This is a genomic window from Paenibacillus sp. RC84 (assembly GCF_041260495.1).
Taxonomy (GTDB): Bacteria; Bacillota; Bacilli; order Paenibacillales; family NBRC-103111; genus Paenibacillus_F.
Genome location: NZ_JBGBYL010000009.1, coordinates 1 through 57,671, shown reverse-complemented (window position 1 = coordinate 57,671; position 57,671 = coordinate 1). Strand labels below are relative to the sequence as shown.

Annotated in this window: 46 protein-coding genes, 14 tRNA genes and 1 rRNA gene (1 of these 61 running past the window's edge); 3 read left to right on the top strand and 58 right to left on the bottom strand. The window is 54.5% G+C overall.

The window, feature by feature from the left end:
- From ABH899_RS20155 to ABH899_RS20140, 4 genes are all read right to left on the bottom strand, one after another.
- A protein-coding gene (locus ABH899_RS20155; protein WP_218228890.1) for a YveK family protein crosses the window boundary here: on the bottom strand, positions 1-419 show its 5' portion. Its footprint begins 340 nt before the window's first position; only the first 419 of its 759 coding nucleotides appear in the window; its start codon is at positions 417-419; its stop codon lies beyond the left edge, outside the window.
- A 21-nt stretch (positions 420-440) separates the two neighbouring features.
- The gene (locus tag ABH899_RS20150) at positions 441-770 is read right to left on the bottom strand and encodes a PqqD family protein (protein WP_218228889.1); all 330 of its coding nucleotides are present in this window, start codon (positions 768-770) and stop codon (positions 441-443) included.
- A gap of 51 nt (positions 771-821) precedes the next feature.
- Positions 822-1,910, bottom strand: coding sequence for a nucleotidyltransferase family protein (locus tag ABH899_RS20145; protein WP_369999865.1), 1,089 nt, complete (start codon positions 1,908-1,910; stop codon positions 822-824).
- Positions 1,911-2,198: 288 nt separating this feature from the next.
- On the bottom strand, positions 2,199-2,990 hold the full coding sequence (locus tag ABH899_RS20140; RefSeq protein WP_369999862.1) for a tyrosine-protein phosphatase: 792 nt from the start codon (positions 2,988-2,990) through the stop codon (positions 2,199-2,201).
- 475 nt (positions 2,991-3,465) lie between these two features.
- Between ABH899_RS20140 and ABH899_RS20135 the strand changes: the two genes are divergently transcribed.
- A complete protein-coding gene (locus tag ABH899_RS20135; RefSeq protein WP_009672225.1) occupies positions 3,466-3,840 on the top strand; it encodes a helix-turn-helix domain-containing protein in 375 nt (124 codons plus the stop codon).
- A 368-nt stretch (positions 3,841-4,208) separates the two neighbouring features.
- Here ABH899_RS20135 and ABH899_RS20130 read toward each other — a convergent pair whose 3' ends face one another.
- The 9 genes from ABH899_RS20130 to ABH899_RS20090 form a co-directional block, all read right to left on the bottom strand.
- Positions 4,209-4,727 (bottom strand): tyrosine-type recombinase/integrase, encoded by a 519-nt coding sequence (locus ABH899_RS20130; RefSeq protein WP_009672121.1) that lies wholly within the window; start codon positions 4,725-4,727, stop codon positions 4,209-4,211.
- Positions 4,728-4,926: 199 nt separating this feature from the next.
- On the bottom strand, positions 4,927-5,886 hold the full coding sequence (locus ABH899_RS20125) for an LCP family protein (protein WP_009672241.1): 960 nt from the start codon (positions 5,884-5,886) through the stop codon (positions 4,927-4,929).
- A gap of 261 nt (positions 5,887-6,147) precedes the next feature.
- Positions 6,148-6,969, bottom strand: coding sequence for a carbohydrate ABC transporter permease (locus ABH899_RS20120; protein WP_009672039.1), 822 nt, complete (start codon positions 6,967-6,969; stop codon positions 6,148-6,150).
- On the bottom strand, positions 6,969-7,946 hold the full coding sequence (locus ABH899_RS20115) for a carbohydrate ABC transporter permease (RefSeq protein ID WP_009672219.1): 978 nt from the start codon (positions 7,944-7,946) through the stop codon (positions 6,969-6,971). Before ABH899_RS20115 ends, ABH899_RS20120 begins: the two co-directional genes overlap by 1 nt.
- A gap of 59 nt (positions 7,947-8,005) precedes the next feature.
- Complete coding sequence (locus ABH899_RS20110; protein ID WP_369999856.1) at positions 8,006-9,337, bottom strand: ABC transporter substrate-binding protein; 1,332 nt, start codon at positions 9,335-9,337, stop codon at positions 8,006-8,008.
- Between the two features lie 461 nt (positions 9,338-9,798).
- A complete protein-coding gene (locus ABH899_RS20105; RefSeq protein WP_369999853.1) occupies positions 9,799-10,407 on the bottom strand; it encodes a pentapeptide repeat-containing protein in 609 nt (202 codons plus the stop codon).
- A 184-nt stretch (positions 10,408-10,591) separates the two neighbouring features.
- On the bottom strand, positions 10,592-12,058 hold the full coding sequence (locus tag ABH899_RS20100) for a response regulator transcription factor (RefSeq protein ID WP_369999851.1): 1,467 nt from the start codon (positions 12,056-12,058) through the stop codon (positions 10,592-10,594).
- Positions 12,033-13,604, bottom strand: a complete 1,572-nt coding sequence (locus ABH899_RS20095) for a sensor histidine kinase (protein WP_369999848.1) — start codon at positions 13,602-13,604, stop codon at positions 12,033-12,035. Before ABH899_RS20095 ends, ABH899_RS20100 begins: the two co-directional genes overlap by 26 nt.
- Complete coding sequence (locus ABH899_RS20090; RefSeq protein ID WP_369999845.1) at positions 13,601-14,611, bottom strand: substrate-binding domain-containing protein; 1,011 nt, start codon at positions 14,609-14,611, stop codon at positions 13,601-13,603. Before ABH899_RS20090 ends, ABH899_RS20095 begins: the two co-directional genes overlap by 4 nt.
- A gap of 270 nt (positions 14,612-14,881) precedes the next feature.
- On the opposite strand from ABH899_RS20090, the gene ABH899_RS20085 reads away from it, so the two are divergent.
- On the top strand, positions 14,882-15,811 hold the full coding sequence (locus ABH899_RS20085; protein ID WP_009672176.1) for an ABC transporter ATP-binding protein: 930 nt from the start codon (positions 14,882-14,884) through the stop codon (positions 15,809-15,811).
- Positions 15,804-16,733: an ABC transporter permease subunit gene (locus ABH899_RS20080; RefSeq protein ID WP_369999842.1), complete on the top strand. Its 930-nt coding sequence runs from the start codon at positions 15,804-15,806 to the stop codon at positions 16,731-16,733. The genes ABH899_RS20085 and ABH899_RS20080 overlap by 8 nt, the downstream gene beginning before the upstream one ends.
- Before the next feature lie 215 nt (positions 16,734-16,948).
- Here the strand turns inward: ABH899_RS20080 and ABH899_RS20075 are convergent, their stop codons facing one another.
- The 45 genes from ABH899_RS20075 to rrf all read right to left on the bottom strand — a co-directional run.
- The gene (locus tag ABH899_RS20075; protein ID WP_009672165.1) at positions 16,949-17,584 is read right to left on the bottom strand and encodes a serine/threonine-protein kinase; all 636 of its coding nucleotides are present in this window, start codon (positions 17,582-17,584) and stop codon (positions 16,949-16,951) included.
- A 135-nt stretch (positions 17,585-17,719) separates the two neighbouring features.
- On the bottom strand, positions 17,720-19,018 hold the full coding sequence (locus ABH899_RS20070; RefSeq protein WP_369999838.1) for an MFS transporter: 1,299 nt from the start codon (positions 19,016-19,018) through the stop codon (positions 17,720-17,722).
- Positions 19,019-19,204: 186 nt separating this feature from the next.
- Positions 19,205-19,657, bottom strand: a complete 453-nt coding sequence (locus ABH899_RS20065; protein WP_369999836.1) for a GtrA family protein — start codon at positions 19,655-19,657, stop codon at positions 19,205-19,207.
- 3 nt (positions 19,658-19,660) lie between these two features.
- Positions 19,661-20,422, bottom strand: a complete 762-nt coding sequence (locus ABH899_RS20060) for an alpha/beta fold hydrolase (protein WP_369999833.1) — start codon at positions 20,420-20,422, stop codon at positions 19,661-19,663.
- 156 nt (positions 20,423-20,578) lie between these two features.
- The gene (locus tag ABH899_RS20055; RefSeq protein WP_369999830.1) at positions 20,579-21,070 is read right to left on the bottom strand and encodes a hypothetical protein; all 492 of its coding nucleotides are present in this window, start codon (positions 21,068-21,070) and stop codon (positions 20,579-20,581) included.
- A 199-nt stretch (positions 21,071-21,269) separates the two neighbouring features.
- Positions 21,270-21,340: transfer RNA gene (locus tag ABH899_RS20050), tRNA-Gly, on the bottom strand.
- Between the two features lie 9 nt (positions 21,341-21,349).
- Positions 21,350-21,424: transfer RNA gene (locus ABH899_RS20045), tRNA-Gly, on the bottom strand.
- Between the two features lie 314 nt (positions 21,425-21,738).
- Positions 21,739-22,410: a bifunctional 2-keto-4-hydroxyglutarate aldolase/2-keto-3-deoxy-6-phosphogluconate aldolase gene (locus ABH899_RS20040; protein WP_042229882.1), complete on the bottom strand. Its 672-nt coding sequence runs from the start codon at positions 22,408-22,410 to the stop codon at positions 21,739-21,741.
- A 123-nt stretch (positions 22,411-22,533) separates the two neighbouring features.
- Positions 22,534-23,508: a sugar kinase gene (locus ABH899_RS20035; RefSeq protein ID WP_369999827.1), complete on the bottom strand. Its 975-nt coding sequence runs from the start codon at positions 23,506-23,508 to the stop codon at positions 22,534-22,536.
- A 494-nt stretch (positions 23,509-24,002) separates the two neighbouring features.
- Complete coding sequence (locus ABH899_RS20030) at positions 24,003-24,800, bottom strand: glutamine amidotransferase (RefSeq protein WP_369999824.1); 798 nt, start codon at positions 24,798-24,800, stop codon at positions 24,003-24,005.
- Between the two features lie 2 nt (positions 24,801-24,802).
- Positions 24,803-26,113, bottom strand: a complete 1,311-nt coding sequence (locus ABH899_RS20025; protein WP_369999821.1) for an ArgE/DapE family deacylase — start codon at positions 26,111-26,113, stop codon at positions 24,803-24,805.
- An 89-nt stretch (positions 26,114-26,202) separates the two neighbouring features.
- Positions 26,203-26,712 carry an ureidoglycolate lyase gene (locus ABH899_RS20020; RefSeq protein WP_218228873.1) on the bottom strand — a complete coding sequence of 170 codons (510 nt, stop codon included), beginning with the start codon at positions 26,710-26,712 and terminating at the stop codon, positions 26,203-26,205.
- Positions 26,713-26,739: 27 nt separating this feature from the next.
- Positions 26,740-27,771 carry an autoinducer 2 ABC transporter substrate-binding protein gene (locus ABH899_RS20015; RefSeq protein ID WP_009672105.1) on the bottom strand — a complete coding sequence of 344 codons (1,032 nt, stop codon included), beginning with the start codon at positions 27,769-27,771 and terminating at the stop codon, positions 26,740-26,742.
- A gap of 5 nt (positions 27,772-27,776) precedes the next feature.
- Positions 27,777-28,721, bottom strand: a complete 945-nt coding sequence (locus ABH899_RS20010; RefSeq protein ID WP_369999818.1) for an ABC transporter permease — start codon at positions 28,719-28,721, stop codon at positions 27,777-27,779.
- Positions 28,718-29,680 carry an ABC transporter permease gene (locus tag ABH899_RS20005; RefSeq protein ID WP_369999816.1) on the bottom strand — a complete coding sequence of 321 codons (963 nt, stop codon included), beginning with the start codon at positions 29,678-29,680 and terminating at the stop codon, positions 28,718-28,720. Before ABH899_RS20005 ends, ABH899_RS20010 begins: the two co-directional genes overlap by 4 nt.
- Complete coding sequence (locus ABH899_RS20000; protein ID WP_369999813.1) at positions 29,677-31,188, bottom strand: sugar ABC transporter ATP-binding protein; 1,512 nt, start codon at positions 31,186-31,188, stop codon at positions 29,677-29,679. Before ABH899_RS20000 ends, ABH899_RS20005 begins: the two co-directional genes overlap by 4 nt.
- Before the next feature lie 154 nt (positions 31,189-31,342).
- Positions 31,343-32,251 (bottom strand): ribokinase, encoded by a 909-nt coding sequence (rbsK, locus tag ABH899_RS19995; RefSeq protein WP_369999810.1) that lies wholly within the window; start codon positions 32,249-32,251, stop codon positions 31,343-31,345.
- A 16-nt stretch (positions 32,252-32,267) separates the two neighbouring features.
- A complete protein-coding gene (locus ABH899_RS19990; protein WP_369999808.1) occupies positions 32,268-33,290 on the bottom strand; it encodes a LacI family DNA-binding transcriptional regulator in 1,023 nt (340 codons plus the stop codon).
- Between the two features lie 659 nt (positions 33,291-33,949).
- Positions 33,950-34,033: transfer RNA gene (locus ABH899_RS19985), tRNA-Leu, on the bottom strand.
- Positions 34,034-34,045: 12 nt separating this feature from the next.
- Positions 34,046-34,130 (bottom strand) — tRNA-Leu (locus tag ABH899_RS19980).
- 17 nt (positions 34,131-34,147) lie between these two features.
- Positions 34,148-34,220, bottom strand: a tRNA-Lys gene (locus tag ABH899_RS19975).
- An 8-nt stretch (positions 34,221-34,228) separates the two neighbouring features.
- Positions 34,229-34,314: transfer RNA gene (locus ABH899_RS19970), tRNA-Tyr, on the bottom strand.
- Positions 34,315-34,321: 7 nt separating this feature from the next.
- Positions 34,322-34,397: transfer RNA gene (locus ABH899_RS19965), tRNA-Thr, on the bottom strand.
- A gap of 17 nt (positions 34,398-34,414) precedes the next feature.
- Positions 34,415-34,490 (bottom strand) — tRNA-Phe (locus tag ABH899_RS19960).
- Positions 34,491-34,553: 63 nt separating this feature from the next.
- A tRNA-Asp gene (locus ABH899_RS19955) sits at positions 34,554-34,630 on the bottom strand.
- A gap of 56 nt (positions 34,631-34,686) precedes the next feature.
- Positions 34,687-34,762, bottom strand: a tRNA-Val gene (locus ABH899_RS19950).
- Between the two features lie 22 nt (positions 34,763-34,784).
- Positions 34,785-34,856, bottom strand: a tRNA-Glu gene (locus tag ABH899_RS19945).
- A gap of 438 nt (positions 34,857-35,294) precedes the next feature.
- On the bottom strand, positions 35,295-38,717 hold the full coding sequence (locus ABH899_RS19940; protein ID WP_369999805.1) for a glycoside hydrolase family 2 TIM barrel-domain containing protein: 3,423 nt from the start codon (positions 38,715-38,717) through the stop codon (positions 35,295-35,297).
- 2 nt (positions 38,718-38,719) lie between these two features.
- The gene (locus ABH899_RS19935; protein WP_369999802.1) at positions 38,720-40,249 is read right to left on the bottom strand and encodes an MFS transporter; all 1,530 of its coding nucleotides are present in this window, start codon (positions 40,247-40,249) and stop codon (positions 38,720-38,722) included.
- A 92-nt stretch (positions 40,250-40,341) separates the two neighbouring features.
- Complete coding sequence (locus ABH899_RS19930; protein WP_009672023.1) at positions 40,342-41,151, bottom strand: carbohydrate ABC transporter permease; 810 nt, start codon at positions 41,149-41,151, stop codon at positions 40,342-40,344.
- Between the two features lie 21 nt (positions 41,152-41,172).
- The gene (locus ABH899_RS19925; RefSeq protein ID WP_009672205.1) at positions 41,173-42,135 is read right to left on the bottom strand and encodes a carbohydrate ABC transporter permease; all 963 of its coding nucleotides are present in this window, start codon (positions 42,133-42,135) and stop codon (positions 41,173-41,175) included.
- 26 nt (positions 42,136-42,161) lie between these two features.
- On the bottom strand, positions 42,162-43,430 hold the full coding sequence (locus ABH899_RS19920) for an ABC transporter substrate-binding protein (protein WP_369999798.1): 1,269 nt from the start codon (positions 43,428-43,430) through the stop codon (positions 42,162-42,164).
- A gap of 247 nt (positions 43,431-43,677) precedes the next feature.
- Positions 43,678-44,922, bottom strand: coding sequence for a response regulator transcription factor (locus ABH899_RS19915; RefSeq protein ID WP_369999796.1), 1,245 nt, complete (start codon positions 44,920-44,922; stop codon positions 43,678-43,680).
- Positions 44,919-46,622 (bottom strand): cache domain-containing sensor histidine kinase, encoded by a 1,704-nt coding sequence (locus ABH899_RS19910; RefSeq protein ID WP_369999794.1) that lies wholly within the window; start codon positions 46,620-46,622, stop codon positions 44,919-44,921. Before ABH899_RS19910 ends, ABH899_RS19915 begins: the two co-directional genes overlap by 4 nt.
- Before the next feature lie 170 nt (positions 46,623-46,792).
- The gene (gene gcvPB / locus ABH899_RS19905) at positions 46,793-48,367 is read right to left on the bottom strand and encodes an aminomethyl-transferring glycine dehydrogenase subunit GcvPB (RefSeq protein ID WP_369999791.1); all 1,575 of its coding nucleotides are present in this window, start codon (positions 48,365-48,367) and stop codon (positions 46,793-46,795) included.
- 247 nt (positions 48,368-48,614) lie between these two features.
- Complete coding sequence (gcvPA, locus tag ABH899_RS19900) at positions 48,615-50,012, bottom strand: aminomethyl-transferring glycine dehydrogenase subunit GcvPA (protein ID WP_369999788.1); 1,398 nt, start codon at positions 50,010-50,012, stop codon at positions 48,615-48,617.
- A 432-nt stretch (positions 50,013-50,444) separates the two neighbouring features.
- Entirely contained in the window at positions 50,445-51,224 is a 780-nt protein-coding gene (locus tag ABH899_RS19895; RefSeq protein ID WP_369999785.1) for an SDR family NAD(P)-dependent oxidoreductase, read from the bottom strand.
- Between the two features lie 127 nt (positions 51,225-51,351).
- Positions 51,352-53,103 (bottom strand): amylo-alpha-1,6-glucosidase, encoded by a 1,752-nt coding sequence (locus tag ABH899_RS19890; RefSeq protein WP_369999783.1) that lies wholly within the window; start codon positions 53,101-53,103, stop codon positions 51,352-51,354.
- 331 nt (positions 53,104-53,434) lie between these two features.
- Positions 53,435-54,268 (bottom strand): carbohydrate ABC transporter permease, encoded by an 834-nt coding sequence (locus ABH899_RS19885; protein WP_369999781.1) that lies wholly within the window; start codon positions 54,266-54,268, stop codon positions 53,435-53,437.
- 21 nt (positions 54,269-54,289) lie between these two features.
- Complete coding sequence (locus ABH899_RS19880; RefSeq protein ID WP_369999778.1) at positions 54,290-55,180, bottom strand: carbohydrate ABC transporter permease; 891 nt, start codon at positions 55,178-55,180, stop codon at positions 54,290-54,292.
- Between the two features lie 177 nt (positions 55,181-55,357).
- Positions 55,358-56,764 (bottom strand): ABC transporter substrate-binding protein, encoded by a 1,407-nt coding sequence (locus tag ABH899_RS19875; RefSeq protein ID WP_369999775.1) that lies wholly within the window; start codon positions 56,762-56,764, stop codon positions 55,358-55,360.
- 430 nt (positions 56,765-57,194) lie between these two features.
- Positions 57,195-57,270, bottom strand: a tRNA-Asn gene (locus ABH899_RS19870).
- Positions 57,271-57,276: 6 nt separating this feature from the next.
- Positions 57,277-57,352: transfer RNA gene (locus ABH899_RS19865), tRNA-Ala, on the bottom strand.
- Positions 57,353-57,429: 77 nt separating this feature from the next.
- Positions 57,430-57,506 (bottom strand) — tRNA-Ile (locus ABH899_RS19860).
- 72 nt (positions 57,507-57,578) lie between these two features.
- Positions 57,579-57,671, bottom strand: a 5S ribosomal RNA gene (rrf, locus tag ABH899_RS19855); the annotation flags it as partial.

Sequence of the window (57,671 nt, the reverse complement as noted above, 5' to 3'; positions counted from 1 at the left end):
TCGGAAACGGAATTCGTTATTTTGACGGCTTTTTTGTAATCTTCATGAACCGCCGTGATTGTCATGACCTGTGTATCAGCCAGAGAAGTAACTTTAACCAGACCGATCAATTCCTCCGCAGACAGCCCTAAATCGGGATTCGCGCCTGATACCTTCTCCATAATGGCGGGAGTACGGATAATCTCTTTGTAAGTGTTGATGAGCATGAGATTCGTATTGATCGCGTTGTAGTCAAGAATCTCGAAGCCTTCGTACTGGCTTGATTTGTTTACAATGAGTTTGGTACTGGCGGAGTAAATAGGCTGGATGAAAAAGAAGCTGATGATGCCGGTTATTAAAGTCACGGTTAAAACCAAGCCCGTTATAAGCCACCAACGTTTTTTGAACATTTTTACATATTCTTTAATCTCAAACTCCATAAAGGTTCCTCCCGAGCGCGTTTAGTAAATATCGGCTTTTAAGATACATTTCGTATCATTCAAGTCATACGTAAGCTCTGCTTCTTCCCGGACCATCACCAGGTCATATTCGATAAGTTCCTGCAGGAACAGACTTACATCCTTGCCTGCCTGTTCAATAGTGGTATCGTAGACAGTTTGTAAGAGGCCTGCCAAACTTTCGATCGATTGGGGACTGGCGAGCAGAGACCATATATAACTTCCCTGTTCATTCAGTCTTGTTATACTCTGCTTCGAAACATGCATAATAATGCAATCGCCGTCCATATTTACAGCTTCCGTATGCGGCTGTCGGACATACACGATAGACATACTCTTCTCTCCTTATCCTACCTGCGTCCAACCAGACTGGAGCATGTATCCTTATTTCAGCTGTTTTTTTACGAAACCCCTTATAATGTCCAGCTTTTGCCGGTAGAGTCTTCCATAGACAACGAGGATAGAGTGCCTGCGGCCTTCCTCTGCCCGGAATACGGATCGTTCTACAGGCGGTATTATTTTTCTCGTTAACCAATACACGGTAGAGAGAAGATTCATATGCGTAAGCAAAGGAAACACAAGTAATTCTCTATAATAGGCTGCAGTTTTTATTCCTTTCAAATAAGCCCGCGCGCCTTCATAGTCCCACGTATAGGCTCTTTTCCAATGAGGATCGGGCAGCTCAAATGCGGGAAAAACTTGACGAACTAGATAAATGGCCATCCGGATCCGGTTCAATGTGCGTTCGGAATAGGCACGTTCCAGCAGCCGACTCCAGTCGATGCTGTTCGGCCAACTCTGCACAAGTTGAATAATGTCGAGGAAATAACGAAGCGACTTCATCTGATGATTAATACCATGCAAACAAATAGCATATAAAGTGTCTTCGTATGCCATTACTTTAATATGGTTAAAGTTAGAAAGACTTTCGGAGCGACTCCAGATGGACTCATAATCGATCCGTTCATTATCTTCCGCGCTTAGACACCAGTGCAATTCGATATAAATAGCTACGCCGTTCTGGTTCTTTCTTTTATATAAGGCATGATGTGCGGTGTTATTACGTTCGAAAATCTCAAATCCGGCACTCCGGATAACGGGTATGGCCCGTGCGAGTTGATCGGGTTTTACCAGCAAGTCTATGTCGGTCGTTCCCCTTGCTCCCACGTTACCGAAATATTTTTCCGAGAAATAAACGCCTTTCATAATAAAAACATCGACTTGATTCGCTTCGAACATACGGAGGACAGAGTCTGTTTCATGCTTGAGAAGCAAGTTCTGGAACAGGGTCGCTTCCGCCTTGCGCTTCAGACGGTCCTGGAGAAAGAGGGGGAGCTCACCGAGTCTCCCTTTCTCTTTCAGCATGTGGTACACCTGAGCCGTGATGGAGAATAAGTCCAAGTCTTCGGCGATCTGCCCGTATTCTTCCTCAGTGAAGGAGAATGCACCGTGAACCACATACAGGTCGTTCATAAATCGGATGAGCGGCTGTGTCATTTACATGTCGGACTGCCTGTGTGACCGCCGTTATCGCACGGATGCGGCTTGGACGGCTTGGTCTCGAAAACGATCTGCTGATGTTTTAAAACAGTCGGTGCGATATACGCCTTCTTCACTAGCTTCACTCCTTGCGGATAATTATTTATGAAAGGGACTCTGCTACAACGAGTATCCGTTTCACACCAAACCGATACAATTCGTATCTACAACATTAACTTTATGATACGATATGTATCTTGTCAAGCGAAAAATGACCAATTCCTACCCTTTAACTCGAATATTGAAAGGCCAGGGCCACAGGGCCCGCGATAGCGACATGTTATGGGCCGGAACAGCCGGCACAATGACTTCGTCACGCGCGACATATTCCGCGTTAGCCCGGTAGGCCGCGACCTGTTCCGGCCCCACCTTCCGGGCTGCGAGCGCGTACGCGTCCGCGAGGTGCCATTTCCTGACGACGACGTCGTGTGCGTCGGAGGCCAGGAAATGGACCGCATTAGCGCGGCACAGGCTCAGCGCGAATGCCTGCATCCGGCGGCCGTACTCCCCGGTGAGGGCTCCCGCCGTCACCTGGAGCAGCAGGCCGCCGTCCATCCACTCGCGCAGCAGCTCCGGCCGGCGCTGGATCTCGCCGCTCCGCTCGGGGTGCGCGAGAATCGGGACGATTCCGCGCACTCCCAGCTCGTGGAGCAGCTCGGCGAAGCCGTCCGGCACGCGGCCGCCGGGGAGCTCCAGCAGCAGATAGCGGGAACCGCCGAGGGTGCAGAGCCGGCCGTCCAGCAGGTCATCGAGAAGCCGGTCGTAGACGCGGATCTCGTGTCCGGGCAGGACGGTCAGGGCGATGCCCCGGCGGTCCAGCGCCTGCTGCAGGAGCTCCACGGCCTCCCGCACGGCCGGGGCTTCGTTGTCGTAGGCACCGCCGTGATGAGGCGTTGCCACGACACGGCTGATGCCCGACGCCGCGGCGTGCTCCGCCATCGTCAGCGCGGCCTCCAGATCCGGAGCGCCGTCGTCCAGCCCCGGAAGGATGTGGCAGTGCAGATCCGTGTACATATGGCCGCCTCCTTCATCCGGATTCCGGTCTGGACCGGTTAAGTTTTGCGTGATTTTCATGAAATTTTCATGAAAGTCTGCCTTCATTTTTTCATGAGTGGGCAGAAGTAACCCGGGCTTGGGACGATAGGATGATAGTTAGCGTATGCTTTCCATCTCAAATTATGATACAATCCCAAACATTACATAAGTGGGTAACCACCGAATATAATGTATAAAGTTCTTTAAATTAAGGTAAAAACGGGGTAAAAAAAGGGTTTATTACGGCCTGTGGAGAAACATTTTATCGACAAATAGTTGCATTTTGTATCAAAAAATTTATAATTTCAGTATATCGACCTTTCAATGTAATCTCTGACGGGTAACCGATTGAGCCCAATTCAAGCGAGCGGTTGTTAGGTGATACCGGTTTAAACGATTGGCCGACGTGGTTATACTGGTTATTACTTTCTAGTGGAATGAGAGGAATTCTAAGATGAATAAACATGGGGATCGCATTGCTCAACTGCGAGAAAAGCATGCTTTGACTCAAGAAGAGCTGGCCAACAAACTCGGCATATCACGCGCAGCATTATCGCATTACGAGACGAGCCGGCGCGAGCCGGATTTCGAAACGATGAACAAAATCGCGACCTTTTTCAAAGTGTCCGCCGACTATCTGCTCGGAAGAACGACCAACCCGCATGCGGTGCTCGACGAAGATGTAAGAGACTTCGTGAACAGCCTGGAGCTTTCCGACGATAAGATTCTGGAAAAATTCGCGCTGTCCATTGACGGCCGCAAGTTGACTGCCGAAGAAGCCAAGCGTTTTATCGCTTTCGTGAGGGCGGAACGTTCGATGTCGGAGTAGGCGGATCGGTTCCGTCTCCCGGACCTCTCGTCTGAAACGAGCTTAGTATAGCCGGGTTCAAGTTCAGCTGGTCCACTAGTTTATGCAGATCGATAACAATTTCATCCGTCATTTTTATGGCACCCTCACCGGTTCCGAAATGGTAATCATACCGAAGCGTTTTGCTCATGAATTTAATTTATGATACATCTTGTATCTGTGTCAAGCACATTTTGTATCCTTTTCAAACCTTTCGACTCCTCCATCCCGGGTGTCGATTCTTTGTTTAGCCGGGATCTTTTATGTAACCGCATACATTACCGGATTATCTGCTGTCGCAGGTCTTTCCGACTCTTTTCGGAGCCTCCGGAGTAATGAAAAGTAAACGCTCAACCGCTGTTTCTTTTATCGATGCCGATGTATTTAAAAGTTACGGAAGGAGCCGAATGGTTAAACAAGTCGCGAAGGACGGAAATATTCTTCGTACGCTGATAGTAATGGTACCCGAATGTCTTCCGCAGCGTATGCGTGCCGATGTCCTGCAATCCCACCCGTTTGGCGGCTTCGTTTAATATCCGGTAGACGCGGATGCGCTTGATCGGTTTGCCCGTTTTTTGCGAAGGAAACATATAGTCCTCGTCGTCCATATACTGCACATACTCGCCGATGTAGGACTTCAAGGCGTCATCGATCCAGAACGATTTGCTCTTGCCGGTTTTCTCCTCGGTGATGCTGATTTCATTGCGGTCTTTCACGTCTTTTACTCGGAGTCTCAAGATATCGTTGAGATGCAGACCCGAATTAATGCCGATCGTAAAAAGAAGCCAGTCCCGCATGGAATGATTCTTCAGGACGTCCTGAAGTTCTGTAATTTTTTCGGGGTCACGAATAGGTTGGGCCACTTGCATGTAAGAAATCCCTCCATTAAATTAGTTAACCCATGGTATGATACATTTTGTATCAAGGGCATTATAGCACACCACATTTCGTATGCCTAGTCCCTTTGGCGATCTTTTATCATTACTTAATCCTCATGTCCGCCTGCGGGAATGAATCTTTGTATCTAGGTCTAAAGACTACATTTTGGTACGAATTGTATCATAATATCTAAAATAAATCTTCTTTTATTTTTTTGACGGCCTCGGAATCGGGAATCCAGTAGTACAAATTAGAGCCGACAAGCGGGTCTTCATCACGTCCGCTGTGCCCCGGAAGCTGAGTGTAACGGAAGTTGTCCTGGCCGACCCCTTTGAAAAGCCAGGCGAGGCTGATCAGATCGGAATCCGAGAAATTCGTATCGAGAATGTCCTTGCGCAAGGAAGGCAGGAGCGTCGCCAGCTGCGGGATTTTATCCGGCTTTAACAGTTCGATGGCAATGGAACGAAGAACTTTGGATTGCTCTTCCTGCCGTCCGAATTCTCCTCCTTCCGCTCCGTAGCGTTCCCGTACGACTTTCAGGGCCGTGTCTCCGTCGAAATGCTGCTGCCCTTTCGGAATCGTCGTTTTCTGCCATTTCAGATGCAGGTCTTTCTCCAGCGTAAGGTCTACGCCTCCGACTTTGTCGACAATACGCTTGAATCCTTCGAAATTCGTTTTGGCATAATAGTTGATCGGCACGCCGAGAAAATCGCTGACCGTCTGCGTGGCCGTAAGCGTTCCCTGCTGGTTGCCTCCCTTCGACTCTCCCACGATGTGCGCATGATTCAGCTTCGTCAAACCGACTCCCTTAACGGGCACGCGCGTATCCCGGGGCAGGGACAAGATATTGACCTTGCGCTCGGTCGGTACGACATGAACCGCCATCATGACGTCGCTGCGGGAAGGCTCCCCGCTTCGTGAATCGACACCGAGAATCAGGATGTTAAACGACTTCATGTCCGGTTTGGGCGGTTCCTGAACCGGTTCGGGCGTTGCCCCTTCGGCGGTTTGCGGCTGTGCCAGTACGGGGATATCCTGATTCTCGAAATGCCTGGACGGGTCCAGGCTCCAGTAAGCCCAGCCGCTGGCCGAAACCCCGATTACGAGAACACTGAGCGCAGCGATTTTCCATTTGGTTTTTTTCTTCAAGAAAGGTCCTCCCTCACTCTCGTCATACGATACAAATTGTATCATCAAACCTTTTGGAAAACAACTGCCTGAGGTTCGGATATTTACTAAAATTTGGGACTTAAGGTTCAAGGGAAACCTGTCCCCTGCTCCCCGCTTCCTCTCTGCTTGTTCGCCTGCCCGGCATCCGGTCTTTTCCCCCTTCCTCGCCGGATACACAAAAAGCCCGCATCCTTCTAAGTAAAGGACGCAGACTTTTGCTGCCGCCAAGCGGTCTCGCGCTCAGCCTTTAATAGAGCCCGCAAGCAGGCCGCGAACAAAATATTTGCCGAGGAAAATATAGACGAGCAAAGTCGGAAGGGCCGCCAGAATGGCTCCGGCCATCTGCACGTTCCACTGCACGATCTGGCTTCCCGACAAATTTTGCAGAGCGACCATGACGGGCTGCTGCTTCTGGGAAGTCAGTGTCACCGCGAACAGGAACTCGTTCCAGATGTTCGTGAACTGCCAGATGCCGACGACTACGAAGCCGGTAATGGACAGCGGCATAATAATATAGCGGTACACCCCGAAGAAGCCGGTGCCGTCGATCTTCGCCGCTTCCATGATTTCGCCCGGCACGCCCGCGTAGAAATTGCGGAAGATCAGGGTGCAGATAGGCAGACCGTACACGACATGGACAAGGATAAGGCCGGGAATCGAATTGTACAGGTGAATCGTCTGCAGGAACTGAATGAGCGGAATGAGAATGCTCTGGTACGGGATAAACATGCCGAACAGCATCAGGGCAAACAGGGTGTTCGATCCGCGGAACTGCCACTTGGACAGCACGTAGCCGTTAAGCGATCCGAGCAGAGCGGACAGTAGTGTCGCCGGTACGGCAAGATACAGGCTGTTCAGGAAATTCGGCGCAAGCTTGTCGAAAGCGGTCTTATAACCCGAGAAATCCGGATGAGACGGCAGCCTCCACATCTGATCGAGCGTAATCTCGTTCAAGCCTTTGAAGCTGGTCACCCCGAGCACGTAGATCGGCACCAGGTAAAGGCAGGCCATGACGGCGAGCAGCATATAGAGCAGCGAACGGTTGATCTGCGCGAGACGCATCAGCCTTCCTCCTTTTTCAGACTCGAGAAGAGATACGGAACGATCAGCAGCGATACGAACAGGAGCATGATAATGGCGATGGCAGCCCCCTGGGCGTAATGATTGCCGCGGAAGGTCGTCTCAAACATGTAGACACCCGGCACGTCAGTCAGGAACATCGCCCCAGGGCCGGTCATCGCGAAGATGAGATCGAAGATTTTGAGTGAAATGTGCCCGAGAATGATCACGACGCTCACCGTAACGGGCCGCAGCTGCGGCAAAATGATTCTTGTGAACACCTGCCGCTCCGCAGCCCCGTCCATCCGCGCCGCTTCCCGCAGCTCGTCCGGAATCGCGCGCAGCCCGGCGAGATACATCGCCATCGTAAAGCCGGACATCTGCCATACCGCGGCAATGACAACGGCAATCAGGGCCAGCGGCAGGCCGAAGTCGATCAGTCCCCAGGCGATGCTCGGCACGATTTCCGTGCTTGTGTACCACTTCGGGGGGTCCGTCACTCCGAAAGACTTCAGGATGAGGTTCACCCCCGTCGACGGATTGAGAATCCACTGCCAGACGACTCCGGTTACCACAAACGAGAGCGCCATCGGGAAAATAAAAATGTTGCGGAACAGAGCCTCCGCTTTAATTTTCGCGTCCACCATCATCGCCAGGAAAATCCCGATCGCCATCGTGGCCGCGATAAACAGGACGGTAAACATCAGCGTGTTGCGGAGATCCGACTGAAAACGGAAATCGCCGAACAGAAATTTGAAGTTGCTTAAACCCGCGAAGGATAAATCCTTCACCAGTGTATTCCAATTGGACAAAGATACGTATCCCGTCCAGGCGATAAAGCCGTAGACGAACACCAGGATAGCGGCAAAAGACGGCAGCACCATAAGAAACGGCACCCACCTGCCGCCTTTCCGCTTGCGCCGGGGCTTCACACCCCGCTCTGTCTCTGCGGGCACACGCACCGCCGATTCCGTTTGCACAGCCTCCAGCCTCCTTCCGGAAAAAGAAGGTCAGATGGTCGCCCACCTGACCGTTTTCGTTATTTTTTCATACCGCTCGCGGCTGCGGCCTGCTGCAGCATCTTGGCCGTTTGTTCCACATCGCCTTTCGTGACGAAGATGGTCATCGCCTGGTTGGCTTGAGTCACGAAGCCTTCCGGAGCCGCTGAGCCGTGCGCCATGCTCGGCGTGAGCTTGCTCTTCTTGAACTCTTCGATCGTCTGCTTGCCGTAGGCGTCATACTTGCCCGTATCGGCATCGGTGCGCGCCGGGATCGAGCCCTTCAGCGGATTGAAGACGTCCTGTCCTTCGACGGAGCCCAGCACCTTCAGGAATTCCTTCACGGCTTCCGGATCTTTCACGCCCTTCGGCAAACCGAAGGTGTCCGTAATGACCATGAAGCTGTTCTCGGTGTTCGGCGTCGCCGCCCAGCCGAAATCTTCATTGGCCTTCAGCTTCAGATCGGTGGTGAAGTAGCCCTTCGCCCAGTCGCCCATGATATTCATGGCGGCTTCGCCCTTCGCCACGAGCTGGGCCGCATCCTGCCAGTTGCGGGCGGCGTGGTCTTTGTTCGTGTAAGTAAGCATCTTCTTGAACGTTTCCAGCGACTGCTTCACTTTGGCGTCCTCGAAGGAAATCTCACCCGTCCACAGCTTCTTGTAGTCGTCCGGACCGAGCGTGCCGAGCAGCACGTTTTCGAAAATCATCGTGGCTGTCCAAGGCTCTTTATCGCCCAGCGCCAGCGGAGTGATGCCTTTCGCTTTCAGCGCGTCGGCCGCCTGGATAAACTCGTCGAACGTCTTCGGCGCCTTCAGGCCGTTTTCGTCGAATATTTTTTTATTGTAAAAGAGGACGTTGCCGCGATGGATGTTCACCGGAACCGAATAAATGCTGCCGTCCTTGCTCACAAGGTCGATCAGATCTTTCGGGAATTTATCCTTCCAGCCTTCCTTGTCGTACAGATCGTTCAGCGCTTCCATCTTACCGGCCGCCACCCAGCCCGTATTCAGCTCGGCGCCTCCGTGCACCTGGAACGTACCGGGAGGATCGCCGCCCTGCATCCGGCTGGCAAGCACCGCTTTGGCATTCGTGCCTGCGCCGCCCGCTACGGCCGCGTTGACCAGCTCAATGTCCTTGTTCTTCGTTTTAAAAAGATCAATGAGCCCTTTAAGGCCCGCTTCTTCGCCGGCACCTGTCCACCAGCTGAAAATTTCCACTTTCTTGGCGCCGGCTGCCGCTGCCGACGGGGCCGGTGAAGACGCTCCGGGCGTTGTCTGCGCTCCGTTCCCGCCGCTTTCTCCGGACCCGCAGCCTGCGAGCAGTGTCGTACCTATCGTCATGACGGAGAGTACGGTGACCATCTTGCGTTTCATAGGATCGATCCCCTTTTTCCTTATATTTATGAGCCGCATCGTCGTTGTATCCGCTTACATAAATATCGTAGCATGGGCTGACGGCCATCGGCTGCGGAATCATCTGCACAAGTTTGTGCGGGTTCTGGAATGATTTGCGGTTTGTGATAGCACTCTCTGTCTGTTTTCAAAAATCAGCATTATTTTGCGCTGCCAGGTCCTCATCTCCACAAAAAAATCCATCCCGCTATCAAACGGAATGGATTTCGCCGGGCGGCTTCCGCCTTCCCGGTCTGTGAACAAGCGTCTAGGTCTATATTTGGCAAACGTGACGCGGCGGCGAATGATTCTTTCTCTCATGGAAGCATGCGTACCGAGTGGCACACGCCGCAGCTGCCGTCCTTCACGGCCTGACTTTCCGCCGCATATCGAGGAAGGAACCGAAAGGCGCGAATCGGCCCGTTTCCTTCATTTTTCCCGGTCTAATCGTCCACTTTGGCTCCATATGCGCGCAGGAAAGCCGCTCCCTGATGGGCGTCCATGCGGGCCCCTTTTATATCGAGCGACATAAAATCGACCCCGTCCATTAGAGCTCCGCGCAGGTCCGCCCCCTGCATCCGGGATTTGCCCATTCTCGCCCTTGTGAGATCGGCGTCCCTCAAATCGGCCTTTTCCAGGTTGCAGGAATATAAATCGGCTTCGACCAGCCGGATTCCCTTCATGTCCTGCTTCGATAAATTCGCAAAACGCAAATTCGTGTAAGACCAGTCTCCCCCGGCAATCGTAATTCCGTCCAGAGAAGCCTCGTTAAAATCGGAGCCGATCATCTTACACTCCTCAAATTTGGCGACAAAAAAATTGGCTCCCCGGAACCGGCAGTTGGTAAAAGCGCTCCGCTTATGCGAGGAGGCGTTGAACTGCGCTCCGGAGAAGTCACAGTCGATAAATTGACAGCTCTCGGTCCAGGCTTCTTCCAGACGGGTGCCGATAAAGCGGCATCGTTCGAACGTGCAGTTCCGCAGCTCTCCCTCTCCCAAATCGCGCCCGCTGAAATCCGTACCCGTGTAAGTTTCTTCTATATAAGAATACATAAGTCCTCTTCCATTCTATGAGTGTATACTTGTCAAAAAATCCTGCTTTAGCACGCAAGTTGCGCAGGTTGCGCAGCTTGCTCGGTTTGCTGCCGGGCCGCCGATGTATTCCTTCGCACGCCGCGATCTCCAAGCTCGGCGGGGCGTCTCATGACGGTCGTCAGCCGCAGAAAACCACACGGAGCTAACGACCCCGGTATCCGGTCGGGGATATCCCGGTTACTTTGCGGAATACCCGGCTGAAGTAGTTGGGGTCCTTATAGCCGACCTCGAAGCAGACTTCCTTCAGACTCAGCTCGTCGTTCTTCATGAGCTCTTTGGCCCTTTCGATACGCAGGCGGGTGACATAATCGATGAACGTCTCCCCCATATGCCGCTTGAACATTTTGCTGAAATAATGGAGGCTCAGATGCACCCGCTCCGCCGCCTGCTCCAGCGTAATCTCTTCGACGAAGTGTGCGTCGATCCAATCCTTGGCCTCCTTCAGCACGGAGGTCGTGCGCTCTTCGCGCTCGCTCAGCAGCCTCTGCGCGGCAAGCTCCAGCTCGCCCGGAGCGCCGTGACCCGCCGCGGCGTTTCCGGCCGGGACCGGCGGGCCGCCTCCTGCGGACTCGCCGTCATAAACGCGGACAAACGCAGATTCGTCCGCGTTTATAGCGGCGGCGCAGGCTTCGGCGTAGGACCGGCGCAGCCCGGTCAGGCCGTGATGCGCTCTGCCGGCGCCGACGGTCGCCCGCCGCCCAAGCCGGCCGCTCACGTAGCCGTGCAGCTTGCTTGCGGCTGCGGCAGGCTCGGCGGCCCCAAAGGCTGCGGCTTCACCGCAGGCCCGCGCGCCTTCTTCTGCCGAAACACTCTTCGGCTCGTTATGCGAAGACCAGCCGGCGCCGCCGCTCTCTTCGCTCTCACCGGGGCGCATCACAAAAACAGCCAGGTGACGGCCCATAAGCGGGCTGACCACGCACGTGTAACGTGAGCGGCACCAGCTTTTGACCGCGTCGTACATATGCTTCCGGGAAGCGGTGTCCCCGTTCTCTCCGCCGCCTCCCCAGAGTCCCGGTCCGCCGCTTACGCGATGCGGCTCCTCTTCCTCGAATGAAAGAACCAGCGCGTAACCCGAAGGATCGGCGGGCAGGGCCAGCAGCTCCAGCAGATCGCTCTCTCCGGTTTCCGAAGTCCGCTCCCGCATCAGATGCATAGCCAGTTCGCTCTCCGCCAACGGTTCCAGACGGGCCAGTTTTTCCGTGGTCTTCAGTTCTTCTTCCCGGCGCACATGCTCTTCTTTTAATTCTTGCACAAGTGAAGTCAGGAGTCCAATCATCTGCTCCCGCTTCGCGGGTTTCAATATATAATCCCGGACTCCGATCTCCAGGGCCTGCTTGGCGTACGAGAAATAATCATAAGCCGTGACGAGCACAAGCTTCATCCGGGGATGTATGTCTTTTATGCGGCGCAGCGCTTCCAGCCCTTCGATTCCCGGCATTTTAATATCCATCAGCACGATATCCGGCCGATGCTGCTCGGCTCGCTGAATGGCCGTTCGCCCGTTTTCGGCATGTATCACCTCGAATACGCCGGGCATGGAGCGCGATATCATCCACTCCAGCCCTTCTCTTTCCAGCGCTTCGTCATCCGCGATCAGCAAGCGGTACATAGGCATTCCCCCTTGTCCCGGCACGCTGTCCGGTCATTTCCGGAAGTGTAAGCACCACGGTCGTGCCTTTTCCGGGAACACTCTCAATCTCAATTAATCCGTCCCTTCCGTAAAAAAGCTGCAAACGCCGGAATACATTTTGCGTCCCGAGGCCCGTGGACGGTTTCCTGCCCGCGCGGCTGCGTTCATACCCGGCGGCTGCCTCCGCCAGCGGCGAACCCTCCCCTCCTCCGGGTGAGAAGTTCCCTTCACGCGCAGCAAACCCCGCCCCGTCAGCGGACTCCGATCCGTAACGGAGCAAATGAAGCCGGGTTTGCTCATCCATCCCCGCTCCGTTGTCCGCCACGGTGACGCGAATGTTCTCTCCGGCCTTCTTGATGCCGAGCCGGATGAAAGCTCCCTCCTCCATGCTTTCGATCCCGTGCATGAAGGCATTTTCCAGCAGCGGCTGAAGCGTGAGGCACGGAATCTGCTGATCCAGCGCCCGCTCGTCTATGTCCGTCTCGAACGAGATCCGATCCCGGAAACGGGACTGCTGGATCGCGAAATACTCCCGCGCGTGATCGACTTCCTCGCGAAGGCTGACCGGCTGATCCAGCTTGCGGAGATTATAGCGGAGCAGATTGGACACCGACACTGTCAGGTCGCTTGTTTTCTCGGCTCCTTCCAGAAGGGCCAGCTTGGACAACACGTTCAGCGTATTGAACAGGAAGTGGGGATTGATCTGGCTTTGCAGCGCTTTTATCTCCAGCTCTTTGACAAGTCTGTCCTTCTCCATATTGGCCTGATTCTTCGCGATGAGTTCCTTCAAATTGACCTGCATATGCCCGAAAGCGAGCGTCAGGATGCCGATCTCGTCTTCGTTCTGCACGGGCGGCGGGGCCGCATCCAGATTGCCTTTGGACATCTGCCTGGCGGCGTGCACCAGACGTCCGATCGGCTTTGTAATGCTCTGGGACAGCCAGATGGCGAAAACCAGACTCAGCAGCATGTTCACCGCAACAAGCGTCTGGCCGAGCATGTTCATTTCGCCCGTTTTAAGCAGCATCTGCTTATAAAGCGGCTGGTAGAAGCTCAGCTCCAGATCCACCAGGTTCTGGTGTTCCGCTTTGATATAGCCCGCGGTTTTGTCCGCTTCCTCGTATCTCTGGAGATACCGCTGCATATCCGTGCTCTCAACCGCCGTAAGAACGGAATCCGCCGCGGCCAGATAGCTGCCGAGCATATTCGCGTAATTTCTCCGCGCGAAGCTGTCCTCCTCGCTTCTGGCGTCCGCCTCCAGCTTGCCCTGGAGGCTGCGCAGCTCGTCTTGGAGCGCGACGAAAGCTCCGCGGCCTTCTCCGTTCAGGTCGATCAGATAACTGCTGAGGGACCGCAAGCTTTCTTCCGTTTTATGGGCGATTTCCTTGTACAGCAAAATCCGGTCCATCGTCAAATGGTAACTCTCCTGAACCGTCCGTCCGCTCTGATAAATAAAAAACGTAACCGAATTCATCAATATGACAAGGGCCGGAATAAACAGGAACAGCTTCATGCGGATACTCACGGCGCCACCGCCACTCCCGCATTTTGCGGATTCAAGATATCTATTCGGGTAAAAGCAGCATCGGGCAGCGTTTCCCCCTGAAAATAGCGGTTCAGCATTTCGACCGACTGGAAGCCCATCGTATACGGCTTCTGGATCACCGACGCTTCAATTTCCTTGCGGGCCAGCGCTTCGCGCGTCTCCGTCAGGTCATCGAATCCGAAAATGCGGACCTGCTCCTGTTTATTCAAGCTTTTGGACGCCTGCAAAATACCGAGCGCATCCAGCGCGCTCGTGCCGACCATCACATCGATGCCTTCCCTGCTGCGCAGCATGTGCTCCGCGGTCTGGGTCGCCTGGATGCGGGAGATGTTGGAGACGCCGACCTCCACGATTTTGAGATTTGGCTCGGCGTCCACAACCGACCGAAAACCTTCCAGCCGCTGCTGCTGGTTGCCGGCCTCATAGCTGCCGATCACCATGCCGATGGACGCGCTGCGGCCTTCGTAAGCTTTTGCCACAAGCTCGCCCAACTGCCGTCCGGATTCCACATTGTCGGTGCCGACATAGCTCAGCCTGCGGCTGTCCGGGCTGTCCGTATCGACGGTCAGAACGGCGATTCCTTGTTCGACGGCCTTGTCGATCAGCTTGTTGTAAGCTTCGCTGCGGATTCCCTGGATGAGAATCCCGTCCGGCTTACCGGCGATCGCCTTGCCGAAAAGCTCCGTCTGCTCTTCAATATCGTTGCGGTAAGGACCACTGTACTCCAGCTTGATGTTGTATTGCTCCGCGGCGTCCTTCGCGCCTTTCTCAATCGTCCGCCAGAAAGGGTTGTCCAGCTCCTGGGAGATCATAACCACATGTTTCGTCTTTCCGCCTGGAACCGGCGTATGGCCGCGGTCCTGTATGTCCCGGACAATCCCGTTGATCTGGGCGTTTGTATAAGCAAACCTGCCGAGCAGCAGCACGAACAGCGCAAACAGCACGGCGAGGCCGACGGTCCACTTGGACGGGGCCCATTTCTTCACGTTGCTCCTCCTCCAAAAAATCCGGTTTTAGCGATGCCCCCGCCCCGCCTGCTTTAATTTGTATACGGTTACAATTTGATGGGTATGCCTATTATAGCAAATAAATTCTCCATTTGGTCGAGCGGGGTCGGGGACTTTTTTGTACCAAGGTCGGGCAGCAAACCTAGACCTGAGTCGGTGTGACCGGACACGAACGGTCTATATAATGAGAAACCGAGAGCACTGCACGAGTGATAACGGATTACGGATTTTTTGGAGGTAGAGAAAAAAATGAACAATCAACCCGTATTGGAAATACGCGGCGTCAACAAGACGATACGCGGCAAAAAGATTATCCAGGACCTGTCTTTCGAAGTGTATCCCGGCGAAGTCTTCGGATTTCTGGGACCGAACGGGGCCGGTAAAACGACGCTGATCCGCATGATCGTCGGTCTGATGAAAATGAACAAAGGCGACATCGTGATCCACGGACAGTCGATCCAGAACCGCTTCGAAGACGCCATCAAGCACGTGGGCGCCATTGTGGAGAATCCCGAGATGTACAAATTCCTCTCGGGGCAGAACAACCTCGTGCATTACGCCCGCATGTTTCCGGGCGGCATCCCGCAGTCGAGAATCGACGAAGTCGTCGAGCTGGTCGGGCTGAAAAACCGCATCAAAGAGAAGGTCAAAACCTACTCGCTCGGCATGCGCCAGCGGCTCGGCGTCGCTCAGGCCCTGCTGCACCGGCCGTCCCTGCTCATTCTCGACGAGCCGACGAACGGTCTCGACCCGGCAGGCATCCGGGAGCTGCGCGACTACCTTCGCCGGCTGGCCCGCGAAGAAGGCATCGCCATCGTCGTCTCCAGTCACCTGCTGTCGGAGATGGAGCTGATGTGCGACCGTGTCGCCATCATCCAGCAGGGCAAGCTCGTCGACGTGCAGGATCTGCGCGGAGAAGGGGCTGCGCCGAAGGAGACGTCCTACTTCTTCGAAGTTAACGATCCGGCGACGGCGCAGGCTGTGGTGCAGGAAATTGATCCGCACCTGCACGTGACTCCGCATCCGAACGGCATCGAGCTCACGATCGGACGCGAAAGAGCCGCTGACATCGGCGCTCTGCTCATCCAGGCGGGTCTTCGCCTGTACGCGATGAAGCCGCTCACGCAATCGCTCGAAGACAAATTCTTGCAGATAACGGGAAGTGATCAAATTGCTTAACCTCATTCGTAATGAAAATATGAAAATTTACCGCCGGCTGACAACTTGGATTATGGTCATTCTGCTTGTCGGACTGGTGGGGCTGATTTCGTTCCTGATCCACTACGACTCCAGAGGCATGAACAGCGCGGACTGGCGCCAGGTGCAGACTCAGCGCATCGAGCAATTGGAGAAGACCAAAGCGGACTTCCCGGACAACGCGGCCGATCTGGATCAGCAGATCAAGCTGGCCCAGGAACATCTGAACCGGGATATATCACCGAATCAGGCTGCCGTATGGCAGGCCGTCGGCTCCATGTCCAGCCTGATCGCGGTTATTACCGTCTTCACCGTGGTCGTCTCCGCCGACGCCATGTCCGGTGAATTCTCGAGCGGAACGATCAAGTTGCTGCTGATCCGGCCCGTATCGAGATCGAAGATCGTGTTCGCCAAATACGCGGCAGGCTTCCAGTTCTCCATCTTCATGCTGCTCGTGTTATTCGCTTCGGCCCTGGTCATTAACCTGGTGCTTTACGGAGGTGCGGGAACAAGCCCGACCGTTCTGGAGCTGAACAGCATGGGAGCCATCGTCGAGAAAAACATCATCACCGACATGCTGAGCACCTACGGGTTCAAATGCGTAGAGTTGATCATGATCGTCACGCTCGCCTTCATGATCTCCACCTTGTTCCGCAGCAACTCGCTTGCGATCGGGATCTCACTCTGCATCATGTTCCTGGGCAACACGGTCAGCATGATTCTGAGCCGGTACGACTGGAGCAAATACCTGTTGTTCTCCAACATGGATTTGACCCGCTACCTGCACGGCCAGCCTCTTGTTCCGGGCATGACGATGACCTTCTCGATCCTCGTGCTGGCCGCTTACTTTATCGTCTTTAACGTGCTCACCTGGACGGTGTTCCGCCGCCGGGACGTCATGTAAGCTCCTATTCTTGCATGGAAAAAGCCCGCGCGCAGCCTTCACTGCCGGCCGCTGACGCGGACCCGGGCCTCCGCCACGGAGCCACAAAAGCCGCACCCGTTTGTTAAGGGTGCGGCTTTTACGTATGCCGGGCGTCCGGCTGTATGCCGCGCAGTACCGGGAGCGCTTTTCTCACCGGCGGAGAATAAACCGGCGCAGGCGCATCCCGCTTCCTCCTAAGAGGAGTTGCGACGGAGCCAGCGGTAGCTTTTGCGTACGCCGTTCAGAAGCGTGTCCGGCATCGGAATGGGGTGCTTGGACAGAAGCGGCAGATACAGGCGGTAGTAGGCTTTCTTCATATCCTCCCACATCGTATCCGGCGTGTCGTCCAGAAAATCGGAAACATCCAGCACTTTTCCCCGTCCGTCTTCCATCATGACATTCTTGGCATGCAGATCCTGCGGCACCAGACCCAGCCTGCGCGCATATTCACACGCTTCTTCGATATCGAGAATGACCCGCTCCGGTATCCGTATCCCCGAACGGATGCAATCGTACAGCGTCCTCCCGTTCATCCGTTTCAGGATGAGGTAGGGCTTTTTCGCATAATGGCAGCGTGAGTACGCGGGGTGCTCGCCCAGCTTGCGGTAGACTTCGACCTCGTCTTCCCAGCCGTCTCTTCCGGGGGCGTATACTTTAACGACCAGCCCGGGCATGTCCGGATGCGAGACGACAGCCGCGTAATTACCCGCACCGACTAACTGCCAGGGGGCGGGAAGTTTATGTACCACGACGGGGTCATAGGGATTTTCGCTTTCAAAGTCGAGGCCGGGCAGAAGCTCCCGTTCGATCTTTTGTATCCATGCTTCCATTTTAGTCTCCCAACGAGTTCTTATGCTCTTATTGTAGAGGGTTCCGGGTGCCGATACAATGGACCTTCCGCTTCCGTAAACAAAAAAAGAGCACGGCGCGCCGCACTCTTCCGGTCCAAGGCTGTATGTGCGGAGCTAAACCGGCATGCTTTTATCCGGCGTCTCCGTCTTTGTCCTGCGGCTCTGCCGCTCCAGCAGCACTCTGCGCCCCAGGGTCAGAGCCAGGACGAGCATAACCGTACCCGTTCCTGCGGCAATTCCGTACTGCTGAACCCAGAGCGGCAGCCCTTCCACCTTTTCGTACAGCATGCCCCCGAGCAGAGGCCCCAGGAAAGCCGCCAGTCCCGTCAAGGTGTTGTACATGGCGATAAACATCGGCCGCTCGCCCCTAGGCGTATCCCCGATAATGAAATTGAAAGCCAGTTGGTTGAATCCTCCGGTCCCCGCTCCAAGCAGGATGTGAACCGCAATCAGCACCGGAAGGGCCGGTAGCCAGGCGAGCATCCCCCACAGCAGACACGACAGCGACAGAAGCGGGAGCGTCCAGAACAGAAGCCGCCGGTTGCTCCACCGCGCGTTAAGATTTCCCCAGACGTAGAAAGAAATCATCATCACAGCCGTCTGCAGCACCGTCAGCACGGAAATCGTCTCATAGCTTACCTGCAGCAGCTTCAACATGACATATGAGAAGAGCGGCACCGCAATCCCCTGCAAAAACAGCCAGAACGACAGGAACGCCGTCGCCCTGATATACGAAGTATCTTTCATAGGGCGCGTAAGCATGGGCAGGAGCCCGCTTTCCGCGGAAGGCTCGAATGGCGGATTCGGATAAAATAGGTAAGCGATTACATTGAGCACAGCAGCCGTGCCGATCACCAGGTAAAGAACCTCAAATCCCGCCTCGTTACCGAGCTTGTCGAGTATTTGTCCGCCCGCAAACAGGCACAGAGCTCCGAGAGCGTTCAGCATCATGTTCCGGATGCCGAAATAACGGGCCCTCACCGAAGACGGCACCATATCGGCCATCAGCGTGGACCAGACCACACCCCCGAAGGCGTTCGAAAGAAAAGCCGACGTATACAAGGCGATGTAAGCCGGAATCCACAAATCACGGTCCAGCAATAGCGGAATCAATCCCGTTGCCGCCCACAGAATCCGGTGAAGCCCTCCGAAGATGAGAATCTGCAGCTTCCGGTTTTTCCATCTCTGCATGAAAAAAGCCATCAGGATCTGACCGGCGTTCACGATCGTCGTCATGGCGAGCACAAGTCCGATCTGTGCGGACGTTGCGCCGAGATAAAGCAAATAACCCGTCAGGAACGGACCGTTGAGAAGGGTTTGAACTACCGTGGCCGGAGCCCCTTCGAGAGTCGCGATCCAAAGATGTTTACGGGTCGGGGTAAAACGGTTCCAGGAGCGGGTCTTGGCCTGCACGTCGGTAGCTCTCCTTTGAGCCGGTGCTGTTTTCCGGCTTCGTCAGCAAAATGGTTGCGCTTACGCGTTGGGTAAAAGAAGACGGACAAAAGAAGAAATCTTTTATCCGTTACAGAAGTTCAGGTCCATTATACTGCAAAAATCCTCCGCCGTCTGGTCTAAAATCCGGCGAATTTTCTGTCCGAATTAAGGCTCAAATGATTCGCCTTCCTTGCGCTTTTCGCCCGGGGCGAAAACCCACCATTTACTGGCGGCGTAATTCACCAGAAGCAGCAGAACCGTCACCGTCAGCTTGCTAAACAGCATGTTCCATCCCAGCACATCGCTGCATACATAGAGCAGCAGATAGGACAGCCCCAGACACAGTCCGTTGACCATCAGGAACTTCAGTGCCTCCGATACCCGCACCGGTTCTTTGCTGGCAAACGTCCATTTCCGGTTCCAGAGGTAGCTGTTCAAGGTTCCGCACAAGTACGAGACCGTCTGAGCCGCTCCGTAATGCAGGTGCAGACCCGAGAACAGCAGCCAGAACACGGCCCAGTCCACCGCCGTATTGCCGACCCCTACTGCCCCGAAGCGGAGCAGGCGGAGCATTTCCGGGTTAAGCCGCTTTTTTTGCCCGTTGTTATCGTTTGTCACGTGTCAGTTCTTCCCCTTCTCCCGGATTCCGGTCATCCAGTCAGTAATCGCTTCGGCCGTCCGGCGAGTCTGTTCCTCCGGTGAGATCGAAGCCGCATGGTCGCCCTTCTGAGGGCCGTAACTGCCGAATTGGCCGTGGTTGCCTCCCGGCAGGGTCAAAAGCTTGGCGTCCTCCGGCAGGTTCTTCTTGTTCTTCTCGAAGCTGTCGCGGTTCAGAACGCCGTCCTCCGAACCGGTCACGGAGAGAACCGGAAGCCCTTTGTCCCGGAGGCTTCCTTTGTCATCGGCGTACGACGCCAGGAAAAACACGCCCCGCAGCCCTTCCGGATGCTCCGCCGCATAACGGGCCGCCATCACGCCGCCGAGCGAGTGCCCTCCGATGACGAAGGACTCCCCGGGACGGGCCGCCATCACTTCCGAGGCACGGCCGCCTCCCAATACCGCCAAATTCAGCGGCATTTTGACGACCACCGTGCGGTGCCCGCGCTGAGCCAGCTCCCGGGCCAGAGGCGCGTAGCTCTCCGGCTTCACCAGGCCGCCCGGGTAGAAGATCACGCCCGGCTCCTTCGGCTCTGCGCCTTCGTAGACCGTTACATCCTTGCTGTCTGTAACGGTAACACCGCCACCGCTTCGCATGGCTTCGACCGCCGTGCGGTCCGGCCCGTACGGCCGCAGATAGAACGCCGCCGCAATTCCGGCGGCGAGTATAAAGATCGCCAGCGCCAGAAGCCACTTTCTGCCGCGCGATCGTCTTTTTCCAGTCATTCTCCGCCTCCTTGAATCCTTTCAGGGAAATTCGTCTTCTCTCCGTTCCGGGCCGTCTCTGCTTTGCCGATCCGAAATGGATGTCCGCTGTCCTTCTCCGGCCGTTTCCATCTTCTTCACCGCCTATCGTATCACAGCTCCGCTTCCCGGCCTACCTTATCCCCCGGTTAAGTTTCGGGCAGCCTCGGCGGCGGTCTTTTTAAGGGCAGCCACGCTCTCTCTGTCCACTTCATACACCCCGCTATCTAACTCCATTCGGGGAGAATCTCCGCCGTCTTGAAACGGTACGTAGAGCCTGCGGACATCATGGACTGCCGTGGCGACCGGCAGCTCCTTCCTAATGCGGACCGACTGACCGGGCGGCAGCATAAGAAGCAGCCCGGGCTTGTCCGGCACATCCCCGGTCAGTTCGGCCGTACACTTGCAGGGCCCCTTCCCGGTAGATTCTATCACTTTCTCGGCATCGTCTATCAGACGTTGATACCGGGAATCCGCTTGCGGCACCTCGATGATGCGGCCTTTCCAGTTGAGAACCACTTTCTCCGGGGTAAGCTCGGCTGAAGGCAGCCAAAGCGAGGCGGCCCCGGCCACAGCTATAGCTAATATAACGAGTCCGCTGGACACCGCTAACCATTTGTTCCGCCGCATAAGATACCCCCTTGTAACTTTCTTAACCAGTTAAACGGCACAGGAAGGTAAATGTTGCATGATTGGCAGAGGGATGGAAGGGCAATAAAAAAGCCAGGTATCGCTGTGCCCGGTTCTAGTAGGGCTGGACGCTGTATCCATCTCGGCCACAAGAAAAAGCAGCCTCCGTAAAGGAGACTGCTTTTTCTGAATCTTTGTAAGCGGGTGATGGGAATCGAACCCACGCTACCAGCTTGGAAGGCTGGAGTTCTACCATTGAACTACACCCGCAAAGGTGGTTGGAGCGGAAGACGGGAATCGAACCCGCGACCCTCGCCTTGGCAAGGCGATGCTCTACCGCTGAGCCACTTCCGCAAACTTTTCGTTCGAAACATTTCCGAATCGACAAGAGATATCATAACAAATAATTCATGAAAACTCAATCCTTTTTCTACTCAAATTTCAATCCAATTTTTTACACCCCCTATAAACAAGGAAAAACCCTCATTTCCGCACATAAAAAGAAGGACCGGAGTCGACTTCTCCGATCCTTCCTCTTTACCTGAATGGCTCGCCTAGCCCATTGCCCTCTTCTCTTTTCACACCGCGCGCAGCTCCCAGTGCGCGGTGTGGGTCGCATAAGACGCGGTGGTCAATCACACACCGAACGTCCGCCTCGTCCGCTACTCTCAGGAAAGAGCCGCTTTAGCCTCTTTGAAAGCCTGCGTGTACTGGGCCGCTTTCTTCGCGATCAGGCTGAAATCGCCGGTTTTGGACGCTTCCGTCGTCAGATCCGATCCGATCCCGACAGCGACGGCACCCGCTTTGATCCAATCGGCGAGATTGTCCAGGGATACGCCCCCGGTCGGCATGATGTTTGCCTGCGGCAGAGGCCCCTTGATGGCCTTGATCACGGACGGCTCGTACAAGTTGCCCGGAAACAGCTTCACGATATCCACGCCGAGCTCCAGCGCTTCCTGGATCTCTTTGACGGTCATCGTGCCCGGCATTACCGGCACGCGGTACCGGTTGCAGAGCGCCACGGTCGCGGGATTCAGGGAAGGCCCCACCACGAACTCCGAGCCGCTCAGAATGGCCGCTCTCGCCGTTTCCGGGTCCAGAACGGTACCTACGCCGATAATGGCGAATTTGGAGGCGTCCTGCGCCGTACTGCTGTATGTTTTGGCCAGCTTTTCAATGGCTTGGAGCGCAAAAGGCACCGTCATCGTCACTTCGATGACTTTGATGCCGCCTTCGATGGCCTGTTCGGCGGCTTCGACGACTTCGTCCGGCGTCTTGCCTCTCAGAACGGCGACTACGCCCTGTTCCGTAATTTTTTGAATCAGCTGTATTTTTTTCATGGGTCAGTTCATCCTCTCTCTGTCGGTAAAATCAGTTTCCGCAAGTAAGAGGCGGCGGATACGCCTTCTATCTGATTCGACGTATGAACCTCAATCAGTCTTAACGGCAAGACAACGCAGCGCTCAGCGCTCGATATGACGGCTTCCCTGAAGCACGGCATCGACTTCCTCACGCGTCGGGAGGCCTTCCCAGTCTCCCGGAGCCTGAACGACCAGCGAACCGAGCAGACTTCCCAGCTCCACCGCTTCCAGGTGGCTCTTCCCCTGCAGAATGCCGGATAGGAAGCCTGCACAGAAGCCGTCCCCTGCTCCAATCGTATCGACCACCCGCTCCGCTTTGACAAAAGGAACGGAGGACACGCGGCCGCCTTCGATCAGGAACGTTTCATCGTCCCCGCCTTTAAGCACGGTCACGGCACGAAGCTTACTCAGCCTTTCGACAATCCCGTCGAAATCTTCCGTTTCGTAAAGGAGCTGAAGCTCGTCCAGACCCGGAAGAAAATAATCGGCCTCCTCCGCAAGGGCCAGCAAAGTCTCTCTGGCTTCCCCGATCCCCCAGAGCTTAAGCCGCAAGTTCGGATCGAAGCAGACTTTCACCCCATGCCTTTTGGCCGTGCGGACGGCGGCGATCACCGCTTCTTTGCAGCTATCGCTTAGCGCGGGCGTAATGCCGGTTACATGCAGAATTTTGGCCCCGGCTATATAATCTTCAGCGAGATCGCCCGGCTTCATCAGACTCATGGCCGAATTTTTGCGGTAGTAGTAAACGGAGGCTTTGCCCGATACCGCTTCCCGCAGCATCAAACCCGTCGGCGCCTCGGACGATAACACGGCCCTGGAGACGTCCACGCCTTCGCCGCGTATTTTTTTGAGCACCATCCGGCCGAAAGGATCTTTTCCCAAGCGTCCGAACCACCCGACACGATGCCCGAGCCGCGCAAGACCGATCGCCACATTGCTTTCGGCTCCGCCGAACGAAGCGGTCAGCTGCGGTGAATACTCAATTCCTTTTCCCGAATCCGGCATCAGTAGAGCCATCGACTCCCCGAAAGTCACCACATCCGGATAAATAGGGGACTGCACATTGCCTTGCTCCATCGTTCATCCACCTCGACCGTTAGATTCTCGCAGGCTCAGGCATCGTCCGCAGGCGGCACCCGGCCCATGCTAGCTTCCTTTATTCCCCTGAAAAACGATCCCTTGTCCGCACTATCATGCGCAGAAAAAGCTTTTCCTTATGGAATCACTCCGTACAGGTTTGTATCTCATTCTTGAATCCGTAATCGGAGAAAGCTCCTTGTTCGGATTGGTTAATTAAAAAGATTCCGTTCCCTCTTCATTATAGCAGAAAGGACTTCCTTTTAGGTATGAAAATGTTCATTCAAACGAAAACGAACAAAACAAACCTCTTTGCCACATTCCTGCTCTTTAATAAAAAAACAAAGAAAGCCTTGATTGCTCAAGGCTTTCTTCGTTGTTAATGCGTGATGCGGACGAGAGGACTCGAACCTCCACGGCTGTTACACCACTAGAACCTGCTAGCCTCGAGCCAGCAGGTTCTGTTTTGGCGTATGGGAATGTTCACTGCTCCATTATTTCAGATACTTAATAAGCTTGGACCAAAAGGCCGAATAGTGCTCCCAATTCATAAACTCCAACGATCCCCAGTGCGGCGAACAATCGCTTGCAAACGCCACCGTCTTTCCCTGGCCATAAGTTCCAAGCGTCAGAATAGCATCGCCTTCATGGCTTAGCAGTTCCTTTGCTCCCGGCTTAGCGGACAACTTATTATAACCTAGCAGCCTAGGCCATTCTCCCAAATCGTTTACCAATGGATGCGGCTGCGATACGACAGGCGAGAAGCCGCTCGGCATCTCTACCCGATCATCTTTATCCATCATGACAACCGGCAGCACATCGGCCAATATCGTATTTCTATAATTGGCTTTTCCTTCTATCCCCATGAAGGTCAGGTAACCGCCAACCATCAGCAGGCCACCTCCTTCAGCGACATACTGCTTCACAAGCTCAAGGGCGTTCGGAATGATTTGCATTTGATAGAAGGTTGGATTTTGGAGCAGGAATGTGTTTGCACCTACGTCACTCAGCACAATCGCATCATAGGTTTTGAGCTCTTCCAGCGATTGAGGAAAGCGTACCTGCACTTCATGCGCAGGCATGTAGGTGACGTCAATTCCCTCCTGGCGCAGACAGGACAGCAAATAGGTTGCTCCCTCCTCGTACTTGGTCGAGGTAAAACTGTCATACCCTTTCGTATGAATCATATGCACAACCCAGGATTCGCCAACAAACAAGATCTTCATCAGTTCAAGCACCTCCGTATTTTTTATATCACCAGGCCCTACACCTACAGGCCGTCTTGTTCCCATTTTTACGCTTCCTCGATTTCACACCAGTCCACAATCGTTTTGGCAATCATCTTGACCGCTTGAATCACTTCATCGACAGGTGTAAATTCGTCGCTATGATGGGCAAGGCTGGGGTCGCCAGGTCCAAAATTAACGGTAGGAATGCCTACGTTCACCGGCCAGCCCATATCGGTATGGAAGCCCAGTCCTTCGATTTTGCCTTCCTCTCCAATGGCCTTCAAGGATTGTACACAAGTCTGAACAAAGGGATGTGCTACATCCGTTTCTGCACAATCGGCATCCACCAGCCATTCGATTTCCGGCTTATGCTCACAAAGCCAAGGATCCGATTCCGATACCTCGCGTAGAAAATCAGTCAATTCCTTTTTTACTTTGCCGCCTACAAGCTTCTCGTCCCGCTCCAAAGGCAAGTATTGCGCATTGAATACGATTTCCGCCTCATTCGCGAAGGAGGTCGGGTATTCCCCAGCGTTTAATTGAGCGACATGCACCTGACAAGGGATCGACAAGTATGGATGGGTCTTGCTGACAGCCCATTTCTCATTCAAGCGGTCCAGATGCTCCAGAATATATCTCGCTTTCTTAACCGCATCAACCGCGCCGCCGTCCCGCCAATCCGCTTGCGGCATCTCAATATGGCCGCTGCGACCTTGGATCTTGATTTTTCCCCATAAAATCCCGCGGCAAAGAGGGGCAATCGTCAGCGAGGTCGGTTCCGTTAAAATGCAAGCATCCGCTCGATAGCCATGGTGGATAAAATCAAGTGCCCCCATGCCTCCCGCTTCCTCATCGACAACCGTGCCGACGATAACCGGCCCTTTAAGCTTAAACCCGCTGCGAAGTATGGCTTCGACAGCCATAATCATGGCTGCGACTCCGCCCTTCATATCAACGGTGCCGCGGCCGTACATCTTCCCATCGATAACTTGGCCCTCGAACGGATCGACCGTCCATTTTGAGCCTGCCATGACGACGTCAATATGACCAAACAAGAGCATGGACTTGCCTTCCGTTCCTTTGCCAAACGTAGCCGCCAGATTGGGCCTGCCCGTAAAATCTCTTCCTGGATAATAGCCTGCCATGCCTTCATATTGCTTCAGCTCATCGGCTACGGGCTCCCAGATTTCGATGTCCGCGCCGAGCTTCCCCAGCTTGCCGGCAATAAATTGTTGAAGGTCCTTCTCTTTGGATGGCGCCGGTTCCTCGAAAAACCAGGGGTTGACGCTCGGAATTTGAATGAGCTGCTGTAAAAAATGAATAATTTCATCTTGATGATTCTCGATCCATTCCATCACTCTCTGTTCTTGGTTCATCTCTCTCTCTCCTTTTGGCTGCACTCTCCTGATACAGCATGAATCCGCAACTGCCGTAAGCAAGCGTATCAGGAGCCATGCCTGCTCGCTTATTCGAATCGAACGGTGCTTCCGTTAATAAAATCAACCCACGGATTAATCATTTCATCGCCGAATTTATCCTTCTTCTTCTCAATGCCGAACATATAACGGGCATCGTCCGCAGCCGGGTAAGCCGGACTATGCCAGACCCCCCGATGGATGACGATAGCTTGTCCAGGCTTAATTCGAAAGCACTTGACGGTGGATGGGTCAGGACTTTCATCAGGATCGTCGATGTCCATGCACAATGCTACAGGCTGTACAATCTCACGATCAAAGGTAAGCAGCAGCTCTTCACGGCTGACATGCCTCTCCATTGCCTTTACGGCAAATTCGCGCCGCTTGGTGACCACAAGGCCAAATCCGATTGGCTCCCATACGTCCAGCATTTGCACATAGCTCCAGCAATCCCACCCGTCCCCGGATTTGGAGGGATCAATCGCCGGCATATCCACTACTTTGCCATAGGGAGCAAAAGCCTCCTCCGTCAACTCTTCTATCTGCACCTTATACTCCATTAAAGCCGCCTCCTAACAGGGGTGTTATTAGAAATCAAAGCTGTCCACATTATCGTTCGTGACTTCAAGCGTGCCAATAAACACACTTTGTCCGTTTACTTTCACAGTCCCTATCGTCGGAATCTCCATGCCGTCCTTGATTTCCTTGCCTTGAGCCAGCTGGTCCATAATATAGACCGTTACATAAGCCAGCTTGCCCGGATCCCAAATAATATCCGTTTTGATCGTGCCGTTCTTGATATAATTTTTCACGACGCTCGGCACGGCAATGCCTGTAATGGCAACTTGGTTTTTCTTTAAAGTGCCTGCCTTTACAGCTTGCTCTACTACCTCTGCAGCAGCCGTAGGTTCGCCGCCTGCAAATCCGATAATGCCTTTCAGATCAGGGTAAGTTTGAAGCAGGTTTTGCGCATTGGCATACGCCTTCTGTTGATCGTCGTCGCTCGCAACAGTCGTTACGACCTTAATATCCGGATACTTGGCTGTAAAATAGGCTTTAGCCGCATTGGATTTCGCAATCTGGTTTTGTGAGCCAAGACCGGCTACCATGAACGCTACCTGTCCTTTGCCGCCGATTTCTTCTCCGATCGTTTTGGCCAGAAGCTCCCCCACTTCTTGGTCAGTGGCCGGAGCTACATAATATTGGCGATCTGTACCCGGCGCATCGCTGTCCCAAGTCACAATGTTGACGCCTTGACCTGCCGCTTTTTTGAACACAGGGCCTACCGCTTTCGCATCATTAGGCGATACGCCGATGCCGCTTACTTTGCGGGTCAGCATATCCTGAATCATATTAATTTGCTTGGAGGAATCCGCCTCTGTCGGCGCATTGAACAGAACTTCTACCTTCAAATCGGCTGCCGCCTTCTTGGCACCCTTTTCAGCCGCCGCCCAATAAGCAGGGCCGATGGACTTTGGATTCATAAAGTAAGTTTTTGAGCCGGCAGCTCCCTGGTTCGGTTTGCCTCCGTTATCCGTTTGGTTCCCGCTTGTACTTCCGCATGCTGCCAAATTCAGAGCCAATACACCCGTCAGTAACGTCAATGCTAGCTTTTTCATAGGTTTCACTCTCCATTGAATTTTTTATTTCCTACAGCAAGCAGAAGCAGCGCTCCTAAAATGACTGCCTGATAAAGCACGGATACACCTAACAGATTCAAACCATTACGCAAAAACACAATGATCAGCAGCCCGACAAATGTGCCTGAAAGACTTCCCCTCCCCCCAAAAATATGTGTGCCTCCTATCAAAGTCGCTGTAATCACGTCCAGCTCTATATTGGTACCCGATGTCGCCTCTGCGCTTGCCAGACGCGACACCAGAAATATACCCGCCAAGGCCGAAAACAATCCGCTAAGCATAAACAGGATAAACCGGATGCGTACGACCGAGATGCCGGAATAGCGGACAACCTCTTCATTGTTGCCAATCCCGTACACATAGGTGCTGAATCTGGTTTTTTTCATTACAAAGCTGGCCAGCAGGAACATCACCACAAGGAAAATCGCATTAACCGGAACAACGCCGATATATTGCTGGCCCATAAAGTAGAAAGCATCCGGAAAACCGCTTATGGGTCTCCCCTGATTGATCACGTAGACCAGCCCCCGCAGCATCACGAGCATGCCAATGGTGACGACAATAGCCTGCATGCGGTGTCTCGCGATCAGATAGCCATTAACGGCCCCGCACAGCAAGCCGGCCAGCAGTCCAATGATCATACTGATCCATATATCGATCCCCCGCTCATACGCGACTCCCATACATACAGCGGAGAAAGCCAGAATGGAGCCAACCGATAGATCCATCGCACCGGATATGATGATCATGGTCATCGGAATGGCGATCAGCCCTACTTCAACCATCTGGTTCAGCACATTCATAAAGTTGTTGACGGTCAGGAAATAGGGAGACAAGAAGCTGAACAGCACGATAATGACGAGCAACAGCAGCATTTGAACGATTAGCTTATTACCCCTAAGCGGGAACCGGCTTGTCCATGCACTCATACCAAATCCCCCTCTTTTCCTTTGTTTTGCCGTATACGCTGCAGCGTGTTAATAACAATTGCCAGAATAATCAGAAAACCAGTTGCGGCATCAACCCAGAACGGAGAAACCTTGGATATAATGAGCCCGTTTTTAACGATGCCCATAAAGAGTACACCCAGCATCGTTCCGGCTATAGTACCGACGCCCCCGAATATACTTCCCCCGCCGATAAGAACGGCTGCCATGACTTCAAACGCCAAACCGCTGCCTGCTGTCGAGGCTTGCACACTTCCTACCTTTGCTGCGAAGATAACGGAGGCGATCCCGACCAGCAAGCCGGTTAATACATAAACCTTAAACTTGGTTCGGGCTACGCTGATTCCCGCAAGCTTGGCTGCCGGACCGTTCCCTCCAATCGAGTAGATTCTTCGGCCCACGCGGGTGAATTTCATTAAATAGATGAAGACCGCTATGAGAATGACGGCTGTCAGCAGCGGAAAGGAAATACCGAGCAAATATCCTTGTTCGAAGAATCGAAATCCTTCTGGAAAGTTCGTCATCCAGGTCCCCCCGCTGATGCCTACCGCAATGCCCCTGAAGATGTACATGGTGGCCAGGGTGACGATGATGTCCGGTATCTTCCTTACAGCGATGAAATAGCCGTTGACCATGCCGCATAGCACCCCGATGCATATCCCCATAGCGGCTGCAAGCCATGGATGAATGCCATAGCTTAGGAACAACCCGACAGATGTTGCTGTCACGGCCAGCACGGAGCCGACCGATAAATCCATGCCCCCCAGAAGAATGACCATCGTCATCCCTATCGACACAATAAACATGGAGATGTTCTGATCCACAATCAGCCTTATATTTTCGAATTGCAAAAAGTCAGGTGAAATGATTGAAAACAACAGCGTGACGAGAATGGTAAATAAGATAATAGGCGCTTCATGCACATTTAGCAGGCGTTTCATAAGAGGCCTCCTTCCGGGAGCGGATGTGAAGCACGCTGCAGCAATTGTTCCTGGTCTGCCTCACCATGTGCAAATTCATGAACGATTGTGCCTTTGTATAGCACCAAGATCCGATCGCTGAGACCAATCACCTCCGGCATTTCGGACGAAATCAGCAGGATGCTCAAGCCTTCCTGAGCCAGTTGATGAATGATATTGTAGATCTCCGCCTTCGCTCCGACGTCAACTCCCCGAGTCGGCTCTTCCAGAATAAGAATATCTGGGTTCGCTGCAAGCCATTTGCCAATCACGACCTTCTGCTGATTGCCGCCACTCAGAAAATCTACGCTTTGTCCGTCACTGGGTGCTTTAATCCGAAGCTTCTCCATATACTCCCCGCTCATCTCTTTAATTCGCGCCTCGTCCAGCACCGTGTACTTTGAAAGCTGGGGCAGCATCGGGAGCGATAGATTTTGCCGGATTGACATCGGTTTTATGATGCCTTGACGGTGACGATCCGGCGGAACGTAAGCAATCTTCTTCGCTTTGGCCTGGCTCGGGCTACTGATTTTCACCGCTGTGCCATGAACAATGATGTCACCCGTACCCCGCCTTAGACCGAATAAACGCTCGGCAATCGTATGCGTGCCCGAACCCGGAACGCCGAACAGCCCTAAGATCTCTCCCTTTCGCAGCTCAAAAGATACACGGTGCGCGGAATCGAGCGACAACTGCTCCACCTTCAGCACAACCTCTTGTCCGTGCTTCTGCTCTCTTACCGGGTATAACTGGCCAACCTCTTTGCCCACCATCATTTGAATCAAGTTCTGTTCGGTAACCTCTTCGATTCCTCGGGTATCAATCTTGGCTCCATCCCTCAATACCGTTACCTTATCCGCAATTTCAAATATTTCCTTCATGCGGTGGGAGACATACACGATGGCAACGCCTTGCGCCCGAAGCCGGTTAACCACGTCGAACATTTTTTTCACTTCGTTTTCCGGGAGCGCCGCCGACGGTTCATCCATTATGAGCACATCCGCCTGAAAAGAAAGCGCTTTCGCAATCTCGATTACTTGCTGGCTGTGGACTCCGAGATGCCGGACCTCCTTGCGGACATCAATTTCACCTCCTCCTATCGAATCAACCAAACGCTGCGCCTCGTCATACATTTTGGACCATTGTATCCGTCCGAATCTGCCGACCATTTCCGGGCGGTCGATAAATATATTTTCCGCGGCTGTCAGATTGGAAAACAAATTGAATTCCTGATGGATAATGGACACGCCTTGCCGTTGGGCATCGAGCGGGTTGCCGAATGTTACTTCCTTGCCCTTCAGTCTGATTGTTCCTTGCGTCGGTGAATATACGCCGGACAAAATTTTCATCAGTGTAGACTTTCCTGCTCCGTTTTCCCCCATAAGCGCATGAACTTCGCCCGGATACAGCTCAAAGCTAACATCGGATAACGCTTTGACCCCCGGGAACTCTTTGCTGATGCCTTCCATTTTCAAAACCGGATGCCTCATCTTTAGACCTCCTATTCACCTTACCCAGCTGCTTTTTGGATAACTTTAACAAGACTAAGCGTTAAATCATCAAAGCACGAGACTACAGGTGTCCCTTTCCAGGAAAGAAACCCCGTATATTGCCTTTTTATAGCGGCCTTATTGACCTATTGTTCTATGCCGTAAGAAACGACTGTACCTGATCATCTGTCGGAATCGAGCTCTGAGCGCCTGGTTGAGCTACAGCCAGCGCCGATGCCGCTGTCGCGTAGCGCAGGCAATCATGCAGCTCCGCTCCCGTTACATATTTAGCTGCGAATGCTCCAATGAAGGTGTCTCCTGCCGCTGTCGTATCCACTGCGTCAACTGAAAATGCGGGAAATGTGATTTGACTTCCCGATTGATCCATATAGATAGACCCTTTGCTCCCCAAAGTAATAATAAGATGAGGAATGCCGTCTTTCAGCAGTTTCTTCCCAGCCTCCAGCGCTTGGCTGCTTCCTTCAATACGTATGCCGCTCAGCACCTCCGCCTCGACCTCATTCAGAATGAGGAAAGCAACCTTGCGCAGTTGGCTCCGGTCAAACCCGTCAATTGGAGCCGGATTCATAAATACCGGAATATGCTTCTCTGCCGCTTTATCCAGCACCCTTTGATTGGCTGCCGATGATATTTCATTTTGCAGCAAGATGACGTCAAAACCTGAAAGATCCAATTGGTCAATCTCTTCCGTGCCATATCTTCCATTAGCGCCGGAGGATAATATAATGTTGTTCTCGCCAGCCTCATCTACTGTAATCAAGGCAAGCCCCGTCATACAGGGCTGATCGGCAACATAATCAAGATTAATTTTATCCTCCGCCAATCCCCTGCGTATGTCGGCGCCAAATGAATCCAAGCCCAGTCCACCGGCCATAGCGACCGAAACTCCAGAGCGAGAAGCGGCAACCGCCTGATTAGCCCCTTTGCCTCCAATGAAGAAACGGGTCTCGTTGCCCTGTATCGTTTCGCCGGGAATCGGGTGACGTTCAACCTGTGTGACGATGTCCATATTCATGCTGCCCACTACCAAGATCTTCGCCATGGCTCTCCCCCCAGTATTACGCCTTCAGTCTTTTGACTGAGCCGAATTTCTTCAATTCAACATCCAATATCATTTTCTTCAGCTTCGTCTGTTCTTTAGGCTTTCCCTTGATTTTTTGAATGAGCATCTCCGCCGCTTGAATTCCCATCTCTCTTGTCGGTCTGCTAACCACGGTCACTCTTGGCTGCACGAATTGAGCAAGCTCGTTCTCATCAAACCCAATTAAAGATATATCCTCTCCGATTCGGAGTTTCAAATCGCGTATCGCTTTAATCGCACCCGTGCAGATGACGTTATTAGCCGCAAATATAGCTGTCGGTGGCTGCTCAGATTGCAAAAGCTCCATCGTAAATCGGTAGCCATCCTCTTCCAGCCAATTCCCCTGCTTATGATAGGTAGGATCGGGTGTCAAGCCGCTCTCATGCATGGCTTGATGATAACCCCAATAACGGTCCTTGCCGTCGTTAAAATCATGCGCCCCATCTATAATGGCAATGCGTTCATGACCATAGTCCAAGAAGTGCTTGGTCGCTTCGTAAGCGCCGCGGAAATTATCGATTAAGACACCGTCGTGGCCGCAATCGTTGATATAACGGTCTACAAGGATAGTTGGCTTGCGAATATTCCGGTAAAAATCTGCATCCTTATGCGTACCGATTAAGATAATCCCATCAACATTTTTCCCTAGGAAGCTTTCAAAAAATTCTTCCTCCTCCGCCTCGTCATTATTCGTAGCGACGACTAGAGTGAAGAAGCCTTCCTTCTTGGCTACCTCTACCATACCGCCAATGACTGCAGTGTAAAAGGGATTCTGAATCTCCGGCACCACGACGGAGAGCATGTTGGTTTTTTTATTGACCATCGATGCCGCCATCGTATTCGGCACAAAGTTCATCTCTTCGACTATTTTGAGTATTTTCTTGCGAGTGGCTTCACTTACGCGATCCCGTCCATTCATCACTCGGGATACCGTAGCTACAGATACATTTGCTTGCTTGGCCACGTCCTTAATTGTAATTTCCTTGTTCGTCTTAGCCACCCCCCTTCCATTAGTTTAATGTCATAACGTTTTCTCAATATTTTTCCTTTGACAATAAGAGCTATGAATATAATCTATCATTTAATTAATGTAAACGGTTACGCAATTTCTAGTTTTATTCTAGTACGTTCCCAATAAGATTACAATAGTTTTTTTATAAAAACAAAAAGAATAAAACGTTTACATCTTTAATACATAACCTTTTGTGTCATGTATTTATTCGGTATTTAACTGAATTCTCATTAAAACCTTGTAAATACGTCATATATTCTTACATAAAATCAAGATTTTCATTGGTCTTGAGAGAACCTCAGGAAAAATCATACGACTTTTATTAGAATCCAGCTATCAGCCATTCCTCAAAAAACTAGAAACGATTAACCCGTTGTTTCCCCTCGTTTAAAACTTCCTTTTTTGACCAATTCTTTGTTAAAACGTTTACGCAATTTGTTTGAAAATGCACATTGTTAATGTAAAACAAAAAAAAGCCTGGAGCAATCAGGAATAAAAACCTTTATTGCCACCCGGCTTGCTGACTCTTATTTTAAGGATGCATGATATTTCTTGGGTAATGAGCACCAACTTAAAGATAATGAATAATAAAAAAGGTTCCTGTTCTGCCAGAAAAAGCAGATCAGAAACCTTTCGTTGATGCGTGATGCGGACGAGAGGACTCGAACCTCCACGGCTGTTACACCACTAGAACCTGAATCTAGCGCGTCTGCCAATTCCGCCACGTCCGCATGAGGATTTGATGGTGCGGTCGGAGGGATTTGAACCCTCACGCCCATTGGGCACTACCCCCTCAAGATAGCGTGTCTGCCGTTCCACCACGACCGCATAAGACACTTGAAAAGTGAGCCATGAAGGACTCGAACCTTCGACACCCTGATTAAAAGTCAGGTGCTCTACCAACTGAGCTAATGGCTCTTAAAAACTGGTGGAGGCTGATGGATTCGAACCACCGAACTCGTCAGAGAACAGATTTACAGTCTGCTGCGTTTGGCCACTTCGCTAAGCCTCCATGAAACTGGTGCCGTCGAGAGGACTTGAACCCCCAACCTACTGATTACAAGTCAGTTGCTCTACCAATTGAGCTACAACGGCATATAAAGTTGTCTAAATGGTGGCTCGGGACGGAATCGAACCGCCGACACGAGGATTTTCAGTCCTCTGCTCTACCGACTGAGCTACCGAGCCTTGCATGGTTTGCACCAACCCAATCGGAATATGCGGGATCGATGAACGGTTGTGAAACTTAAATGGCGGAGCTGACGGGATTCGAACCCGCGGTCTCCTGCGTGACAGGCAGGCATGTTAGGCCTCTACACCACAGCTCCAAGTAGTATTCCCCAGTTCCAGAAAAATTATGATTGTCGGACTCATAAAATCTGGATGGTGGACGCTGACGGGATCGAACCGCCGACCCTCTGCTTGTAAGGCAGATGCTCTCCCAGCTGAGCTAAGCGTCCATATCTTCTAGTAGGAATAGAATGACCCGTAGGGGATTCGAACCCCTGTTACCTCCGTGAAAGGGAGGTGTCTTAACCCCTTGACCAACGGGCCTTGATGTTTGTCTTTTTTGGCGACAAGGATTATTGTATCAGAAATTTAAAAGATTACAAGCTTTTTCTTCTATCCAAAATATTCTAGAAATTTCCGCTATATGGGCAAGCTGTTTTTGACGATTAAACCCGCCGTTTTTCCAGTGAAATCAAGGGTTCCAGAGGTCACGCCTGAAAATTGGCAGGACGTATCCGGGTCACTAGATGTAAATAAACGCCGTGATACAAGAACATAAATTCGTATACGAGGGCATGACTCTCTATTCTTCTAAAGTGCGCGATTCACAGGCGGCGTTGCGGCACTACGCGGTATTCGGCCAAACCCCACTTATTCTGAGAGTGGATAGCATGTGCATGCCCCTTAACGGTTAAAGCTTTACAAAAAACACGCCCTTGCTCACAGGAGCATCGGACGTGTTTGGTTTGAAGGGGTTCTTGCTCAGCTTATGCCGCCGGAACGAAGCGCAGCCGCTGTCTGTGCAGGATGCGCATCGCCAGATACAGGCTTGAGCCTTACCGCAAACTGAAAAGCTTGCGGCTCCAGCACATGCGGCGGAAGCTGCTTCGGCCCGCAGCTGTTGCTGCCCAGCCCGTTCTGCTTGTAATCCAGATGAAGCGTGACATAATCGCGCGGAACGAGATCGCACTCGTGGGAGGCCGCTTCCAGATCCTCCGGCGTGTAGCGACTGGCACCGAAGTCAAAGGACGGCTGCCCGGCCGCCAGAAGCCCGGAGCCCTGCACGCCGCGCATATACGCCCAGCGCACATCGGAGCGGTTGCCGCTTTCCTGCGGCTTGACGTACGGAAAGCGCAGGTCGTCGACCGCGGCGTCGTACAAGCCCATCCGCGCGGCTTGTCTGCTGTCCGGGTAAGATTCCCCCGGACCGAGCCCGTACCAGGTCACGCGGTCCGTGCTGCCGGGCAGCTCCATCCGCAGGCCGATGCGGGGCAGCATCTCCGGCGGCGTGCCGTCCGGTTCTCCCTGCACGGTCAAATCCACCGTCCCATCGGGACGAACGGTGTAGGCCCACGTGCAGGAGAAGCCCCAGGCGTACACGGGCGGCGCCGTGCGGATGGAGACGTTCACGCGCACGGAGCCGTCCGCGAGCCGCTCCCAGCCGCTGCCGCGCACATCGTCGGCCGCCATGTGCACGCACGCCTTGCGCCAGTCGGCGACAACGTACATGTCGTTGTCGATCGGTGCGCGCCACAAGGCGAGCCGCGGTCCGCCGCCTTCGGCGATCACCGGGGTGCCCGCGTTCCGCCAGGAGGCGATGCGCCCGCGGCCCCGGTCGAAGACGAGCGTGAAGTCCGCTCCCGTCAAGGTGAGCAGGCGGTCCGCTTCTTCGACTCGGATGGCGGCCGCGGCTTCTGCCGGGGCTGGCTCTTGATGCCCAAGCGCCGCTCCGGGTACGCCTGCTGGAGCGGCCGCGTTATCCGCCGCAGATCCTTCTCCTCCGTGTGCTGGTGAAGCCGGCATTTGGCCTTCTGAAGCTCCTACGGGGCATTCGGCGGCGGAATCTATCGCCGCTCCTGCCGCCTCTTCGGAGCAGGCATGAAGCGGAAACTGCGCCCACGCAATCTCGTGGCCTTCCTCCGCCCAAGCAGCCGGGGAGGCCAGCACGATGCGCACGGTCAGCCAGTACTCGGCCGGATCTCCTTCAGTTGCCACTGGCACAGGAAAGGGAATACGGAGAGTTCCCTCTTCTCCGGCGTCCAGGTCCGGCAGCTCGGCCGGGCCCCCGCCGACGAGGCGGCCGTCCGCCTCCAGCTTCCACGTGCAGCGGAAGTTTTGAAGCGAGATAAAATCGTAATGGTTCCGGATAATCAGCTCGGCGGCTCCTTCGTTTTTGCCCGGCTCCCATCCTGCGATCTCTACCGATACCGGTTCAATCGTTTTCTTGTATTCCATCAGACCCGGAGACGGCGTGCGGTCCGGCGTTACGAGTCCGTCGATACAAAAGTTGCCGTTGTTCGGCTGATCGCCGTAATCCCCGCCGTAAGCGAAATATTCGCGGCCGTCCGCTATTTTCCGTCGCAGTCCGTGATCGATCCACTCCCAGATGAATCCTCCCTGAAGCCTAGGATACGTTCTGAAAAGCTCCTCATAGTGCTCGAGCCCGCCGGGGCCGTTCCCCATGGCATGGGCATATTCGCATAAGATATGCGGTTTGTCCAGGTCCTTCATTTCCCCGAACCCGCGCATTTTCTCAGGGGAGGAGTACATGGTACTGAACACATCGCAGGCTTTTCCTTCGCGGTCTCCTTCGTAATGAACGAGTCTCGTTGAATCGTAGGAGCGGCACCACTTGTACATCGCCTCATGATTACAGCCGAAGCCCGATTCATTGCCGAGTGACCACATGATAATCGAAGGATGATTTTCGTCGCGCATAACCATTCTCCGCATCCTGTCCACATAGGCATGCTCCCACGCCGGATCGGCGCTAAGCCGGTTAGCGTCCCCGATCAGTTCGAAGCCGTGCGTCTCCAGATCGGTTTCGTCCATGACATACAGGCCGTACCGGTCGCACAGGTCGTAAAAGCGCGGGTCGTTCGGGTAGTGAGCCGTCCGCACCGCATTGATGTTGTGCTGCTTCATCATCCGGAGGTCCTTCTCCATCGTTTCCGGTGTGACGGTTCTGCCTGTATCGGGGTGATGGTCGTGACGGTTCACTCCGCGCAGACGAATCGCTTTCCCGTTAACGAGCATGAGGCCGCCTTTGACCTCGATGCGGCGGAAACCGGTTTTCAGCGCTGTCGTTTCCAGCACTTCTCCCTCTTCGTCCAGCAGAGTGACGATCAAGTCATACAAATAAGGCGTTTCCGCGGACCATTTGCGGGGTTCCTTGATTTCCGCTTCAATCGTAAATGACCGTTCCTTCTCCGTTCCGGCGATTTCGTCCGTTTTCCCACTGTTTGCGAGCCCGATTTCTTCCCCTGAGACGATAAGGTTCCCCTCACGGTTCTGGAGCTTCCAGGCTAAAGTGAATGGACGTCTAGCCGTGTCTGCCGCTGACACCGTCCAGGTCTGAGAACCGTTCCGGGCCCCGATTTGTGCGCCGGTTTGCGTGCCGTTATGTTCGCCGGTTTGGCCGCCGATCCGCGCAGCGCATCCTGCGGCTTCGACTACCGTCACAGCCAGACGGAGAAGTCCGTGCCTGCATGCTTCATCCAGCCCGGCGTGTACCCGGATATTTTGCAGATGCAGCTTGGGCCGGGCCGTAAGGACGACATCGCGGAATATACCGCTGAGCCACCACATATCCTGGTCTTCCAGGTAACTTCCGGCCGACCACTGATATACCTGCACGGCAAGAACATTCCGTCCGCTGCGGATAAAAGGCGTCAAATCGAATTCCGTCGTCAGCCTGCTCCCTTCGCTGTACCCGACATACTCCCCGTTCAGCCAGACGTTATAGGCGCTGTCTACTCCGTGAAACCCGATAACAATGTCCTTATCCGTCCAATCGTCCGGCAGGGTAAATTCTCTCAGGTAGCTGCCTGTAGGATTGTCCGCAGGCACACGCGGAGGGTCAACCGGGAACGGATAGTACAAATCCGTGTAATGGGGAGCGCCGTACCCGTGCAGCTGCCAGCAGCTCGGCACAGGAAGCCGGTCCCAGGCGGACGCGTCGAACTCCGGCTCATAAAAACCGACCGGTGCTTCCTCGGGCGAGCCGGTGTACCGGAAAGCCCACGTGCCGTTAAGAAGCAGCGTCCGGTCCGAACGCTCTCCGGCGTAAGTAAGAGCCTCTTTTTCTTCTCCGTAGGGAATAAAACTGGCCCGGGCCGGCAGACGGTCCCGCTCCAGCACGTCGAGATTTTCCCAATCCCGGCGCTGCAAATGTAGTTCCTTCATGTCTATGCTCCTCCTGCTTGGGGCTTACCCCTTAGATTGTCGTCCCGTTTGATGATTAAAGGCAGCACACGGCTGCGGAAATACATAAAATTCACGATCAGCAGCACGCCCGCAATGAGAAACGGAGTGTGGTAATCGCCTGCATTCATAAAAAAACCCGCCGTCATCGTCGACAAAGACGATCCGACACAGCGGAAAACCGCCCGCATTCCCGCGTACAGATTGCGGTCCTCTTCTCGCAGCGAAGACATGGTTTCGCTGTCGACCAGATTGCCGAGCAGCGAAAAGCTTCCGCTGCGGAGAACGAGCAGGGCCGCAAATACCGGCGCCGGCTGCGCGATCAGGAGCAGAAGAGCCAGCCCCGCGTTTCCGAGGAACGCGCCTGTAAAGGCGGCTTTCGCTCCCCAGCGCTCCATGATTTTGGGAGCGGCCAGCGAAGCGGCAAACAGCACAAGCCCGTTGACCGTATACACGTATGAAATCAGATCGTCTTCCCATGCCGCCCGGAACTTCAGATACACGTTCATGAACGGGCCGATGAACGAGAAAACAAATCCGATCAGGCAGGCGTTGGCGGCGAGCAGCCAGAGCGACCGGTTGCGAAGCAGCCTGCGGATTCCCTGCGGCAAACGCGGCACGCGTCCCGCAGGTCGCCTCCCGCGTGATACGGACGGCTTCGCCGGGCAATCGCCCGATGCGTGCTTCTCCTCGGCGCCACGCGCTGCGCGGCCGGATGCATCCGCTGCCGCCGGTTCCCTGCGGTCACTGTCTCCGGGGCCGTTGTCCGTGATGTCACGGCCCCTGCTGTCAGCTTCTGCCGCATCGCAGCTGCCGTTTGCGGCTCCCGCAGCGGCTTCGGCTCCGGGACGCAATCCGCTCCCGGATGCATCCGATCCCGCGGGTCCCGGACGGTCACCGGCTCCGGGACCGCCCATCCCCGGCGAACTCTCTCCGCCGCTGCCGCCCGCCGCCCGTTCCGCCGGAAGAAGCCGCAAGCGCAGCAGAGACAGCACCGCGATGCACACGGCGGAAGCATAGAGCGACGGGGCGTGGCCTGCGGCCGAAGCGTCCGCCCGGGAGAGTATGCCCCCGACCAGGTTGCCGAGTCCCGTGAATGCGGTGAACACCGCGAACATCCCGTGAAAAGCCCGGCTCTCCTCACGGCGGGATCGGCAGTACCGGAACAAGAGCTGGATTTCCGTGGTCTCGATACACATAAATCCGGCTGACGCAACCGCCTGGGCCGCATACCAGACCGGCAGGCTGCGTCCGGTTGCGAATAGGGCCGCTCCCGCGGCAACGAGCATCGAGCCCGCCAGCAGCATGGGCTTGCGGCCGATTTTTCCCGCAAGCATACCAGCGGGCAGTGCGCCGATTCCCATGATGAGAATGCCCACGGCGGAAATGCTCGCGATCTGGCCGCCGCTTGCGCCGAGCGCCAGCAGGTGAAGATTCAGGGCCAGCGAATACAGCCCGATTCCGATCCCATACAGCGCTTCCGTCGCCAGAAACCGCCTGACTCCGATTGTCATGCTTGTATTGCTGCTGCGAAAACTAAACACATCTGTCCAATCCCCTTGCTGTCCGAAACTCCCAAGTTAACTTCCTTACTTACTGCTTACTGCTACTTGATGCCCGTCATCGAAATGCCTTCCACGATATACCGCTGGGCAAGGAAGAACACCGCAAGCGGAGGCAGACAGATGATCGTCGTTACGGCCATAACCGAAGTCATGTCGACGCCGAACATCCCTTTAAACTGCGCCAGACCGAGCGTCAGCGTATACATGCTCGCATCGTTCAGGAAAATGAGCGGCCCGAGATAATCGTTCCACGTGTCCAGCATATTAAAGACGCTGACGAGCACGAGCGCCGGAAACATCAAGGGGATGATGATTTTCGTAAAAATTTTCAGATCCCCCGCCCCGTCGATTTTCGCCGCCTCTTCAAGCTCCGTCGGAATGGTCATAATAAACTGCCTCAGCAGGAAAATGTAAAACGCCGAGCCGAACCAGGACGGGACGATCAAAGGCTTCAGCGTATTGATCCAGCCCAGGAAATTAAACTCCATGTATAGCGGGATCATCGTCACGTCCCACGGAATCATCATCGTGGCGAGCACGACCATGAACAGGGCGTCCCGGCCCTTAAAGCGGAACCGCGCAAATCCGTAGGCAACCAGCGAGGACGAGATCAGTTGGCCGATGTTGCACAGCACGGTGACGGTCAGGGAATTTTTCAGAAACACATTAAAAGGCTGAATGGTCCACGCCTTCGCGAAGTTTTCCCAGTGAAGCTCGGACGGGATCCATTTGGGCGGATACATGTAAACCTCTTCCGGGCTTTTCAGAGCCGTCGTAACCAGCCAGAAGAACGGCATCAGGAACAGCAGCGAGAAAAACAGCAGCAGGGCATATGTGAGTACTTTCTTCATGTCTTCACCTCGCAATCGTCTTTACAGCGCTTTGCGCTTCGTTTTCCGGGCTTTGTTCTTCTTCAGTTCACCCTCGTAATAGACGAACATGGAGGTAGAGCGGAAGACCATCATCGTCAGCGCCAGCACAATCACGAACATGACCCAGGCGTTGGCTGCGGAATAACCCATTTTGAAATATTTAAAAGCGTTCTCGTACACATACATCGCGTAAAAGTAAGTCGAATTCAGCGGCCCGCCGCCCGTAAGCGTCAACGCGAGCGTAAGCTGCTGGAAAGCGGCGATAATCGACGTAATCAGGTTGAAAAGCAGGGTCGGACCCAGCATGGGAAGCGTGATGCGGATAAACCGCTTGAACGCGCCCGCACCGTCCAGTTCGGCGGCTTCGTACAGATCGCCGGGGATATTTTTCAGCCCCGCGAGGAAGATCAGCATCATGGACCCCTGCGCCCACAGGCTTGCGGCGACCATCGCGATCATCGACCAGTTCGGCTCACGCAGCCAATCCGGTCCGGTAATTCCGACCAGGGACAGGAAATAATTGAGAATCCCGTATTCCCCGCTGTACACCCAGGCCCAGATCATCGCCAGAGCAACGCCCGAGATGACGGAAGGCAGGTAGAACACGGTGCGGAAAATACCGCTTCCCCGGACGTTCTGATTGAGCAGAACAGCCAGCAGAAGAGCGATAGCGAGATTCAGCGGCACGAATATGGCGGCAAACCGGACCGTTACGCCCAGGGAATGCCAGAACAAAGGATCATTTGTGAACATATTCACATAGTTTTGGAAGCCGACAAAGGTTCGTTCGCCGACTATGGGCCAATCGTAAAAGGAAATGACGAGCGAAAACAGGAGGGGTCCGAGCGTAAAAGCCACGAACCCGATCATCCAGGGAAGAATGAAGAGGAAGGGGGTTAGCCTGCCTCTTCTCCAGATGCTGCGCCGCACGCCTTTTTGAAGCTGCAAGGTGTTCGGTTGCATGGGCTCACTTCCGTTTCCCTAACGGGTTATTTGAAAAACTTTTGCGAATCGCGCACGGCCGTATCCATCGAATCCTGGGCGTTTTGTCCAAGCATAATCGCGTTGATGGCCGACGTTAAGTTGCGGTTGACTTCGTTCCATTTCGGGCTGAGCAGGAAAGCCGGGGTGTTGTCGCTCGCTTCGAGCATCGTGTAGAACGCCTTATACACCGGGTCCTGATCAAGTTTATTGCCTTCCACGATACTTTTGCGCACCGGAAGGTCGCTTGTCCGCAGCTTGATCGCTTCCTCGGAAGCGTAATATTTGATAAACTCCCACGCTTCTTCCTTGTGCTTGGAGTTTTTGGACATCGAGACCGCGGATTCGGCGATTACGCCTTTAACCGGCTTGCCCGGGAAGACCGGCATGGAAACCGTTCCGACATCGACCTTCGCTTCCTTGAAGCCGTCCAGCGGCCAGATGCCACTCTCCCACATGGCGATTTTACCCGCTTTGAAAATGTCGTCCCCCGACTGCTGGTTCTTGCCGCCCACGATCACGGCCGTCTTGGACTTGACGAGGTCGCCGATCATGCCGATCGCTTCGACCGCCGGCTTGCCGTTCATGTAGCCTTCGATCGTTTTGCCGTCATCCGAGATAAAGCTGCCGCCGTTGCTCCAGACGATGCCCTGAAGATCGTACGGATCGTTCTCCGCGCGGACTCCGAAGCCGTACTGCTTTTTGGCCGGATTCGTCAGCTTCTGGGCTGCGCTTTTAAATTCGTCCCACGTCCAGCCTTCTTTAGGCTGAGGAACGCCCGCTTCGTCAAACAGCTTTTTGTTGTAATACATCACCCTGGTCGTAAACCCTGCCGGTATTCCGTAAGCGGTTCCATCGATTTTGACGTAATTGAGCAGTCCCGGGTAAAAATCGTCCTGCTTCAGCGTCGTATCGCTTTTCATCCGCTCATCCAAAGGTTCGAGGTTTTTGTAATACGTCGGAAAATCCCACATGTACATCACATCCGGCGCATTGTTGGCTCCGATGGAAGCGGCCAGCTTCTGATCGAATCCGTCTCCGTAGGCTTCCACCTGCACCTTGACGTTCGGATGCTTGGCTTCGAAGTTTTTGGCGATCGTTTCCTGGATTTTGAGCAGATCTCCGGTATCCCAGGTCGCGAAGCGCAGCGTCACCTTGCCGCCGTCGGCGCCGGAGTTTCCTCCCCCCTGGGCTTCTCCCTGCTTGGAGCCGCAGCCCGAGAGGGCAAGAGCGGTAACCATCGATCCGGTAAGCGCGAGAACGAGCGTCTTTTTCATAAAGGTCCCCCCATAAACATCTTAGGTGTGATGAGATGAATGCGTTGAATTGACTTCAGTTTACGGCAAATAAAGCGTTTTCAAAACGGAAGAATGTCCGAAAAAAAGTGCCGCTTTGCCCGCTCTCCGGGCAGCTCCCGAGGAAGGTGCCAATACGTCCGGCGCGAGGGGGTGTTTTTATCCGGCGATCCGTTACCGTGGAAAAAAAGAAGGCTTCCCTTCCGGGAAACCGCACTGGCAGAGCCGGCTAGCGAGCGTCCGTCATCCGCCGCTCCGTGCGGTAATGACTCGGGGTCTGACCCGTGCAGCGCTTGAACCATTTGCTGAAATATTTCGCATCCGGCATGCCCACCCGGTCCGCGATGTCCTGCACCGTCAGCTTCGAGGAGGCGAGCAGCTCCGAAGCGATGCCCAGCTTCGTGCGGCAGGTGAACGCGACGAAGCTTTCGCCCACCACGCGCTTGAAGAGCGTGCTGAAATGGCTGCGGCTCAGGCCGACCTCATGGGCCGCTTCCGCGACGGAGAGCTGCGAATCCGCCTGCTCGACGATCAGGCGCACCGCCGCCGCAATCGGCTCGGGCCACTCGCCGATGGGCACGCGGTGACGCGTCTCCAGCTCGATGCGGCCGTGCAGGCGGCGCACCTCCGCCAGCCAGCCGGACGCGCCGGAGAACGCCGCGCCCTCGGTCCAGCGCAGCTGCGGGTCCGCCGCTTTGCGCGCGCACAGGCGGGCGTTCCACGCCTGCCGCTCTTCCTGCGGGACGAGCAGCAGCACATGCTGCCCGCTGAGGGCGGCCGCCGCGCAGAGGCCCGCGGAGGCGAGCCCGGCCGCCAAGCGCGCGGCGCAGGTGGCGGGGCCCGGTACGGCCGTGGCGCCGGGCACTTCCGCTTCGGCCGACGCCGGGCCTCCGCAGCCGATCAGGTAAGGCACCGTCGGCTCGCGCATCCACCGCCACTGCCCTTCGAGCAGCCTCTCCAGCTCGGCGGGAAAGCGGTCCCGGATGCCGTGCAGCCATTCGCGGAGCGCTCCTTCCACGCCTGCGGATTTGTCCGCGGCGGATGCCTCGGCTCCGCCGGACTGTGCGGGCGCCTGTCGACCGGGCCTGCGGAGCTCGCTGCGGAAGCCTTCCAGGTAATCTCCCAGCTCCTCATCGCTGAAATCGGTTTTGAGCAGATAGCCGGACGCGCCGTACTTGATGCCCTGCTTAGCGTATTCGAAATCGCGGTGGCAGCTGAGCAGCAGCGCTTTTGTCTGAGGGGCGCACTCCTTGATCTTGCGGATCAGCTCGATTCCCGTCATCCCGGGCATCACGATGTCCGTAATGACCACCTCCGGCTCGTGCTCCAGGAAAGCCTCCCAGGCCCGGGTCCCGTTCGGCGCATCCGCCACAACTTCCATCCCGTAGCGTTCCCAGGGCACCGTGCTGATCAGCCCCCTGCGGATAATCACCTCATCGTCGGCAATCAGTACGCGTATAGTCGTATCGCTCATCCCGTTTCCTCCTCCTTCGGAAGCCTAATCCCGATGCATGTTCCTTTTTCCGGCTCCGACTCTACATCCAGCCCGAATTTATCGCCGAAATGCAGCTTGATCCGCTGATCGACGTTATAGATGCCGATGCTGCGTTTCTTCCGGCCGACCGCATCTCCGGGATCGGCCAGAAGCTGCCGTGCCGCATCGGGTTCCATTCCCTTGCCGTCGTCGCACACACTCAGCCGGATCGCGTCTCCCTGCTCACGCACTTTGATTTCGATCGTGCCCGCCCCGTCCTCGAACGCATGAAAAAAAATATTTTCCACCAAAGGCTGCAGAGTCATCCGCGGAATGCGGACCCGGTCCAGGGGGATCTCCCCCGTATCGATGCGATAGCTGAACACATGGCCGAACCGGTATTCCTGGAGATTCATGTAATGATGAATCACATCCAGCTCCTCCTTCAAGGTTACCAGTTCACGTGTGTAGTTTAGGTTACCGTCGAGTACCTTGGTCAAATGCAGAATCATCTGCTGCACCTCGGCGTTGCCCGCTATCCGCGCTTTCCACTGGATGGAAGCGAGCGTATTGATCAGCAGATGGGGATTGATCTGATGGTGGAGCGCCCGGAGCTCCGCTTCTTTTTTCTGCCGCTCCACGCGTTTGACCTCTCCGAACAAATCCTGCAGCTGGACAACCATGTGGTTGAAGCTGCGGCCCAAACGCCCGATTTCATCTTCGGAATCGACGACGATCCGGGTATCCAGGCGCCCGAGCGAGACGTCCCGGATGGAATTTTTCATTTTTTTAATCCGCCTAAGGAAACGCAGCGAACTGAAGTACGCCAGAACGAAAGCCAACAGAATGGACAAGCTGACGGCCGTAAACGTAAATGTCCGAACGAGCAGAGACGACTGGTAAAACTGGTGGTAAGGCGTCCGCACTTCGATCTTCCAATCGGTCTCCTCCGACTGCTTCGTCCAGACGACATCGTCGTCACGTTTTGTATAGGCCTTCGCCGTCTGATACAGAATGCGCCCTTGATCCGATATGGTCAGGAAAGCGCCCGTATCCCGCTCGTACTCGTGGAACATATCCAGCAGCTTTTCGGCTTTTACTTCGATCAGCACCTTTGCATCCTCCAACGCCCCGACCTGATTGTGAATCTGGAAAAGCAGGCCGATCACTTTTTCGCCCGGAATGTTGGAGGTGCCGCTGTACTGCTTGGGCTCGTAAATGCTGAACCGGTACCCCGTGCGCTCCTCGCCGAACCAGGGGCTTTCCTCCACGAGATCCGTATTGGCGATGCGCTCGCCGTAATAATAGCCGGACTTCGTCAGGATAAAAATACCTTTCGTATCCAGCGTTTTATGGGCTTTTAAATACTGTTCGAGCTGCTGCTCTTCTTTGAAGCCCAAATAAGTCGTCGGAATCTCCTCATGCAGAACCGTAAAATTGGGATCCAGCAGGTAGGACAAAATATCTCCGACGGTATATTTCATCTGAGCCAACGTCGAATCGATCTGCACCTGCAGCTGGGATACCGTATTTTCCCCGTAACGCCCGAACTGCTCGTTTATCGTCTGCGATGACTTGGTATACAGCACATAGCCCAGAGACAACAGAGGGATAATGGCGACCAGCAAAATCAGCAGCACCAGCTTTCCCTGCAGGCTCCGGCGTAAACGAATCGGCAGTAGGCCCAGGTGTCTAAACAACGTAATCTCCCCCGCATGCAGTAAAGTAAGCGCTTCCGTAAAATGATTATAGCACGGGAAGGCTGTGTGCACATGCCTCCCCGCGCTCTATGGAATTTGAAATATAACCCAGCAGGGTCCGCTGTCTGAACGTAGTCAGTACGGAGCTCCGCTTCCGTGCGCGGGACCTTTTAGCGGGCGGCCCCGGCCGGCTCGGTTTTTTTGAGATAGGCCCGCCATGTGATGCACCACTCTTTGGGATCGTCGAAGCTGGATTCGTCGATGCGGTGGACGGTGCTGTTGTGGGGGGCGCTTTTCACGATCTCCGGATTTTCGTACGCTTCCTGCGAAATATGGCGCAGCGCATCCAGGTACTCGTCAAGATCTTCTTTGGAGTACGATTCCGTCGGCTCCAATGTGAAAGGCTGCGGAACGATATACGGATGATGACTGGTCCAGTAATGCAGCCCGAAGTCGCACATCCTGCGCTGAACATCCTCCGTCGTCACGCCGGTCTCCTTCGTCAGCTGTTCCCAACTGTAGCGTACCTGCTCCAGGCGTCCGCCTTCCACATAAGGGGCGCTGGCGCCTCTGATTTTCAGAATGTTCGCGTACAAATAGTTGTTGTTGAGTACCGCTGTTTGAGCCACGTCCAGCAGCCCTTCGGGCCCCAGCGCGCGAATCCAGGCATACGAGCGGAGTACCGTTTGAGCCACGCCGTGGAACATCCGCACTTTGCCGATGCTTTCCGGGGTTTCCACGCTCAGGCTGTAGCGGCTGCCGTCGTATTCCACGACGGGACCCGGCAGGAACGGCGCCAGCTGTGCCGTCACGCCGAGTGCTCCGGTTGCGGGTCCGCCGCACATATGAGGCGCCGCGAACGTCTTGTGCAGGTTGAAGAAGCACATATCGAAGCCCGCTTCTTTCGCCCGCGCAATACCGAGCAGCCCGTTCGCGTTGGCCTGATCGTAGAAGCAGATTCCGCCCGCTTCATGCACGACGTCCGTAAACTCACGGATCCGGGGATTGAAGATTCCGGTATCCTCGGGGTTCGCCACGACAAAACCTGCCGTCCTCTCGGACACCGCGTTTTTCAGCGCCTCCAGATCCGGGAAGCCGTCCTTGTCCGGGTACAGCGTGATGATTTTGTACCCTTTTACCGCGGCGGTTGCGGCCTGGGACGGATGAGAGAAGATCGTCGTGATAATCTCGTCGCGCTTCTCCCCTTCCCCGTTCGCATCGTGATACGCCCGGACGATGGACGCCATGGCGAAAAGCGCCTGCGTACCGCTGCTCGGCTGGAAGGAGAACCGGTCCAAGCCCGATATTTCTCTCATCGCCAAGTCGAGGCCGTGATAGACTTCGAGCATGCCCTGAACCGTGTCCGCATCCTGCAGCGGATGAAGGTCCATCATTTTGGGGCTGCGGATAAGCATCTCGTTGATCCGTGGAATGTACTTCATGGTGCAGGTGCCTTGACCGATTTCAACGTTGAAATCGGACCCCAGCGTTTCCTGCGACAGACGCAGATAGTGCCGCAGCACCTTGGCCTGGCCGATCTCGGGAAGGGCCGGTGCCGTCTCTCTGCGCATGGACGCAGGCAGGGCGGACAGGCCGTCGCCCACCTCGGCTTCCACCTCCGGCTCCGCCGCCGGTACCAGAATCCCCCGCTCGCCCGGACGGTGCAGTTCGAATATGACAGGCTCATCCCATTTCGCCTGATGGAACTTGCGGACCTTGCTGTTTCGTTCGATTCGTTTGATCATGGTGCCGATATCCCCTCTCATTGGTGGTTGATTCTATGGGTTAGTTCTATTGCTTGGCTATTGCTTGGTTCCATTGCTTGGTTCCATTAACCGGTTTCGATAGTTGGTACTATCGGTTGGTTCTACCGGCCGGTACTGTTGGTTAGTCTTATAATCTGGTTTTATAAGCGGTGCTTTTCCGGATCGCTTGCCGTACACGCGCCTCATTCCTCCGGTATCTTCTCCGCCGCTTCTTAACAGAGGATCGTCAGGCCCTTCCCAGCACTTTTTTCAGCGCCTCCGCGAGGGTATCGATATCCTGCTTCGTGTGGATTTCCGTTACACAGTAGAGCGCGCATTGTCCCCATTGCGCAAACTCGGCGGACAAGTCCTTGCCTCCGAAAATACCCTGCTCAAGCAGAAGCTTATTAATCTCCGCCACGCTTTTGCCGGTTGAATTAAAGTCAACGACAAATTCCTTAAACGTGGACACGTTGAATTTCATGCTGACTCCCTCGATCTCGGACAACCGCTTCTTGGCATATTCCGCCTGCTGAACGATGGTCTGGCCCACCTCAAGCATTCCCTGCGGCCCCATCAGTGCCAGATAGACGCCTGCCGTGATCCCCCATAGCGCGGTCTGCGTGCCGACGGACTCTTTCCCTTTTTCCCGCTTCGCAAAAGAAGTCCGCTCATACGCCACGTCCCCGAAGCCGTACTCGCCTTCCACCGAAGTCGGCGCTATGCCGAACAGGCGTGACGGGTATTCCATCACGTAAGCTTCTTCGTCACGCGATGCGATGAAACCGGCCTGGCCTCCGCCGTAGTTCATGCGGATGCCGAGAGGCTGCAGGTCGCCGCAGACAAGGTCCGCGCTATAGCGGGAAGGCGGCTTCAGGACGCCCAGCGAGATCGGGTCCACGCCGACCGCAAATACGGCGCCCGCTTCCTTCGCGAGCTTGCCGATCGCCTCCCCCTGGACCTCGATGTGACCGAGGTAGGAAGGGTTCTCGATATAGACGGCCGCAGTATCCGGGCCCAGCTTGCTCTGCAGATCGCCCAAATCCAGCAGTCCTGTCGCGGGGTCGCAGCCGACGAGGGTGCAGCGGATTTGCGGCGACAGGTAGTTGCGGATGATAAGCAGGCGGTCCGGATGGGTCGTCGCCGGCAGCAATACCTCGCTGCGGCCGTTCATGCGCGCCGCCATGCGAAGAGCGGTGGAGGCCGCCTGGGCCCAATCGAACGTCGGCACATTGACGACGTCCATGTCGACCAGCTCGGCCAGAAGGCTCTGATACTCGAACAGCGCCTGAAAGCGCCCGTGGTCCTCGTACGGCTCTCCCGCATACGCGGTCACGAACTCCGAACGCTGGCTGATCTCGTCGCACACTGCAGGCACATAATGCTGCCAGCAGCCCGCCCCGAGGAAGTTGAGCCGCTCCCGCGCGTGAAGATTGCGGTTCAGCAGCGTTTCGATGTGGCGCTGCAGCTCGTATTCGTTCAAAGCCGGCCCGATTTGAAGCGTGTCGCGGTAGCGCAAAGATTCCGGTACCATACGGTACAGCTCTTCGATAGTAGCCGCTCCGATCACTTGGAGCATGTCCTTTTGTACGTCGGATACCGTGTTCGGTATATATGGATGGGATGAAGACTGCCTGGTTGCCATCGGTAAACCTCCCTGTGTGTGCTGAATGATGGAATAGTAGAATCGTGATGAAAAAGTTAGGGGTAACTTGCCGGTCAAAAATTGCTCAGGTGTGATATCTAATCGCAAAAGTTTTTTTTCTATGCCAGTGTCACAGATCATACGGATCAGTCGATGTTCAGGCATCTGCCCATGCTGCAAACTTACCGGATTACTGCTGTTCCGGCATCTTCACGTGTCACGGACTTACTGCTTATCGTTGTCCAGATCTCTCCGTGTTACAGACTCACCTGCTTATCGCTGTCCCAGATCTGCCCGTGTTACAGACTCACCTGTTTATCGCTGTCCCAGATCTGCACGTGTTACAGACTTACCTGCTCATCGCTGTCCCCAGATCTGCCCGCCCCCAGGCTCTCTAGCTCAATTCTGCAAATTCTTTGCCGCAAAAAAAGCTTACGCCAAACCTCCGCCGTCCACCACGAGAACCGAGCCGGTAACCCACGCGGACATCCCGCTTGCCAGGAACAGCACCGCGTCGGCGATATCCTGAGGCGTCCCCAGCCTGTTCAGCGGACGCTCCGCGGAAGCTACGAGGAAGCTTGCCTCGTCCCGGCGCAGCTGCTTGGCTTCGTCGCGCAGAAGCGGCGTATCCGTATCCCCCGGGCAGACGCAGTTCACCCGGATTCCGGCAGGGCCGTGGTCAATCGCCATTCCGCGAGTCAGGTTCACCACGCCTGCCTTGGCCGCGCAGTAAGCGGCCGCCTGGTCGCCGCCTTTCAGCCCCCAGCCCGATCCCGTGTTGATAATGCTTCCGCCGCCGTTTTTTTCCATTACCGGGATCGCGTATTTGGACAAAAGGAAGGTCCCTTTCAAGGAAACGTCGATCACGAGATCCCACTGTTCTTCCGTCAGTTCCACAACGGTTTTCCGCCGGATCACGCCCGCGTTGTTGAAAACGATGTCGATCCGGCCCGTCTCCCGGACCGCCGCTTCGACTGCCGCTTGGCAGTCTTCCGATTGCGTAACGTCGCACGGAATATAACGGGCGAAATGCCCTTGTTCCGTAAGGAGACGTTCGGCTTCGCGCCCGCCGGTTTCGTTCATGTCCAGCAGCATCACCTTGGCCCCGTTAGCTGCCATTGTTTGAGCGGCCGCAAAACCGATTCCCGAAGCGGCTCCCGTCACCAAGGCCGTCTTTCCGGTTAAATCCAGCGGAGAAGTGTTCGTTGTCATCTGATTTGCCCCCTTGGTTTGCTTCGTGCTTGATATGCTTTCGTGCTTTCGTGCCTGATCGCTTTCGCGCTTGTATCGCTCTTTCCGTTCCCGTTTTAACTGTCACTGAGGCGCGAGGCAGCCATCCTTACTGCTCCGGACTGCCTGCGGACGCCCCGGCAACCATCTCTTCTTCCCTGCATCTGCCGGCCAGCAGAAGGAAAACGCTCGACGTCCACGTGAACGCCCGGTCGCGCAGCCCCTCACCGGTTACGGCGTCGAAATTCTCCGCCATACCGGACTTCGCCGCCATGCGGCAGAACTTGCGGGCCACCTCCGAGGCAAATTCCTCGTCGCCCGCTCCGCGAAGCCCTTCCACGATCAGCATCGTGGAAGGGGCCCAGATCGGGCCGCGCCAGTAACCGTCCGGCGCGTAGTACGGGCTGGACGTGCTCTCCGTCGCCAGCCCGTTGCCGGTCAAGAACCGGTCCGGCTGCTTCAAATCCGCGATCACCTTCTCGCGGATAGGGCCGGGGAGCCGGCTGCCCAGCACGATCGGGACGAACGACAGCAGGCTGTCTCCGGCCGAACGCTCGTGGGTACCGGAACGCATAGCCGTGAAGCGCCCCTCTTTCTCGTCCCAGAAGTGCCCGATCAGCTTTTGAAGCAGCTCGGTTGCCCGGGCCGACCAGCGCTCGGACTCTTCATCCAGGCCAAGCCTCTGCGCCGCGACGGCCAATACTTCCATCTGGATGACGAGAAACGCCGAAAGATCCGGGCTCTCCACGGGAATATCCGTCAGGAACGCCGTGCTGTTGTCCCAGCCGCTGTCATTGCCGTGATTGTACTGCGGAATTCCGTCTCCGTCGTCATCGCGGTACCGGAACCACCACGTCGTCCATTTGCCGAGCGGTTCGTAAATTTCCCGAAGCCGCTCATCCGTGACCGCCGACGAATTTTTCATCATCCAATCCAATGTCCACCCGTGAATGGGCGGTTTGCAGCAGTTCCAGAGCGCATATTTATCGTTTAAAAAGTCCGGCAGCATCCCGCTTTCATCCTGCCGGTCAAAAAATATCGCAAACTGATCCCAGGCTAAATCCGGGTTCGTCCCGGCCAGCGCCATCGCATTGAAGCAGTGATCCCAGCTCCATATGTTCGTCATCCAGTTCTTCGACATGTACATCGCGGGACGGGATAAATAGCCGTCCGCGCGTACGACGCAGGACCATGTAATGTACGCGGCAAGCGTCCGCGCTTCCTCCCAGTCCTCAGGAGTCCGAATCGTGCGGGAGAGCCACTGTTCCCAGTCCTGGCCCGCCATAGCCTCGGCCTCTTCGTAAGAATATGCGCCGCGCTGTCCCGGGACTGTCCGGTATTCTTCGAGAGACAGATCGAACGACTGACTTTCTCCGCCGGGAACCATCACGAAAGCAATATGCTTGGCACGGAGTCCGCCCCAGACCACATCCGGCTCGAAATGGCCGAGCAGCGGCGAAAGCAGAATCCGGACCTCCCGCGAAAAGCTGTTAAGCTCCCATCCTCTTTCCTGATAAGGAAGGGCGTAATCGTAAGCGCTTAGCTCCGCGGTCAGCTTCAGTCCGATCCCTTCGCCTCTGACGCGAATGCAGTCCGGCTCCGGAATGCACCATTCGATCCAGCCCATCCCGCTTTCCAGACGAACCTTGACCGGGGAAGCTTCCACCCTGTAATCGGTCAGCGCTTCCCTGCTCTTCGGATCAATGGGGGTAATGCCGAACAGAACACCGGCCTGCTCGTCGCCCCCGCGGATCATTCGTACGTAAAGCCCTTCGCTGCGCTTTTCGCTTTGCGGCAGCCTCGATAGGGCGAAATAGGAACCAAAGCGGCTGAATGGCACCACAGACAGATCAAAATTCATAGTTGCAGCCCCCCGTTGCTCCTTGGATTCGTAGTTCCTGCTCATGAAGAGAGCGTTTACATAAAATTGTACCGGAAAGAGGAGAATCCCCACACCGACGCTTGTTGGTATCTTCGTGTCATTTTGCACCTGCTGCGCCGCGGTTTTTAGCCGGAGGCTCTAAAGGTGCCATTTTGTATGCGCAGATTCGTCTTTTTGTTCACTGCTTTCCTTTATTCCTACCAAATAAAAAAACCGCCCGGAGGCGATCTGCCTCTAAGACGGTTACTTTTAAATGCCAATGCTTATAAGATCCGGTCTCGCTTGTGAGCGGCCGCTGCGGCCGGTCCTCTTATCCTTTAGTTCCTCCCTGCAGCCCGAATCCTTTCGACATGAATCTCTGGGACAGCATATACAGAATGACGGACGGAACGGCATATAGGACCGAAAATGCCGCTAATTTGCCGTAGTCGGCCATCCCGTATTGCCCGAAAAACTGATACAACTTCAAGGACACCGGGAAGTTTTCAGGAGATTGCAGAAGGATATACGGAACGAAGAAGTTCCCCCAGCTTCCCGAAAACGTAAAAATCGCTACCGTGCAAATGCCGGGAACCATCAGCGGCGCCACCACCTTGCGGATGCCTGTAAACACGGACGCTCCGTCAATCCAGGCCGCTTCTTCCAGCTCGCTCGGCACCGAGTCCATGAAGTTCTTCAGCATCCAGATGCCGTACGGCATGGACGAAGCCGCGAAAAATAAGATGACGCCGAAAATATTGTCATACAGCTTGGTGGTCAGGAACAATTGATACACCGGAACCATAACCGCCGTAATCGGAAGCGAAGTCATGAACAACACGGTAAGCATAAACGGTTTTTTATACTTTAATTGATAGCGGGACAACGGGTAAGCCGCAAGCAGGGCCAGAATAACGACGAGTACGGCTTGGCCCAGAGACATGATGAGGCCGATCATATAGGCCCGCTGATTTTCCGGATTGGCGATCACCTCCGCATAATTCGTCCCAGTCAGCCGCGTGGGGATCTTAAGCGACTGCATCGCGTTAGAATCGACAGATGCCACCAGAACCCACAAAAGGGGCAGAATAAAACAGATGCCGATGAAAACAAGAATCGTATAGGGCAAAATGCGATACATCCATTTACGCTGGCTCGTATTCATACGGTGTTCTCCCTTGTAAGTTTACTCTTTCATCGCACGGATATAGAACAGGCTGAGGATAATGCCGAGAAGCAGCAGGAGCAGCGATATAGCCGTCCCGTACCCGAGCTGATAATTCACGAACGCCTGGTTGTACATAAAAATAGGCAGGGTTGTCGTCGAGGTTCCCGGTCCTCCTCCGGTCATCGCGTAGATGAGCCCGAATACGCCCAAAGTCTGCAAAGTAACCAGCATCATATTGGTGGTCAAGGTTCCTTTTATAAGGGGCAAAATAATTCTCGTCAAGATCTGCCACTTCGACGCACCGTCAACAACGGCCGCTTCTTCGATCTCCGCGGGCACGTCATCCAGCGCCGCTTGAAAGACGAGCATGGAAAACGCCGTCCCGTGCCAGATGTTCGCCAGAATAATCGTAATCATCGGAACGGTATACAGCCATGTAACGACCGGAATACCGAAAAACGCCAAGATGGCATTCAAAGTCCCCTCATCCCCGAAAAAGCTGTACAAACATAAAGCGCAAACGATTTCCGGGGTCACCCAGCCTGCCAGCACGATGGTTCCGATCACCCGCCGGAAATGCTTATTTTTGTGTTTCATCAAAAGCGCAACCAGAAAGCCCAGCACCTGCTGGCCGATAACGGCCGATCCGATCAGAAAAACGAGCGTATTCCAGATGCTGATCCGGACCGTAGGATCTTGAAACATCCGCACATAGTTATCGAAGCCGGTAAACTTCAGTTCTTTCGCGGCTTCCCCCGTCAACGCCAGATTCGTAAAGGAATAATAAAAGGTCAGCAAAATCGGATAAATAAAAAACACCAGCATAATCGCTATCGAAGGAAGCAAAAAATAAAACCACGAAGAGGTTCGTTTTTTCCTATAAAGATCTTGGACCGCCACACTACTCATCCGCATCTCCCTCCCGTACTTTAACGGTACAAAAACCCTGCTCAAGCTTGGTCCAGGCAGCCGGCGCGATGAGTGGCGTCGCATGACGGATGAGTGATGTCGCATGACGGCAGTCATCCGCTTCTTTCCCGTCCTCCCTGCCGTCTTCCGAATGTGCCTGAGCAGGCAGCCTGTCATTTACTTTTCCGTGATATGCTCCGCGCCTGCAATACGGGTCACATCCTGCGTATATTTATTTAAAGCAGCCGAGGGCGCTGTCCCCGTTGCCACCGATTCGACCATCGTTTGAATCTGAGTCGACACTTCCGGGTATTTATCCTGCGCGGGCCTAAACTCGGCATTCTTCAAATATTCCGTTGCCAGCTCATTAAACGGCATTTTCGTGTAGCCCGGGTCTTTCGCTACGTCTGCCCGGACCGTTATATTGCCCGAAGCGATCACGAGCTTCTGCGTATTCTCTTTATTCAGAGCATATTTAATAAAATTCCATGCCTCGTCTTTATGCTGCGCATTGCTGGGAATCGACAAGGCCCATCCTCCGGCTAGCGTGATCGAACCCGGGGCCTGGCCTTTGCTTGTCGGCATGGGCGCAAACCCGAGCACATCTTTATAAGCCGGCCACGGTGCCGCCCCGCCCTCCAGATAATTGCCGGTGATCCAGGACCCGTCGAGCGAGATCGCGAGCTTGCCTTTCGGCAAATATTCACGCGTAGCCGTGTTTCCGGCTTGGCCGTTCAGCACTTTGGACAGCGGCGGTCCGAGCTTTTCTTTCGTCACCGTTTCGATAAAACCGAGCGCATCCAGAATCCCCTGGCTCTTCACGATCCATTTCCCGCTCGTATCGTCGTACAACCTCTCACCGGTACCATAGAGAAGCATTTCGTAAGTCTGCATCGAAGTCGCTTCTCCCGTCGCCTTGCCCATATTCATCCAGATCGGAACCACATCCGGCGCTTTCTCTTTAATTGTCCTTGCCGCGTTCAAAACCTCATCCCAGTTTTTAGGCTGCCAATTCTCGGGAAGTCCGGCTTTTTTGAAAATCTCCTTGTTGTACCACAGTCCCCTCGAATCCGTGTTGTAAGGGACCCCATACACCTTGCCGTCGCTTGCCGTTACCCCTTTTTTCATAGCTTCGATAAAAGAGCCGTTCGTCCAATCTTCCCATCCCTTCAACCTGTCATCCAACGGTTCCAGGTAGCCCGCACTCGCATCCGAGTTCAGAATGAACGTGTCCTCCGTCACAATATCCGGTGCCGTATCTTTCGATTTCAGTGCCAAGGCTATCTTGGCAAAATAATCTCCCTCGGACGCCTGAATCGGGGTCGGCTTGATTTCCACGCTTTTATCCGGATAACTGGACGCCACTTCCTTGATCCATTTAAACAGAGCTCCCTGTTCGCCAATTCCATCGTCTCTATAAGTAATGGTTATCGTTTTTTTAGCGGCCGGGGAATTTCCCGCATCCTTTCCCGTCTGGGTCGGTCCCGGTGTCGTTTTTACGCTCTGGCCGGAACATCCGAACAACAACGCCGAACTTAACAAAACCGCCGTGACACTCCACTTCTTTCTTCTTCCGTCTGCCATGGCTTGCCCTCCTTATTTTTGGATACAGTAGGCTGCTTCAGACAAAATTTTTAAGCGCTTACACAAAGGTTTATTTCACTATATTTTTATAATCCGCTAAAAAGAACTTTTATTTATTATTATCACTGAAAAGCAAAAAGCCGCTCCCCTAAGAGTCAGAGAAACAGCTGCTTGCAGAATGGACATGTATGAATATAGAGCAGCGCGCAGTTGGCCGGCTTGCTCGATCTTCCGCTCGCCTTAACCAGCCGCCAGATACTTCTTCGCAGCTCCTAGCGAGCGGTGTGGCATCCACATGACGGTGGTCGCCGATAGACTTGTCCTACCGTTCGATTAGCCCTCACAAGGGGCATAGTTTCCTGGTAAGATTCGACTATGCCTCCTTTTGAAAACATCAAAAAAAGAGCCTCTCGGCTCTTGGTTATATGTATGGCTCCCCGAACAGGACTCGAACCTGTGACAACTCGATTAACAGTCGAGTGCTCTACCAACTGAGCTATCAGGGAATAAGATGGTGGAGCCAAGGGGGATCGAACCCCTGACCTCATCGCTGCCAGCGATGCGCTCTCCCAGCTGAGCTATGGCCCCATTTTGGTGCTGCAGAAAAAATTCTAACTTGTCTTGCGAAATTCGTCAAGCATTTTTTTGAGGGGCAATTTCGTAAGTGGTGGGCCCTAGTGGACTCGAACCACCGACCTCACCCTTATCAGGGGTGCGCTCTAACCAGCTGAGCTAAGGGCCCATATGTAACACCTATATAATAGGTAGAAACACGATAAAAGGATAAGAAAAGCCCACCGTTAAGTGGGCTCTTGCTTGGCAACGTCCTACTCTCCCAGGACCCTTCGGTCCAAGTACCATCGGCGCTGGAAGGCTTAACGGTCGTGTTCGGGATGGGTACGCGTGG

Coding starts and splice junctions, on each gene's coding strand:
- ABH899_RS19895 (WP_369999785.1), bottom strand. CDS start 51,224: ATGACAACGAACACTTCTCCGCTGGATTTAACCGGAAAGACGGCCTTG.
- ABH899_RS20060 (WP_369999833.1), bottom strand. CDS start 20,422: ATGACTGGAAAAAGACGATCGCGCGGCAGAAAGTGGCTTCTGGCGCTG.
- ABH899_RS20110 (WP_369999856.1), bottom strand. CDS start 9,337: ATGAAACGCAAGATGGTCACCGTACTCTCCGTCATGACGATAGGTACG.
- ABH899_RS19915 (WP_369999796.1), bottom strand. CDS start 44,922: ATGAGCGATACGACTATACGCGTACTGATTGCCGACGATGAGGTGATT.
- ABH899_RS19925 (WP_009672205.1), bottom strand. CDS start 42,135: ATGCAACCGAACACCTTGCAGCTTCAAAAAGGCGTGCGGCGCAGCATC.
- gcvPB (WP_369999791.1), bottom strand. CDS start 48,367: ATGATCAAACGAATCGAACGAAACAGCAAGGTCCGCAAGTTCCATCAG.
- ABH899_RS20025 (WP_369999821.1), bottom strand. CDS start 26,113: ATGAACCAAGAACAGAGAGTGATGGAATGGATCGAGAATCATCAAGAT.
- ABH899_RS20100 (WP_369999851.1), bottom strand. CDS start 12,058: ATGTACCGCTTGCTGATCGCGGATGACGAAGCGCTGGAAAGAGAAGGG.
- ABH899_RS20145 (WP_369999865.1), bottom strand. CDS start 1,910: ATGAACGACCTGTATGTGGTTCACGGTGCATTCTCCTTCACTGAGGAA.
- ABH899_RS19875 (WP_369999775.1), bottom strand. CDS start 56,764: ATGGCAGACGGAAGAAGAAAGAAGTGGAGTGTCACGGCGGTTTTGTTA.
- ABH899_RS19890 (WP_369999783.1), bottom strand. CDS start 53,103: ATGAATTTTGATCTGTCTGTGGTGCCATTCAGCCGCTTTGGTTCCTAT.
- ABH899_RS19930 (WP_009672023.1), bottom strand. CDS start 41,151: ATGAAGAAAGTACTCACATATGCCCTGCTGCTGTTTTTCTCGCTGCTG.
- ABH899_RS20135 (WP_009672225.1), top strand. CDS start 3,466: ATGAATAAACATGGGGATCGCATTGCTCAACTGCGAGAAAAGCATGCT.
- ABH899_RS20040 (WP_042229882.1), bottom strand. CDS start 22,410: ATGAAAAAAATACAGCTGATTCAAAAAATTACGGAACAGGGCGTAGTC.
- ABH899_RS20020 (WP_218228873.1), bottom strand. CDS start 26,712: ATGGAGTATAAGGTGCAGATAGAAGAGTTGACGGAGGAGGCTTTTGCT.
- ABH899_RS20055 (WP_369999830.1), bottom strand. CDS start 21,070: ATGCGGCGGAACAAATGGTTAGCGGTGTCCAGCGGACTCGTTATATTA.
- ABH899_RS20120 (WP_009672039.1), bottom strand. CDS start 6,969: ATGCGTCTCGCGCAGATCAACCGTTCGCTGCTCTATATGCTGCTCGCC.
- ABH899_RS20015 (WP_009672105.1), bottom strand. CDS start 27,771: ATGAAAAAGCTAGCATTGACGTTACTGACGGGTGTATTGGCTCTGAAT.
- ABH899_RS20005 (WP_369999816.1), bottom strand. CDS start 29,680: ATGAAACGCCTGCTAAATGTGCATGAAGCGCCTATTATCTTATTTACC.
- ABH899_RS19880 (WP_369999778.1), bottom strand. CDS start 55,180: ATGAGTAGTGTGGCGGTCCAAGATCTTTATAGGAAAAAACGAACCTCT.
- ABH899_RS19935 (WP_369999802.1), bottom strand. CDS start 40,249: ATGACAATCGGAGTCAGGCGGTTTCTGGCGACGGAAGCGCTGTATGGG.
- ABH899_RS20105 (WP_369999853.1), bottom strand. CDS start 10,407: ATGTATTCTTATATAGAAGAAACTTACACGGGTACGGATTTCAGCGGG.
- ABH899_RS20075 (WP_009672165.1), bottom strand. CDS start 17,584: ATGGAAGCATGGATACAAAAGATCGAACGGGAGCTTCTGCCCGGCCTC.
- ABH899_RS19885 (WP_369999781.1), bottom strand. CDS start 54,268: ATGAATACGAGCCAGCGTAAATGGATGTATCGCATTTTGCCCTATACG.
- ABH899_RS20035 (WP_369999827.1), bottom strand. CDS start 23,508: ATGGAGCAAGGCAATGTGCAGTCCCCTATTTATCCGGATGTGGTGACT.
- gcvPA (WP_369999788.1), bottom strand. CDS start 50,012: ATGGCAACCAGGCAGTCTTCATCCCATCCATATATACCGAACACGGTA.
- ABH899_RS20130 (WP_009672121.1), bottom strand. CDS start 4,727: ATGCAAGTGGCCCAACCTATTCGTGACCCCGAAAAAATTACAGAACTT.
- ABH899_RS20000 (WP_369999813.1), bottom strand. CDS start 31,188: ATGAGGCATCCGGTTTTGAAAATGGAAGGCATCAGCAAAGAGTTCCCG.
- ABH899_RS20010 (WP_369999818.1), bottom strand. CDS start 28,721: ATGAGTGCATGGACAAGCCGGTTCCCGCTTAGGGGTAATAAGCTAATC.
- ABH899_RS20030 (WP_369999824.1), bottom strand. CDS start 24,800: ATGGGAACAAGACGGCCTGTAGGTGTAGGGCCTGGTGATATAAAAAAT.
- ABH899_RS20085 (WP_009672176.1), top strand. CDS start 14,882: ATGAACAATCAACCCGTATTGGAAATACGCGGCGTCAACAAGACGATA.
- ABH899_RS19940 (WP_369999805.1), bottom strand. CDS start 38,717: ATGAAGGAACTACATTTGCAGCGCCGGGATTGGGAAAATCTCGACGTG.
- ABH899_RS19920 (WP_369999798.1), bottom strand. CDS start 43,430: ATGAAAAAGACGCTCGTTCTCGCGCTTACCGGATCGATGGTTACCGCT.
- ABH899_RS20150 (WP_218228889.1), bottom strand. CDS start 770: ATGTCTATCGTGTATGTCCGACAGCCGCATACGGAAGCTGTAAATATG.
- ABH899_RS20140 (WP_369999862.1), bottom strand. CDS start 2,990: ATGTACACGGATCTGCACTGCCACATCCTTCCGGGGCTGGACGACGGC.
- rbsK (WP_369999810.1), bottom strand. CDS start 32,251: ATGGCGAAGATCTTGGTAGTGGGCAGCATGAATATGGACATCGTCACA.